At 67.6% G+C, this 56,980-nt stretch carries 52 protein-coding genes (2 of these 52 cut by a window edge); 22 read left to right on the forward strand and 30 right to left on the reverse strand.

The features are described from left to right. The 4 genes from ACW171_RS10245 to ACW171_RS10260 form a co-directional block, all read left to right on the forward strand. A protein-coding gene (locus ACW171_RS10245; protein ID WP_492093074.1) for an SEL1-like repeat protein crosses the window boundary here: on the forward strand, positions 1-1,487 show its 3' portion. It extends 1,546 nt beyond the left edge of the window; the window shows 1,487 of its 3,033 coding nt (coding positions 1,547-3,033); its start codon lies beyond the left edge, outside the window; the stop codon is at positions 1,485-1,487. A 113-nt stretch (positions 1,488-1,600) separates the two neighbouring features. Then, positions 1,601-2,527 carry a sulfite exporter TauE/SafE family protein gene (locus ACW171_RS10250; RefSeq protein ID WP_492093075.1) on the forward strand — a complete coding sequence of 309 codons (927 nt, stop codon included), beginning with the start codon at positions 1,601-1,603 and terminating at the stop codon, positions 2,525-2,527. Next, positions 2,524-3,327 carry a TIGR02186 family protein gene (locus tag ACW171_RS10255; RefSeq protein ID WP_492093076.1) on the forward strand — a complete coding sequence of 268 codons (804 nt, stop codon included), beginning with the start codon at positions 2,524-2,526 and terminating at the stop codon, positions 3,325-3,327. The genes ACW171_RS10250 and ACW171_RS10255 overlap by 4 nt, the downstream gene beginning before the upstream one ends. Continuing rightward, positions 3,327-3,743 (forward strand): DUF3429 domain-containing protein, encoded by a 417-nt coding sequence (locus ACW171_RS10260; RefSeq protein ID WP_492093077.1) that lies wholly within the window; start codon positions 3,327-3,329, stop codon positions 3,741-3,743. Before ACW171_RS10255 ends, ACW171_RS10260 begins: the two co-directional genes overlap by 1 nt. Here ACW171_RS10260 and pdeM read toward each other — a convergent pair. From pdeM to ACW171_RS10280, 4 genes are all read right to left on the reverse strand, one after another. Then, positions 3,740-4,483, reverse strand: a complete 744-nt coding sequence (gene pdeM, locus ACW171_RS10265) for a ligase-associated DNA damage response endonuclease PdeM (RefSeq protein WP_492093078.1) — start codon at positions 4,481-4,483, stop codon at positions 3,740-3,742. The two genes, ACW171_RS10260 and pdeM, sit on opposite strands and share 4 nt — an antisense overlap. Beyond that, complete coding sequence (locus ACW171_RS10270; RefSeq protein ID WP_492096617.1) at positions 4,480-7,047, reverse strand: ligase-associated DNA damage response DEXH box helicase; 2,568 nt, start codon at positions 7,045-7,047, stop codon at positions 4,480-4,482. The genes pdeM and ACW171_RS10270 overlap by 4 nt, the downstream gene beginning before the upstream one ends. Before the next feature lie 238 nt (positions 7,048-7,285). Next, complete coding sequence (locus ACW171_RS10275) at positions 7,286-7,723, reverse strand: type II toxin-antitoxin system VapC family toxin (RefSeq protein WP_492093079.1); 438 nt, start codon at positions 7,721-7,723, stop codon at positions 7,286-7,288. Beyond that, entirely contained in the window at positions 7,720-7,959 is a 240-nt protein-coding gene (locus tag ACW171_RS10280) for a hypothetical protein (RefSeq protein WP_492093080.1), read from the reverse strand. Before ACW171_RS10280 ends, ACW171_RS10275 begins: the two co-directional genes overlap by 4 nt. Positions 7,960-8,048: 89 nt before the next feature. Between ACW171_RS10280 and ACW171_RS10285 the strand changes: the two genes are divergently transcribed. Then, positions 8,049-10,922 carry an ATP-dependent DNA helicase gene (locus tag ACW171_RS10285; protein ID WP_492093081.1) on the forward strand — a complete coding sequence of 958 codons (2,874 nt, stop codon included), beginning with the start codon at positions 8,049-8,051 and terminating at the stop codon, positions 10,920-10,922. Between the two features lie 320 nt (positions 10,923-11,242). On the opposite strand, the gene ACW171_RS10290 is transcribed toward ACW171_RS10285, so the two are convergent. Continuing rightward, on the reverse strand, positions 11,243-12,418 hold the full coding sequence (locus tag ACW171_RS10290) for an acetyl-CoA C-acetyltransferase (protein WP_492093082.1): 1,176 nt from the start codon (positions 12,416-12,418) through the stop codon (positions 11,243-11,245). A 181-nt stretch (positions 12,419-12,599) separates the two neighbouring features. On the opposite strand from ACW171_RS10290, the gene trhA reads away from it, so the two are divergent. The 3 genes from trhA to ACW171_RS10305 all read left to right on the forward strand — a co-directional run bounded on the left by trhA (position 12,600) and on the right by ACW171_RS10305 (position 14,444). Beyond that, entirely contained in the window at positions 12,600-13,310 is a 711-nt protein-coding gene (trhA, locus tag ACW171_RS10295; protein WP_492093083.1) for a PAQR family membrane homeostasis protein TrhA, read from the forward strand. A gap of 133 nt (positions 13,311-13,443) precedes the next feature. After that, positions 13,444-14,100, forward strand: coding sequence for a polyhydroxyalkanoate synthesis repressor PhaR (gene phaR, locus ACW171_RS10300; RefSeq protein ID WP_492093084.1), 657 nt, complete (start codon positions 13,444-13,446; stop codon positions 14,098-14,100). Then, positions 14,097-14,444 (forward strand): hypothetical protein, encoded by a 348-nt coding sequence (locus ACW171_RS10305; protein WP_492093085.1) that lies wholly within the window; start codon positions 14,097-14,099, stop codon positions 14,442-14,444. The genes phaR and ACW171_RS10305 overlap by 4 nt, the downstream gene beginning before the upstream one ends. Before the next feature lie 206 nt (positions 14,445-14,650). On the opposite strand, the gene ACW171_RS10310 is transcribed toward ACW171_RS10305, so the two are convergent. After that, the gene (locus tag ACW171_RS10310; RefSeq protein ID WP_492093086.1) at positions 14,651-15,076 is read right to left on the reverse strand and encodes a hypothetical protein; all 426 of its coding nucleotides are present in this window, start codon (positions 15,074-15,076) and stop codon (positions 14,651-14,653) included. 92 nt (positions 15,077-15,168) lie between these two features. Next, a complete protein-coding gene (locus ACW171_RS10315; protein WP_492093087.1) occupies positions 15,169-15,900 on the reverse strand; it encodes a glycosyltransferase family 2 protein in 732 nt (243 codons plus the stop codon). A 76-nt stretch (positions 15,901-15,976) separates the two neighbouring features. On the opposite strand from ACW171_RS10315, the gene ACW171_RS10320 reads away from it, so the two are divergent. Continuing rightward, on the forward strand, positions 15,977-17,671 hold the full coding sequence (locus ACW171_RS10320; RefSeq protein ID WP_492093088.1) for an ArnT family glycosyltransferase: 1,695 nt from the start codon (positions 15,977-15,979) through the stop codon (positions 17,669-17,671). Next, on the forward strand, positions 17,668-18,588 hold the full coding sequence (locus tag ACW171_RS10325) for a hydroxymethylglutaryl-CoA lyase (protein ID WP_492093089.1): 921 nt from the start codon (positions 17,668-17,670) through the stop codon (positions 18,586-18,588). Before ACW171_RS10320 ends, ACW171_RS10325 begins: the two co-directional genes overlap by 4 nt. Here the strand turns inward: ACW171_RS10325 and putA are convergent. After that, positions 18,585-21,731, reverse strand: a complete 3,147-nt coding sequence (putA, locus tag ACW171_RS10330; protein WP_492093090.1) for a bifunctional proline dehydrogenase/L-glutamate gamma-semialdehyde dehydrogenase PutA — start codon at positions 21,729-21,731, stop codon at positions 18,585-18,587. The two genes, ACW171_RS10325 and putA, sit on opposite strands and share 4 nt — an antisense overlap. 95 nt (positions 21,732-21,826) lie before the next feature. On the opposite strand from putA, the gene ACW171_RS10335 reads away from it, so the two are divergent. Together ACW171_RS10335 and ACW171_RS10340 are read left to right on the forward strand one after the other, a co-directional pair. After that, positions 21,827-22,294: an Lrp/AsnC ligand binding domain-containing protein gene (locus ACW171_RS10335; protein ID WP_492093091.1), complete on the forward strand. Its 468-nt coding sequence runs from the start codon at positions 21,827-21,829 to the stop codon at positions 22,292-22,294. A 73-nt stretch (positions 22,295-22,367) separates the two neighbouring features. Further along, entirely contained in the window at positions 22,368-23,453 is a 1,086-nt protein-coding gene (locus ACW171_RS10340) for a glycosyltransferase family 4 protein (RefSeq protein ID WP_492093093.1), read from the forward strand. A 180-nt stretch (positions 23,454-23,633) separates the two neighbouring features. Here ACW171_RS10340 and ACW171_RS10345 read toward each other — a convergent pair whose 3' ends face one another. The 5 genes from ACW171_RS10345 to ACW171_RS10365 all read right to left on the reverse strand — a co-directional run bounded on the left by ACW171_RS10345 (position 23,634) and on the right by ACW171_RS10365 (position 28,723). After that, positions 23,634-24,701 (reverse strand): substrate-binding domain-containing protein, encoded by a 1,068-nt coding sequence (locus ACW171_RS10345; RefSeq protein WP_492093094.1) that lies wholly within the window; start codon positions 24,699-24,701, stop codon positions 23,634-23,636. 35 nt (positions 24,702-24,736) lie between these two features. After that, complete coding sequence (phnE, locus tag ACW171_RS10350; protein WP_492096618.1) at positions 24,737-25,480, reverse strand: phosphonate ABC transporter, permease protein PhnE; 744 nt, start codon at positions 25,478-25,480, stop codon at positions 24,737-24,739. Between the two features lie 65 nt (positions 25,481-25,545). After that, a complete protein-coding gene (phnD, locus tag ACW171_RS10355) occupies positions 25,546-26,550 on the reverse strand; it encodes a phosphate/phosphite/phosphonate ABC transporter substrate-binding protein (protein WP_492093095.1) in 1,005 nt (334 codons plus the stop codon). Further along, entirely contained in the window at positions 26,547-27,317 is a 771-nt protein-coding gene (gene phnC, locus ACW171_RS10360) for a phosphonate ABC transporter ATP-binding protein (RefSeq protein ID WP_492096619.1), read from the reverse strand. Before phnC ends, phnD begins: the two co-directional genes overlap by 4 nt. A 173-nt stretch (positions 27,318-27,490) precedes the next feature. Then, entirely contained in the window at positions 27,491-28,723 is a 1,233-nt protein-coding gene (locus ACW171_RS10365) for a DUF2254 domain-containing protein (RefSeq protein ID WP_492093096.1), read from the reverse strand. Between the two features lie 238 nt (positions 28,724-28,961). On the opposite strand from ACW171_RS10365, the gene ACW171_RS10370 reads away from it, so the two are divergent. Further along, positions 28,962-30,227, forward strand: coding sequence for a type III PLP-dependent enzyme (locus ACW171_RS10370; protein WP_492093097.1), 1,266 nt, complete (start codon positions 28,962-28,964; stop codon positions 30,225-30,227). Between the two features lie 26 nt (positions 30,228-30,253). On the opposite strand, the gene ACW171_RS10375 is transcribed toward ACW171_RS10370, so the two are convergent. The 3 genes from ACW171_RS10375 to ACW171_RS10385 all read right to left on the reverse strand — a co-directional run bounded on the left by ACW171_RS10375 (position 30,254) and on the right by ACW171_RS10385 (position 34,149). Further along, on the reverse strand, positions 30,254-32,662 hold the full coding sequence (locus ACW171_RS10375; RefSeq protein ID WP_492093098.1) for a hypothetical protein: 2,409 nt from the start codon (positions 32,660-32,662) through the stop codon (positions 30,254-30,256). Next, entirely contained in the window at positions 32,662-33,474 is an 813-nt protein-coding gene (locus ACW171_RS10380) for a hypothetical protein (protein ID WP_492093099.1), read from the reverse strand. Before ACW171_RS10380 ends, ACW171_RS10375 begins: the two co-directional genes overlap by 1 nt. A 177-nt stretch (positions 33,475-33,651) precedes the next feature. Continuing rightward, positions 33,652-34,149, reverse strand: coding sequence for a PadR family transcriptional regulator (locus ACW171_RS10385; protein WP_492093101.1), 498 nt, complete (start codon positions 34,147-34,149; stop codon positions 33,652-33,654). Between the two features lie 252 nt (positions 34,150-34,401). On the opposite strand from ACW171_RS10385, the gene ACW171_RS10390 reads away from it, so the two are divergent. The 3 genes from ACW171_RS10390 (at position 34,402) to ACW171_RS10400 (ending at position 35,988) form a co-directional block, all read left to right on the forward strand. Then, positions 34,402-34,638: a ribonuclease gene (locus ACW171_RS10390; RefSeq protein WP_492093103.1), complete on the forward strand. Its 237-nt coding sequence runs from the start codon at positions 34,402-34,404 to the stop codon at positions 34,636-34,638. 82 nt (positions 34,639-34,720) lie between these two features. After that, on the forward strand, positions 34,721-35,215 hold the full coding sequence (locus tag ACW171_RS10395; protein WP_492093104.1) for a hypothetical protein: 495 nt from the start codon (positions 34,721-34,723) through the stop codon (positions 35,213-35,215). Beyond that, on the forward strand, positions 35,212-35,988 hold the full coding sequence (locus ACW171_RS10400; RefSeq protein WP_492093106.1) for a phosphatase PAP2 family protein: 777 nt from the start codon (positions 35,212-35,214) through the stop codon (positions 35,986-35,988). The genes ACW171_RS10395 and ACW171_RS10400 overlap by 4 nt, the downstream gene beginning before the upstream one ends. 4 nt (positions 35,989-35,992) lie before the next feature. On the opposite strand, the gene aguB is transcribed toward ACW171_RS10400, so the two are convergent. The 7 genes from aguB to ACW171_RS10435 form a co-directional block, all read right to left on the reverse strand. Continuing rightward, on the reverse strand, positions 35,993-36,865 hold the full coding sequence (gene aguB, locus ACW171_RS10405; RefSeq protein WP_492093108.1) for an N-carbamoylputrescine amidase: 873 nt from the start codon (positions 36,863-36,865) through the stop codon (positions 35,993-35,995). Next, complete coding sequence (locus tag ACW171_RS10410; RefSeq protein WP_492093110.1) at positions 36,865-37,857, reverse strand: agmatine deiminase family protein; 993 nt, start codon at positions 37,855-37,857, stop codon at positions 36,865-36,867. Before ACW171_RS10410 ends, aguB begins: the two co-directional genes overlap by 1 nt. Positions 37,858-38,012: 155 nt before the next feature. Further along, entirely contained in the window at positions 38,013-40,610 is a 2,598-nt protein-coding gene (locus tag ACW171_RS10415) for a TonB-dependent receptor (protein ID WP_492093112.1), read from the reverse strand. A 186-nt stretch (positions 40,611-40,796) separates the two neighbouring features. After that, complete coding sequence (msrA, locus tag ACW171_RS10420) at positions 40,797-41,423, reverse strand: peptide-methionine (S)-S-oxide reductase MsrA (protein WP_492093113.1); 627 nt, start codon at positions 41,421-41,423, stop codon at positions 40,797-40,799. Positions 41,424-41,681: 258 nt separating this feature from the next. Next, positions 41,682-43,169, reverse strand: coding sequence for a capsular polysaccharide export protein, LipB/KpsS family (locus ACW171_RS10425; RefSeq protein ID WP_492092999.1), 1,488 nt, complete (start codon positions 43,167-43,169; stop codon positions 41,682-41,684). 13 nt (positions 43,170-43,182) lie between these two features. Continuing rightward, positions 43,183-43,320 carry a hypothetical protein gene (locus ACW171_RS10430; RefSeq protein WP_492093000.1) on the reverse strand — a complete coding sequence of 46 codons (138 nt, stop codon included), beginning with the start codon at positions 43,318-43,320 and terminating at the stop codon, positions 43,183-43,185. Positions 43,321-43,697: 377 nt separating this feature from the next. Then, positions 43,698-44,861: an OmpA family protein gene (locus tag ACW171_RS10435; RefSeq protein ID WP_492093114.1), complete on the reverse strand. Its 1,164-nt coding sequence runs from the start codon at positions 44,859-44,861 to the stop codon at positions 43,698-43,700. Positions 44,862-45,060: 199 nt separating this feature from the next. Between ACW171_RS10435 and ACW171_RS10440 the strand changes: the two genes are divergently transcribed. Continuing rightward, positions 45,061-45,966 carry an SDR family NAD(P)-dependent oxidoreductase gene (locus ACW171_RS10440; protein ID WP_492093116.1) on the forward strand — a complete coding sequence of 302 codons (906 nt, stop codon included), beginning with the start codon at positions 45,061-45,063 and terminating at the stop codon, positions 45,964-45,966. Positions 45,967-46,171: 205 nt separating this feature from the next. Further along, positions 46,172-47,374, forward strand: a complete 1,203-nt coding sequence (locus ACW171_RS10445; protein WP_492093118.1) for an acetyl-CoA C-acyltransferase — start codon at positions 46,172-46,174, stop codon at positions 47,372-47,374. Positions 47,375-47,392: 18 nt separating this feature from the next. Here ACW171_RS10445 and ACW171_RS10450 read toward each other — a convergent pair whose 3' ends face one another. Next, the gene (locus tag ACW171_RS10450; protein ID WP_492093119.1) at positions 47,393-48,094 is read right to left on the reverse strand and encodes a helix-turn-helix transcriptional regulator; all 702 of its coding nucleotides are present in this window, start codon (positions 48,092-48,094) and stop codon (positions 47,393-47,395) included. A 197-nt stretch (positions 48,095-48,291) separates the two neighbouring features. Here ACW171_RS10450 and ACW171_RS10455 point away from each other — a divergent pair, with 197 nt between their 5' ends. After that, positions 48,292-48,903 carry a glutathione S-transferase family protein gene (locus ACW171_RS10455; RefSeq protein WP_492093120.1) on the forward strand — a complete coding sequence of 204 codons (612 nt, stop codon included), beginning with the start codon at positions 48,292-48,294 and terminating at the stop codon, positions 48,901-48,903. Positions 48,904-48,934: 31 nt separating this feature from the next. Here the strand turns inward: ACW171_RS10455 and cpdR are convergent, their stop codons facing one another. Continuing rightward, on the reverse strand, positions 48,935-49,294 hold the full coding sequence (gene cpdR / locus ACW171_RS10460) for a cell cycle two-component system response regulator CpdR (protein WP_374038242.1): 360 nt from the start codon (positions 49,292-49,294) through the stop codon (positions 48,935-48,937). 135 nt (positions 49,295-49,429) lie between these two features. On the opposite strand from cpdR, the gene ACW171_RS10465 reads away from it, so the two are divergent. Next, a complete protein-coding gene (locus ACW171_RS10465) occupies positions 49,430-50,302 on the forward strand; it encodes an N-formylglutamate amidohydrolase (RefSeq protein WP_492093121.1) in 873 nt (290 codons plus the stop codon). Between the two features lie 277 nt (positions 50,303-50,579). Here the strand turns inward: ACW171_RS10465 and ACW171_RS10470 are convergent, their stop codons facing one another. Continuing rightward, positions 50,580-51,281: a DUF599 domain-containing protein gene (locus ACW171_RS10470; protein WP_492093122.1), complete on the reverse strand. Its 702-nt coding sequence runs from the start codon at positions 51,279-51,281 to the stop codon at positions 50,580-50,582. Positions 51,282-51,397: 116 nt separating this feature from the next. Between ACW171_RS10470 and ppa the strand changes: the two genes are divergently transcribed. Both ppa and ACW171_RS10480 read left to right on the forward strand, forming a co-directional pair. Then, positions 51,398-51,964, forward strand: a complete 567-nt coding sequence (gene ppa, locus ACW171_RS10475; RefSeq protein WP_492093123.1) for an inorganic diphosphatase — start codon at positions 51,398-51,400, stop codon at positions 51,962-51,964. 275 nt (positions 51,965-52,239) lie between these two features. Continuing rightward, positions 52,240-53,241, forward strand: a complete 1,002-nt coding sequence (locus ACW171_RS10480; RefSeq protein WP_492093124.1) for an LLM class flavin-dependent oxidoreductase — start codon at positions 52,240-52,242, stop codon at positions 53,239-53,241. On the opposite strand, the gene ACW171_RS10485 is transcribed toward ACW171_RS10480, so the two are convergent. The 4 genes from ACW171_RS10485 to ACW171_RS10500 form a co-directional block, all read right to left on the reverse strand. After that, entirely contained in the window at positions 53,242-53,826 is a 585-nt protein-coding gene (locus ACW171_RS10485; RefSeq protein WP_492093125.1) for a hypothetical protein, read from the reverse strand. It abuts the gene before it with no gap. 64 nt (positions 53,827-53,890) lie between these two features. Next, positions 53,891-55,033: a polysaccharide biosynthesis/export family protein gene (locus ACW171_RS10490; RefSeq protein WP_492093126.1), complete on the reverse strand. Its 1,143-nt coding sequence runs from the start codon at positions 55,031-55,033 to the stop codon at positions 53,891-53,893. 93 nt (positions 55,034-55,126) lie between these two features. Then, positions 55,127-56,380, reverse strand: coding sequence for a glycosyltransferase family 4 protein (locus tag ACW171_RS10495; protein WP_492093127.1), 1,254 nt, complete (start codon positions 56,378-56,380; stop codon positions 55,127-55,129). Then, positions 56,377-56,980 carry the 3' end of a glycosyltransferase family 4 protein gene (locus ACW171_RS10500; RefSeq protein ID WP_492093128.1) on the reverse strand. The gene runs 752 nt beyond the window's last position, so only the last 604 of its 1,356 coding nucleotides appear in the window; the start codon falls outside the window, past its right edge; its stop codon occupies positions 56,377-56,379. Before ACW171_RS10500 ends, ACW171_RS10495 begins: the two co-directional genes overlap by 4 nt.

The following is a 56,980-nucleotide window of genomic DNA, read 5'->3' on the forward strand; positions in this document are numbered from 1 at the left end:
ACCAGCGCGCGGCGGCTCCCGTCGCGCCCATGCCCGCGCCGGTGTTCGATCCGACGCCTCCGCCTGCGCCGGAGCCCAAGCCTCAGCCGTCGGAAATGGCCGCCGAGTTCGCCCAACCCGACTGGCGCTCCGCCGCCTTCCCGGACGAGGACTTTTCCGCCACCCAGGCCGATGACGGCTGGTCGACCGACCCCCTGTCCAACGACCTGGAGCCCTTCCCGGAGACACCGTCCGTCGCGGTGCCCCCGCCGGCTCCGGCCGATCCGGAAACCGGCATAGAGCCCAGTCTGGCCAGCACGCTGCGCGGGCTAGACCATATCTCCGCCGAGCCCGCCCCCTTCGGCTCCGCGCCCCAACCGTTCGGCGGCTTCGGCGGCGCGGACGTGTCCGATGCGCTGGAAGCCATCGCCGAGATCGACCCGCAGCCGGTCCAGCAGCCTGTCTTCTCGGCGCCCGTCGCCGAGGCCTTCTCGTCGGCCCGCACCTTCGACGGCCGTGACGACGACTTCGCCGCCGAGACCGAGTTCGTGGACGCTCGCCGGATGCGCGCCGGCCTGGGCGGGGGCGCCGCCGCCGGTCGCGCCGCCTCGACCCGCGACACCATCTCCGCCGCCCGCGCGGCCATGAACACCCCGGCCGCCGCCGAACAGCCCGCCCCGCGCTCCAGCTTCGGCCTGGGCGGCCTGAAGAAGGGCGGCAAGTCGCGGCTGCAGGAACGTCTGGACAAACAGGCGTCGCGCGACGGCACGGCCAAGAAGGCGCTCCTGGCCTCCGTCACCGGCGTCGCCGTCGTCGCGGGCGTGATCTCGCTTGGACGCGTGACCGGCTATGACGTCACCGACCTGAACCAGCTCTTCGGCGGCGCGCCGACCGAGACCGAGGCGACCCCGATCGCCGCCCTGGCCCTGTCGACCGCCGATGCGCCGCTGGACGCCTCTCCCGCCGACAGCACCGAGGCCCAGACCCTGTTCGCCCAGGCGACGGAGCAACTGGACCGGAACGATCCCGCCGGCGTCGAGACTCTGACCCGCGCCGCCAATCTGGGCGAGCCGCAGGCGCAGCTGAAACTGGCGGGGCTCTATCAGACCGGCGACCAGGGCGTGACCGCCGACCTCGAGGAAAGCCGCCTATGGGCGCGGCGTGCGGCCGAGGGCGGCGACGCAGCCGGCATGCATGCCTTTGGCATGTATCTGTTCGACGGCGTCGGCGGCGCTCGCAACCGGCCGGAAGCGCTCGACTGGCTGAGAAAGGCCGCTGACCGAGGTCTGGTCGACAGCCAGTACAATGTCGCCCGCATCTACGAGAACGGCGACGAGGGCATCGCCCCCAATCCGACCCAGGCCTACCGCTGGTACCTGATCGCGGCCCGCGCCGGCGACCCTCAGGCCCAGGCCGCCGTCGACCGGCTGGCGCCGACCATCCCGGCCGCCGCCCGTCAGACCGCCCGCGCCCAGGCCGAGGCCTTCGCGCTGGAACCTCTGGCCTGACGAACCGCTCGCCTAAAGCTTGTTGCGGGTGGCCCTGAAACGGCCGTGCCGCTAAGACATCTTCGCTCGCCTTCCGGCGCCTAACCTGTCCGTTTCAGCCGAAGGCCTGCCCTTTGGAGATCTATCTGCCGATCGCCGAGGTTTCGGTGAACTGGCCGTTCCTGGTTCTGCTGGGCGCGCTGGTCGGATTCGTGTCCGGACTGTTCGGCATCGGCGGCGGCTTCCTGATGGCGCCGGTGCTGGTCTTCCTCGGCATTCCTCCGACCGTGGCCGTCGCCAGCCAGGCCAGCCATGTCGTCGCCTCCTCCACCTCCGGCGTGATCCGCTACACCGGCCAGGGCGCGGTCGACTTCAAGATGGGGGGCATCATGGCCGTCGGCGGCGCGCTGGGCGCCATCGGCGGGGTCGAGGTGTTCCGTTACCTGAGGCTGCTGGGTCAGGCCGATCTGGTGGTGGCCCTGTCCTACCTGATCTTCCTCGGCGCCATCGGTCTTCTGATGCTCTACGAGAGCCTGACCGAAATCCTGCGCCGGCGGCGCGGCGAGATCGCCCCGCACAAGGAGCGCCGCCGTCCGCTGTGGCTCTATGGCCTGCCGTGGAAGATGCGGTTCCAGAAATCCGGCCTCTACATCTCGGCCATTCCGCCGCTCGGTCTCGGCGTCTTCGCGGGCGTGCTGTCGGCCATCATGGGCGTCGGCGGCGGCTTCATCCTGGTTCCCGCCATGCTCTATGCGCTGCGGATGAAGGCGGGCGTCGTGGTCGGCACCAGCCTGTTCCAGATCATCATCACCACCGCCATCACCACCATCCTGCAGGCGGGCCGCAACCAGACTGTCGACATCGTCCTGTCCACGCTTCTGCTGATCGGCGGGGTCGTCGGCGCCCAGCTCGGTGCCCGGTATGCCGGCAAGTTCCGGGCCGATACCCTGCGGGCCGCGCTCGGTCTGCTGATCCTGTTCGTCGGCATCCAGATGGGGCTGGAGCTCTTCGTCCGGCCCTCCGACATCTTCCTGCTGGCGCCCGGGGTGTCGGACGGATGATCCAGGATATTCCGCCTCCCGCGGTCGTCGCCCCCGCGCCGGAACAGTCGGTCGATACGGCCGCCGAACTGCGCGTCGCCGCAGCCCTGACCGACGCACGGGTCCAGGTGGATTCCAGCTTCCGCGGCGCGAACATCGTCCTCTACGGGGCCGTCTTCAATCCGACCGACGACCCGACCGATGTCGTCGTGGTCGTGCGCGGCCCCGACGCCCCGATCCGTCTGGTCAAGAAGACCCGCAACCTCGGCGTCTGGCTGAACAGCCGTCCGGTCCTGTTCGAGGGGGCGCCCGGCTTCTACATGACCGCCTCGACCCGGCCCCTGTCGGACATCGCGGGCTTCGGTCAGTTGCGCAGGCTGGGCGTCGGCGTCGACCACCTGCGCATCGATGCGCCCGAGGAAAGCCGCACCGTGACCCGCTATGGCGTGCGCGATGTGGTCATCTCGCGTCTGGGCGAGGACTATCTCGACTGGCGCCGCGCCGTGATCCGGCTGAAGGAGGCGGCGGCCCTCTACGACACCGATCCGCAAGGCGTCACCTTCGTCGACCGAGGCCTGTTCCGCGCCCAGGTCGAACTGCCCGCGACCGCCCCGACGGGCGAGTATCACGCCGAGGTCTGGCTGTTCCGCGACGGCGAACCGGCGGGGGTGTCGAACCTGACCCTGACGGTCGAGAAAGTCGGCTTCGAGCGCGACGTCTACGAACTGGCCCACCGGCGGCCCTGGACCTACGGCCTGCTGTGCGTCCTGCTGGCGGCCGGCATGGGGTATCTGGCGAGCCGGGTGTTCAGGAGAAGCTGATGGATCGAACCAGGCTGACGGCGTGGACGCTGACGCTCGCGGGCTTGATCCCCTTCGTCGGTCTCGCGGCCCTGATCGTGATCAACCCGAGCGAGGGCGGTCGTTGGGTGGATCCTCTGAGCATCTATGGCGCGATCATCCTGTCGTTTCTCGCGGGCGCGCGATGGGGCAAGGCGTTCGCAGAGGGCGACCCTCGTCCCGCCACCCTGATCCTCAGCAATCTGCCGCCGGTCGCGGCCTGGCTGACCTTCCTGCCCGGCGTGCCCGCCGAGTTTCGGCTGCTGGTCCTGATGTTCGGCCTGATCGGCATGCTCTGCTGGGACTTCGACCCCTCACCAGTCTGGTACCGGAACCTGCGGATCATCGCGACAATGGGGGCGGCGGTCAGCCTCGGCGCCGTCATGCTGAGGCTCTAGACCAACCCCGCCCACGCCAGGGCATGGACCCGATCCTTGCCCAGCGCCGCGACCATCGGCGGCGTGGAGAACAGTCCGGCCACGGCCGTGTCGAGCACGTTCAGTCCCCCGGTAAAGGCGCCGAACGCCGGCAGGATCAGCCGCCGTCCATCGGTCACGAAACAGGGCCGGCGCACCATCCGCGCATGGGCGACGACGCGGGCGCAGGGGTGCAGGTGGCCCGCGACCTCGCCGGCCTCGGCCTGCGGCATCGGCTCGTGTGTGAGGTAGAGAGCGCCCAGCCGCATATCGCCGACGATCCGGCCGGGCAGGCGCGACACCGCATCGGCGTCGGCCTCTGTAAGCGCCTCCCGGTCATGGTTGCCCTCCAGCCAGACCCAGTCGCGCCCGAAGGCCAGCCGGTCCAGCCGCGTCCGATCGTCCGTCGCCATCCGGCCGATGGATTTCGTGTCGTGGAAGCTGTCGCCGAGCAGGACGACGCGGTCGGGCTTCAGCTCGGCGATCTCCGCCTCCAGCCTGTCCAGCGTCGCGCGGCTGTCATAGGGCGGCAGCATCTGGCCGCGGGCGGCAAAGGCCGATCCCTTCTCCAGGTGCAGATCGCCCGCCACCAGGGTCCCGTGCGTCGGCAACCACAGCGCCCCCGAACAGCGCAGCACGCAGAGCTCGCCCATAACCCGCACCGACAGGGATCCGCAGGGTCGCCGCGCCGGCGTCAGGGTCGCCTTCAGGGCCGCGTTCATGCCGCGCCCATCAGTTCGGGCGGCGCATCCTCCATGACCTCGTCGATCAGCTCCTGGGCCGAGGCGTCCAGGATCATCTCGGCCGCGTCGCCGCCCACGCGCTCTCGCCCGATCATCACCAGCACCGGCACGCAGAAGGGCGAGGCCCGCTCCAGGGCTGCGTGCCTGATATGTCCCGCGATCCGCGCCAGCAGCTGACCCAGGCGCGCGACGTCGAGCAGCCCCGCCGCGGCGTCGGACCGCGCGGTGCGCAGCAGCAGGTGATCGGGTTGGTGGCGGCGAAGCACGTCGTAGATCAGGTCCGTGGAAAAGGTCACCTGACGCCCCGTCTTCTCGGCGCCCGGCTGTCGACGCTCGATCAAGCCGGAAACGAGGGCGCAATTGCGGAAGGTCCGCTTCATCATGAAGCTCTCCTCCAGCCACGCTTCAAGGTCGTCGCCCAGCATGTCGGGCTGGAACAGGGCCTCCCAGTCCAGTCCGTCCATCGGCTTGATCGACCAGATGGCGAAGGAATAGTCGGTGACCACGAACCCCAGCGGACCGACGCCGAGCCGGTCGAGCCTGCGCGTCAGCAGCATGCACAGGGTCGAATGCGCCAGCCGCCCCTCGAACGGATAGGCCACCATGAAATGGCGGCTGCCGCGCGGGAAGGTCTCGATCAGCAGGCTGTCGGCGTCCGGGATATGGCTGCGCTGCTCCTGAAGCTCTAGCCACTCCTGCACGTCGACGGGCAGGACCCGCCAGTGGTCGCGGTCCTGGATCATGTCGCGCACCCGCGCGGCCAGCGACGTCCCCAGCGGAAACTGCGCCCCGCCCCAGGACGGGATCTTGGGGTCCTTGTCGGTGGCGTGGGTGACCAGGGCGTCCATGCCGTTGATGCCCTGAAACGCCCAGACCTGGCCGGCGAAGACGAAGGTGTCGCCGGGCGTCAGCTGTTCGAAATACCACTCCTCGGCCTCGCCGACCTTGCGTCCGCCGATCAGCTGTTTCGACGCTCCGCCACGCCGCGAAGCGACCTTCACGTTCAGCGTCCCCGCCGCCACGATGGCCCCGACGTTCATTCGGTGACGCTGGGCGATCAGTTGATTGCGGACGGTCCACTGTCCCTCCGGCGTCCGCACGATCCGCGCGAACCGGTCGTAGGTGCGCAGCGCGTATCCGCCGGTGGCGACGAAATCGACCACCTCCTCGAACGCCTCATAGGTCAGGCCGCGGTAGGGGGCGCAGGAGGTCACCTCGGCATGCAGGGCGTCGAGGTCGAAGGGCTCCGAACAGGCCACGCCCATGACGTGCTGGGCCAGGGTGTCGAGGGTGCCGATGTGATGCGGCTCCCAGTCGAAGGCGTTGTCGGCCACGGCCTCGCGCGCCGCCTGACACTCCAGCATCTCGAAGCGGCTGGCAGGGACCATCAGCGCGCGCGACGGTTCGTCGAGCCGGTGGTTGGCTCGCCCGATCCGCTGCACCAGGCGGCTCGACCCCTTGGGCGCCGCCATCTGGATGACCAGGTCGACGTCGCCCCAGTCGATGCCCAGATCCAGGGTCGAGGTGCAGACCACCGCCCGCAGCTCGCCCCGCGCCATCGCCGCCTCCACCTTGCGCCGCTGCTCCGCCGCCAGCGATCCGTGGTGCAGGCCTATGGGCAGGTTGTCGTCGTTGATGGCCCACAGCTGCTGGAACACGAACTCGCACTGCCAACGGGTGTTGACGAAGATCAGCGACAGGCCCGACCGCTTGATCGCCTCATAGACCTCCGGGATCGCATGCTGGCCGGTGTGCCCGGCCCAGGGGACACGCCCTTCGGACACCAGCACGTCGATGATCGGAACGGCGCCGGGGTCGCCTTTTACGATTACGATCCCTTCTTCCCTTGCGGGAGAAGGTGGCTCGCGCAGCGAGACGGATGAGGGGTCACGCTGACCTTCAACATCCTGCGTTGGTTCGATTGACTCCAACGGCCCGTACGACCCCTCATCCGTCAGCCTTCGGCTGCCACCTTCTCCCGCAAGGGGAGAAGGGAAGTGAGGCTGGAGCCATTCCGCGATGAGCTTGGGATCATCAATCGTCGCCGACAGCGCCACTCGCCGTAAGCCGGGCGAAAAGCTCTGCAACCGCGCCAGCCCCAGGTTCAGCAGGTCCCCCCGCTTGCCCGACCAGATGGCGTGGACCTCGTCCAGCACGATGCATTTCAGGTCGGCGAAATAGGCCCGCGCCCCGCCCCAGGCGCAGAACAGGGCCAGCTGTTCGGGCGTGGTCAGAAGGATGTCGGGCGGGTTCTCGCGCTGGCGCTGCTTCTTGGACTGCTTGGTATCTCCCGTCCGGCTCTCGACATGGATGTTCAGCCCGATCTCGCGGATCGGCGTCATAAGGTTGCGCTCGACGTCGGTCGTCAGCGCCTTCAGCGGCGAGACATAGAGGGTGTGTATGCCGCTGCCGGGTCCGAACTCAGGCCTCGGCCCGCGCTCGGCCAGTTCGATCAGGCTGGGCAGGAACCCCGCCAGCGTCTTGCCGCCCCCGGTCGGCGCGACCAGCAGGGCGTGCGACCCGGCCTCGGCCGCCGCGATCATCTCGAGCTGATGCCGACGCGGCGCCCAGCCCCGCGAGGCGAACCAGTCGGCGAACAGGGGCGGGAGGCTCACCGTGTCGGCGCCTCGAATTCACAGGTATTGTCTTCACCCCATCGGCCGCCGGAATCGAGGCAGCTGTCGATGTCCATGAACTCACTGTTGAAGAACCATACAAGACCGGCGCCCAAGACCAGAACCACCGCCAGTCCGGGCCAGAGACAGCCCTTTCGTTTCGCAGTCACGGCGCTGACCATGGTGAGAGCACCCGGCACCCGCTGTGCTCGAAATGGCGGACGTTTCTGGTCACCAAGGTGAAGCCGTGAACCAAGGCCGTAGCGGCGATCAGCTCGTCAGCAAAGCCGACACTGATCCCCGTGGACCGATACCGCTCGGCGAGTATGGACCAGGCCTCTATGACCGGCAGGTCGATTGGAAGAATGCGGGCACCGTAGTCTGCTATCGTCTGGTCGACGAAGTCTCGAAACCCATCACGTCGCCGCCCGTCGGTCAGTTTCAGAACACCGCGTCTCAGCTCGCCGACCGTCAGAACGCTGATGTGCAGCGCGTCGTCGAGATCGCGATCCAGATCGTCGCCGCCTATCCAGGTCAGGAAGCCCGCGTCGGGCATCGATCTGATCGCTTCGCTGACGGCGTTGGTGTCGAGCAGGAATTTCAAAAAGAGAAGTCTCTGCTCGGGCGAGGATCACGCTCGAGTTCGACGTCATCCAGCTTCGGCCCGGTAAGCAGCCATTCCCTGAAAGTTGGCTTGCGTTCCGAAAGCAGCCGGAACTGCGCCTCGCTCAAGATCGTCAAGGCCCCATAGCCTTCGACCGGAAGAGTCACAGGGCCGCCCGCCTCGACCTTCTCGGCCATGGCGCGGAGCCATTCATGTTGATCGACAGGCTTGTTCACCGGCGTCTCCTTAGCGCCTCGATAGCCCAAAAGAGGCTCCGGGGCCAGATGTTCCCGTTCCGTTTCAGGGCGTTCATCGCTATCTACAGATGGTGTCCGACGAATCCATCATCGCCAACCTCAGCCTGACCGACGCCGAGCCGTGGCTGGTCCTGCCCGCTGCCCTGGCCGTCCCGCCGGGCGCGGGGGCGATCTGCGATGATGAGGGCGCACGCAAGATCGGGCGCGGCGCGGCTGAGGGTGTCTTCACCGGCGGACCGGTCATGGTCGCCCATGCCAGCCTGACCGCACGCAGGCTCGGCCTGTCCGCCCCGCCCAGGTCTCCTGACCTGCTGGACGTTCTGGAGCTGTGGGCCTTCGTCCGCCCCGCGACCTTCTGCGCACCGTCGCCGAGCGGGTTGGCGCTGGCGCTCGGCATGGCGGAGCCCAAGGGAGCGGAGGCTCAGGCCGCCGCTCTGCGCGCCGCTGCCGCCGTCCTGCTCAAGGAACTGACCGATCCGGCATACCCGCATCGCGAGGACGCGTTTACCCTGGCCGAGACGCTGGGGCGCCCCTCCTCCGGCGGGCAAGCCTGGTCCTGGGCCTGGCGGGTCTCGGGCGCGCTTCAGGCTGGGCCTCTGCGCGCTCGCCAGTATCGCGGCTCCGGCCTCGACGCCTGGTCGCGGCTGGCAGAGTGGGAGGACGAGGCGCCGAGGGGCGAGGCGGGCTCGGCCCCGGTCGACAGCGAATCCGCCCGCATCCGGCTGGAGAAACTGCTCCAGGCCTCGGGCCTGGACGAGACCCGCCCGACCCAGTCCGACTACGCCGCCGAGGCCGCCTACGCCTTCTCGCCCCGCAACGAGGAGGGCAAGCCGCGCATGCTGCTGGCCGAAGCCGGCACCGGCACCGGCAAGACGCTCGGCTATCTGGCCCCCGCCTCGTTGTGGGCCGAGCGAAACCAGGGCGCCGCCTGGGTCTCGACCTACACCCGCGCCCTGCAGCGCCAGATCGACCGCGAAAGCGCCGCCCTGTGGCCCGACCCCGTCGAGCGCAAGAAGAAGACCGTCGTTCGCAAGGGCCGCGAGAACTACCTTTGCCTCTTGAACCTCCAGGACATGGTTCAGGCGGCACAGCTGGGCAACGGCGACCTGATCGGCCTGGCCCTGACCAGCCGCTGGGCGATGCACACGCGCGACGGCGACATGACCGGCGGCGACTTCCCCGGCTGGCTGCCCGGCCTGTTCGCGACCCCCGCGAGCACACAGGCCAGTGCGGGCAACCTCGTCGACCGGCGCGGCGAATGCGTCCACGCGGCCTGCCCCCACTACCGCACCTGCTTCGTCGAGAAGACGATCCGCGCCAGCCGCCGGGCCGATCTCGTCGTCGCCAACCATGCCCTGGTCATGACCCAGGCCGCCTTCGACGGCGCCCGCTCGGCGCGCGGCCTGAAACAGGACGGAGAGACCGCCGCCCTGAAACGCATCGTCTTCGACGAGGGCCACCACCTGTTCGACGCGGCGGACTCAGCCTTCTCGGCCTGCCTGTCGGGTCAGGAAGCGGCCGAACTGCGCCGCTGGATCCGGGGGCCCGAGGGGCGTGGCCGTCGCGGGCGGGGTCTGGAACAGCGGCTGGGCGACCTGTGCGCCGACAACGAGGCGGCGGCGAAGGCGCTTCAGGACGCCATCCGCGCCGCCGCCGCCCTGCCCGGCGAAGGCGTCTCCGGCCGGATCGCCCCGCCGTCGGGAGAGGTCAACCCGGTCGGGCCGATCGAACAGTTCCTGATGGCCGCGCTGGAGCAGATCCGCGCCCGCACGTCGGAGGCCGCCTCCTCGGCGTCGTCGGAGTTCGGCACGGAATGTTCGGTCCGCCCGGCGACCGAACCCCTGCTGGAGACCGCGCGCGGCGCCGCCCGCGCCATCGCGGCGGTCGAGGCGCCCTTGCTGGCCCTGGCCCGGCATCTGGAGGACATCCTCGACGACGAGGCGTCCGAGCTCGACGGCGCCTCGCGCGCCCGCATCGAAGGCGCTCTGCGCGGTCTGGACCGTCGCGCCCGCATGACCCTGCCAGGCTGGCGCTCGATGCTGGCGGCGCTGGAGGATGGCGGCGATGCGCCGGATCCCGACTTCGTCGACTGGCTGTCCGTCGAGACGGCGTTTGGCCGCATCCACGACGTGGCCCTGCGGCGTCACTGGATCGACCCGACCGTGCCTCTCGAAGCCGCCGTCATCCTGCCCGCCCACGGAGTCTTGGTTACGAGCGCGACCCTGTCCGATCCGATCGCCGAGGCGGCGGGCGGAGACCTGTTCGGCATGGCCCGGATGCGCACAGGCGCCGCGCGCCTGATCGAACCGGCGCGGACGCTGAAGGTCGAGAGCCCGTTCGACTACGCCTCCAACAGCCGGGTCATCGTCGTCAACGATGTGGCCAAGGACGATCCGCGCCAGACGGCGGCGGCCATGCGCGAACTGTTCCTTGCGGCGGGCGGCGGAGGCCTCGGCCTGTTCACCGCCATCCGCCGGTTGAAGGCGGTCTACGAACGCCTCGGCCCCGATCTGGCCAAGGCCCAGATCCCGCTCTACGCCCAGCACGTCGATCCGCTGGAAGTCGGCGCCCTGGTCGACATCTTCCGTGCCGAACAGGATAGCTGTCTGTTGGGTACGGACGCGGTGCGCGACGGGGTCGACGTGCCGGGTCGGTCGCTGCGTCTGCTCGCCTTCGACCGCGTGCCGTGGCCGCGTCCCGACCTGCTGCACAAGGCACGGCGCGAGAAGTTCGGGGCCAAGGGCTATGACGACGCCCTGGCCCGCGCCCGCATCGCCCAGGCGTTCGGACGGCTGATCCGCCGGGCGGACGACAAGGGCGTCTTCGTCATGCTCGACGCCGCCACCCCGACCCGCCTGTTCGCCGCCCTGCCGCCCGGGACCGAGGTGCAGCGGATGAGCCTGGTCGAGGCGATCGAGTTGACGCGAGCGTTCCTGACCTGACCCCCTCCCCGGCGCGGGCGGGTGAGGGGTCACACTGACGTGTCCAGTGAGCCTCAGCAGCACTCATTCCAGCCGCCGCACGACTCCTCATCCGTCAGCCTTCGGCTGCCACTTTCTCCCGCAGGGGGAGAAGGAAAGCGCTGTAGTTGGCAAAGGATCGCCGAAATCCCCCAACGATTCCAACGCCTCGATCTTTTGAGACCCCTTTTCCTTAACGCTCCCGCCAGCGGCCGCATACTCCGCCCATGCGCCCCCTCACCTCTATCCGAACGCTTCGGACGCTTCGGACGCTTCGGACGGTGTTTTCCAGTGCGGAGAGATCAGACCCGCTCGACGCACATGGCCACGCCCATGCCGCCGCCGATACACAGGGTCGCCAGACCCTTCTTCAGCCCCTCGCGCTTCAGCTCGTGCAGCAGGGTCGTCAGGATGCGCGCGCCCGAGGCCCCGATCGGATGGCCGATCGCGATGGCGCCGCCGTTGACGTTCACCTTGGCCGGGTCCAGCCCCAGTTCCTTGAGCACACACAGGCTCTGCGCCGCGAAGGCCTCGTTGGATTCGACGCGGTCCAGATCGGCCACGGTCCAGCCCGCCTTCTCCAGCGCCTTCTTCGACGCCGGGATCGGTCCCGTGCCCATGATCGCCGGATCGACGCCTGCGGTGGCCCAGGACCGGATGGTCGCCAGCGGCTCCAGGCCTCGCGCCTTGGCCTCACCGGCGGACATCAGCACCAGGGCCGCCGCGCCGTCGTTCAGACCGGACGCATTGGCCGCCGTCACCGACCCCTCCTTGTTGAAGGCCGGACGCAGCTTCGCCATCGACTCCAGGGTCGCGCCGTGACGGATGTATTCGTCCTTGTCGACGGTCACGTCGCCCTTCTTGCCGGGGATCACGACCGGCACGATCTCCTCGTCGAACTTGCCGGCCTTCTGCGCCGCCTCGGCCTTGTGCTGGCTGGCGAGGGCGAACTCATCCTGGGCCTCGCGGCTGATGTCGAACTTGGCGGCGATGTTCTCGGCCGTCTGGCCCATGTGATAGCCGTTGAAGGCGTCCCACAGACCGTCCTTGATCATGGTGTCGGTCAGGGCGATGTCGCCCATCTTCTGGCCACCGCGCAGATACTGGGCGTGGGGCGCCAGGCTCATGCTCTCCTGCCCGCCGGCCACGATGACCTTGGCGTCGCCCAGCGCGATCTGCTGATAGCCCAGCGCCACGGCGCGCAGGCCCGAGCCGCAGATCTGGTTCAGACTCCAGGCCGGGGTTTCTTTCGGAATACCCGCCCCCATCGAGGCCTGACGCGCCGGCCCCTGCCCCTGGGCCGCCTGCAGCACATGGCCCAGGATGACCTCGTCGACATCGGCCGGCGCGACGCCTGCCCGCTCCAGCGCCGCCTTGATGGCGATCTCGCCCAGCTTGGACGCGGGCAGGCTGGACAGACCGCCCAGGAAGGACCCGACCGGTGTGCGGGCGGCGGAGACGATGACGACGTCGGTCATGACATTATCCTTTATCGGGCCTCAACGGATGGGAGCTCCGTTAGGCCGCTGGAAACTTTGCGTGGCGTTTCTGCCGCATCCGCACGCTTTCGTCACCCGCCCTGGCCGCGTTCAGGTGAAAGTCATCCCACCACGCCACTATCCAGGGAACGACAGACGGAACTGCCGAGTTTGTGGGACCATGCTGAACACGCTGAAGCGCCACGCCCAACGCATCTGCACCCCGGATCAGATCGATCTGGAAGAGCATTACCAATCGCCCTCCGAACACACGGCCGACCTGGTCGTCCATGTCGTAGGCCTGACCCTGGCCGCCGTGGGCGGGATCGTCCTGGCCGTCCTCTCGGCCTTCTACGCCGGATTCGGCACGGTCTTCGCCACCGCGATCTACGCCCTGTGCCTGGTCGCCATGCTGACCTGTTCGACCGTCTACAATCTGACCCGCCCGTGCGCGGCCCGGCCGGTGCTGCGTCGCCTGGACGAGGCGGCGATCTTCCTGATGATCGCCGGGTCCTACACCCCCTTCACGACCCAGAGGTTCGAGGGTTGGTGGTCGATCGGCTTCACGCTCGTCGTCTGGACCATCGCCTTCGCCGGCGTCTTCGCCAAGCTGGTGGCCCCGCGCATCTCCGACGCCTTCTGGAGCGGGGTCTACGTCCTGTTCGGCTGGCTGGCCGTGCTGGCGCTGAAGCCGATGATCGACACCGTCCATCCGATCGCGCTCGGCCTTCTGGTGCTCGGCGGCCTGATCTACACGGCCGGCGTCTTCTTCTTCATCTCGCCCAGGCTGAAGTATCGCCGGGCGATCTGGCACGGGTTCGTCGTGGCCGGCGCGGGCGTCCACTGGGCCGCGATCCTCGTCGGTGTGGTGCTGGCCCCGAACATGGCCTGACACGAAAACGTCACCCCACTGGCGCGTCGCTTCGCGGTGCGGGATAACGGCCGCACGAGCGAGATCAGGAAAAGTTGCAGACTTTTCCGGTTCGATCTCGCGACCAACAAAGAATGCGAACAAGGACACCCAAGTGGCCGACAGCAATACACCGGGCGGAAAAACCAGGGACGGCGACGTGGTCGTCATCAAGAAGTACGCGAACCGCAGGCTCTACAACACCTCGACCTCGACCTACGTCACCCTCGACGATCTCGCCAAGATGGTCCGTGAAAACATCGACTTCGTGGTCTTCGACGCCAAGACGAACGAGGAACTGACCCGTCAGATCCTGACCCAGATCATCTTCGAGGAAGAAAGCCGGGGGCAGGCGCTGCTGCCCGTCCAGTTCCTGCGTCAGCTGATCGGCTTCTACGGCGGCCAGATGGAGGGCGTCCTGCCGTCCTATCTGGAGATGTCGCTCGAAAACTTCTCGCGCCAGCAGGAGCAGTTCCGCGACCAGATGACCAAGGTCCTCGGCGCGACCCCGGCGACGGGCATGATGGGCGCCGGCTTCATGGAAGCGGCGGCCAAGCAGAACATGGCCATGTTCCAGAACGCCATGAAGATGTTCCCCGCCTTCGCCTATGGCCGGAACGACGGCGAGGCCCACGCCCCGTCCTCGACCGCCGCCCCGACGCAGACCGCCCCCGCCGACCCGGCCCTAGACGAGATGCGCCGCCAGATGGACGAGATGCGCGCCCAGATCGATCGCATCGCAGGCGGACCCCAGGGCTCGTCCAAGCCGTGACCGAGAGCGTCCGCCCTGTCGGACCGATCGAGGGCCGCGACCGTCGCGCGGCCCAGAGGCGCGAGGTCGAACGCCGCGCCGGTTCGACCAGCCGCGAGCTGGTGCCGGTCGGCGAGGTGGTCGACGAGATCCCCGACCCGGCAACCCCTGCCGCCTCGACCCCTCCTGCCGATCCGGCGGCGGCCTTCGCGGCCCAGATGATGGGTCAGACCGGCCAGCGGCGCGGCCTCAAGGGCGGCCCGCCCGTGTTGGACGCGGCCCGCGCCACCTACCTCGGAGCCGAATATTCGGGCGAGAAGGACCGTCGCCCGCCCGCAGGCCTGATCAAGAAGACCGAACTCTAGCGACAGCAGAAAACTGGCCCGCCCCTTGCAGCCTGACCGGCGAACTTCCGCATTTCGGACGCCGCCATGACCCTCGCTCTCGCCGCCAAGACCTTCGACGTTCTCGTCGTCTCGCTGATCTTCGCGGCCCTCATCTAGGGCCTGACTCGGAAAAGTGTCAGCGGTTTTCCGTCAAGGTCAGGCCCCACGCATCAGGCGGGAAAGCCTCAGGCGCCGCCGCCGAAATCCAGGTCCTTGCGGGCCGATATGATGGTCACGATGAACCCGGCCAGCACGTCCAGCATGACCATGGTCACGACCAGGAAGAAGGTCGAGGTCGCAAAGCCCCGGATCAGCAGGAACTCGACCAGGCAGACCACGAACAGGATCATCGACAGGGCGTGATTGACGATCGCCACCTTCTGGCTCGACGTCGATTTCAGCAGTTCGAAGAACAGCAGGATCAGCGACAGGAACAGGATCAGGTCGCCGACCCCCACGTTCCAGCTCGCGCCCGACGCCATCGGGATCGAGAACATCGACTGGCGCAGCGCCTCATCCGCCGCGGCCATCCCGCCGCCGCCCAGGCCGGTCAGGACGACGATGTTGTAGAGGATCACCGGAATGACCAGCAGGGGCAGGGCGATCAGCATGGTCTGTGTCTCGCGATTGAACGGCCGAGCTTGTTAACGACGCTTACTCCGGTTCGCTCCATACGGCTACGGCGGTTCCCCACCGAGGCGAGCTAGAATTCGGTGATCGCCCCCGGTCGGCGCGACCGCGTCTTCAGCCACATCACGCCAAGAAGGTCGGAGAACGAGTTCTTCAGCCGCCCCCAGTTCGTATATTTCGACTGCCCCGTCTCGCGATGCCTGTGCCCGATCGGCAGATAGCGGTTCTCGTACCCCTCGCGGATCACCAGCGCCGGCAGATAGCGGTGGACGTGATCGAAATACGGCAGCCGCAGGAACACGTCCCGGCGGAAGGCCTTCAGTCCGCACCCCGTGTCGTCGGCGTCGTCTCCCAGCAGCCGCTTCCGGATCCGGTTGGCCCATCGCGAGGCCCACAGCTTGGCCTCGGAATCCTGTCGCTTCTGACGCACTCCCCCGACCAGGGCGACCTGCGGCGGCGCCGCGATCAGGGCGTCGGCCAGCTTCGGCGCATCGGACGGAGGGTTCTGGCCGTCGCCGTCCAGGGTCACCACAATCGGCGCCCGCGCCGCCAGGACGCCTGTCCGCACCGCACGGCTTTGGCCCGCATTGGTCGCATGGGCCAGCACCCTCAGCGTCGGCAGCTCGGCCATCAGGGCTCTCAGCTCGGCCAGGGTCTCGTCCCTGGAGGCGTCGTCGACGAAGATCATCTCGTGCGGCCGACCGCCGAAGGCCGCCGCGATCTCCCGCGCCAGCGGCACTGCGGCCCCGGACTCGTTGTGGACCGGCACGACGATGGAGATTTCTGGGGCTTCTGCGGTCTGCATCCCGGTTCTCTAGCCTCAAAACGCAGCATCGCGCCACGGCTGACGCCCGGCCAAATGCCGTGGTAGGAACCGTCTCATGACGCGCCCGAACCTGGATCGCCACATCGCCGGCTGGCGCGGCCCTTTGCTGGCGGCGCTCGTCGCCCTGATCGCCGGCCTGCCCAGCCTGTTGCTGCTGCCGCCGCTGGACCGGGACGAGAGCCGCTACGCCCAGGCGACCTCCCAGATGCTGGAGAGCGGCGACTATGTTGACATCCGCTTCCAGGACGACCCGCGCTGGAAGAAGCCCATCGGCATCTACTGGATGCAGGCCGCGGCCGTCGGCCTGACGTCCAAGGTCGAGAACCGCGACATCGCCCCCTACCGCATCCCGTCCCTGCTCGGCGCCATGCTGGCCGCCTGGGCCTGCGCCTGGGCGGGCGCCGCCCTGTTCGGCGCGCGGGCGGGCTTCCTCGGCGGCGCCATCCTGGGCGCGACCTTCCTGTTGTCGTCCGAGGCGGGCATCGCCAAGACCGACGCCATGCTCTGCGGCACGGTCACCCTGGCCATGGCCGGTCTGGCGCGGCTCTACATGGCGTCCCGCGTCGCGCCCCTGGTCAAGGGCGACCCGACCCAGCGGCCGTGGAAGCTGATGTTCTGGCTGGGCCTCGGCCTCTCCATACTAGTGAAGGGGCCGATCGGGCTTCTGGTCGTCATCCCCGGCCTTATCATGCTCTGCCTCTGGGATCGCCAGTGGGCCTGGCTGAAACGTCTCGGCTGGGGCTGGGGCGTGCCCCTGCTCGTCCTGATCGTGGGACCGTGGGCCATCGCCGTCACCATCGCCACCGACGGCGGTTTCTGGCGCGAAGCCATCGGCAACGATCTGGGCGGCAAGGTCACCGGCGCCGCTGAGAGCCATGGCGGATTCATCGGCATGTACGCGGTGATCGCGCCCCTTCTGCTCTTCCCCGCCACCCTGATGCTGCCCGCCGCCCTGTCGACGGGCTGGAGCCGCCGCGCCGAGCCGGCGATCCGGTTCTTGGTCTGCTGGCTGGTCCCCTGCTGGCTGATCTTCGAGATCGCCCCGACCAAGCTCGCCCACTACACCCTGCCCACCTTCGGCGCGATCGCCCTCCTGATGGCCGCCGCCCTGACCCGGCCGATCGGCAAGATCTCGCGCTGGACCGGAGCGGGTCTCGCCGTCTTCGCCGCCGTCCTGATCAGCGGCATCGCCGTCTACGGCCTGACCGTCTTCGGCACTTCGACAGCCCAGACCTGGGCCACGATCACCGTGGTCTGCGCCGTCATGGCCGCCCTGATCGGCGGGTTCCTGCTGCTGAATCGCGCCGCCATCACCGGTGTCCTGATCGCACTGGGCTTCGGCATCGTCGCCCATGCGGCCCTGGCCGGCACGATCCGCCAGCTGCGCCCCCTGTCCATCGCGCCGCGTCTCGAAGCCATGCTGGAGACCAACGGCCTGTCCCCCAGTCAGGGCCTGACCCCCGGCCCGGTCGCCATCACCACCTTCCACGAGCCCAGCGTCGTCTTCGTCACCGGCCGCGATACCCAGCTGACCGACGCCGCCGGCGCCGCCCGCGCCCTGGCCGAGGGCCGGCCCGCCATCGTCGAGGCCGGCGACGACGAGGCCTTCCGTCAGGCCACCGCCCAGACCGGCGTCCCCGGCCGCGCCGTCGGCGTCGTCACCGGACACAATTACTCCAGCGGCGACGACGTCCGCCTGACCGTCTACGCCCCGACAGGCGCCTCGGGCCAACAGGACGCCGCGCGGTGAGTCCTCGCCCGATCCAGATCGTCGAGGTCGGTCCCCGCGACGGCCTCCAGAACGAGAAGGCCATTCTCGATCCCGCCACCCGCGCCGAACTGGTCCTGCGTCTCGAGGCCGCTGGCGCCCGCCGCATCGAGGCCGTCAGCTTCGTCCACCCGAAACTGGTGCCCCAGATGGCCGGCGCCGAAGAGGTCATGGCCGCCCTGCCCGCCGCGTCCGGCCACAGCCGCATCGGGCTGGTTCTGAACGGCAAGGGCTATGACCGCGCACTCGGAACCGGGGTGGACGAGGTCAATGTCTCCCTCTCGGTCACCGACGGTTTTGGGCTCAAGAACCAGGGCCTGGCCGTCCGCGATCAGGTCGCCATGCTGGCCGATATCCTCGCCGGGCGACGCAACTCCGAAGGCGGGCAAGCGCCGGTCCCGAGCCTGTCGGCGGTCCTCAGCTGTGTCTGGGGCTGCCCCTTCGACGGCGAGGTCTCGGTTTCCCAGGTGACCGACCTCGTCGGCGAGCTCGCCGCCATGGGCGTGGCCGAAATCGGCCTGGCCGACACCATCGGCGTCGGCGACCCATGGAGCGTCACGCAAAAGATCGAGGCGGCGAAAGCCGTCGCCCCCGACGCGACCCTGCGCCTGCATTTTCACGACACCCGCAACACCGGCGTCGCCAATGCCTATGCGGCCGTGGAAGCCGGGATCGACGTCCTCGACGCCTCGGTCGGCGGCATCGGCGGCTGTCCCTTCGCCCCCGGCGCCACGGGCAATGTCGCGACCGAGGACCTAGTCTACATGCTGGAGCGCGCCGGCTATTCGACCGGTTACGACCTCGACGCCCTGATCGGAACCGCCCGCTGGATCGGCGACAAGATCGGTCGCCCCGCCCCCAGCGCCCTCAGCCGCGCCGGAGGCTGGCCGCGCCTCTAGAGGTTCAGCAGCGCCGGATCCCCGCCCTGGGCCGAGATATTGTTCGAGATCGCCTTTTCCGACGCATAGCGGATCAGGCTGTTGGGCCCGCCCGCCTTGGGACCCGTTCCCGACAGGCCCTCGCCGCCGAACGGCTGGACCCCGACCACGGCGCCGGTGACGCCCCGGTTGATATAGACATTGCCCGCCGGGACCAGGTCGATGACCTCCTCGGCGAAGGCCTCGATGCGCGAGTGGACGCCCAGCGTTAGGCCGTAGCCCCGCGCCGCCAGCTTGCCGGCCACCGTCTTCAGGTCCTTCGGGTCGTAACGATAGACGTGCAGGATCGGGCCGAAGACCTCGCGTTCCAGATAGTCCGGGGTCGGAATCTCGGCGATGGTCGGGGCGAACAGATCGCCGCGCTCGGACCCGTCCGGCATCATCGCCCGGGCGACGATCTTCGCATCCTTGTTCAGCCGCTCGACATGGGCCTCCAGCGCCTTGCGGCTCTCGGTATCGATCACCGGCCCGATGTCGGAGGCCGGGTCGGACGGATCGCCCAGCACCTGGGCCGCCAGCGCGCCCTTCAGGCCCTCGATCAGGCTGTCGGCCGAATCCTTGGGCGCATAGAGCACCCGCAGGGCCGAGCAGCGCTGGCCGGCCGATCCGAAGGCGGACGAAATCACGTCGTCGATGACCTGTTCGCGCAGGGCCGTGGTGTCCACGAACATGCCGTTCAGACCGCCCGTCTCGGCGATAAAGGGGATGATGGCGCCCGGCCGCGCGGCGATGGAGCGGTTGATCGCCGCCGCCGTGTCCGTGCCGCCGGTGAAGGCCACGCCGTCCACGCCCGGATGCGACACCAGGGACGCGCCCACCGTCTCGCCGCGCCCGGGGACTAGGGCGAGCAGGTCTGCGTCCAGCCCCGCCTTGTGATAGAGCCGCACGGCTTCCGCCGCGATCAGGGGCGTCTGTTCCGCCGGCTTGGCCAGCACCGCATTGCCTGCCGCCAGGGCCGCCGCGATCTGGCCGGTGAAGATGGCTAGCGGGAAGTTCCACGGGCTGATGCAGGCGAAGACGCCGCGTCCGTGCAGGACCAGCCGGTTGGTCTCGCCCACCGGCCCGTTCAGCACCTGCGGCCCGCCGAAATCCTTCTCGGCCAGCATGGCGTAGTAGCGGCAGAAGTCGGCGGCCTCGCGCACCTCGGCCACGCCGTCGTTCAGCGTCTTGCCCGCTTCCCGCGACAGCAGCGCCACCAGCCGGTCCATATCGGCTTCAAGCGCATCGGCCATGGCCCGCAGCACCGGCGCCCGGCGCGATCCGCCCGCACGGTCCCAGGCGATCTGGGCCTTGGCCGCCGCATCGGCCGCATTGTCGATGTCCTGCGTCGAGGCCTCCGACACATGCCCCAGCACCTGCGACCGGTCATAGGGATTGGTCACGTCCTGCGCGTTCGTCCCGGCCAGCAGCTTGCCGCCCACGATGGGTCCGGAGGTCAGCTTTTCGGCATCGACCTTCTGCAGGGCGGCGGCGTGCCGTTCACGATCGGCCTTCTGCGAATAGTCGCGGCCGAGCGAGTTCTGGCGGTCCATGTACATGTCCTTGGGCGTGGGGATCTTGGCGTGGCGGTGGGGTTGCGCCTCGACCGCGGCGATGGGGTCGGCGGCGACGGCCGAGGCGGGCACCCGCTCGTCCAGCAGGGCGTGGACGAAGGACGAATTGGCTCCGTTCTCCAGCAGGCGACGGACCAGATAGGGCAGCAGGTCCTCATGCCCGCCGACGGGGGCATAGGCGCGAACCGTGACGGGACCGAAGGTTTCGGCCGCCGCGTCGTACAGGGCCTCGCCCATGCCGTGCAGGCGCTGGAACTCGATCTTGACCCCGGCTTCCTTGGCCATGTCGTGCACGGCCGCCAGGGAGTGGGCGTTGTGGGTCGCGAACTGCGCGTACAGATGCGGCGCCGCGTCGATCATGGCCTGGGCGCAGACCAGATAGTTGAGGTCCGTCGCCGCCTTGGTCGTGAACACCGGATATTCGACCCGCCCCATGACCTGGGCGCGCTTGATCTCGGTGTCCCAGTAGGCGCCCTTGACCAGACGCACCATCAGCCGACGCTTCGAGGTCCGCGCCAGCTCGGCGACCCGCTTGATCACCTCGGGTCCGCGCTTCTGATAGGCCTGGACCGCGAGGCCCAGCCCCTTCCACTCGCCCAGCGACGGCTCGTGCGCCAACCGGTCCAGCAGCTTCAGCGACAGGGCCAGACGGTCGGCTTCTTCCGCGTCCATGGTGAAGTTGATGTCGGCGGCGGCCGCGATCTTCGCCAGTCGCAGGACGCGCGGATAGAGCTCGTCCCACACCCGGCCTTCGTGCGTCGCCTCGTAACGCGGCGACAGGGCCGAGAGCTTGACCGAGACGCCGTGGCCGACCTCGGGGCCCTGGCCCTTGGCGGTCTTGCCCACGGCGGTGATGGCGTCGGCGTAGATCTTCTCATAGCGTTCGGCGTCGGCGGCGGTCCGCGCGCCCTCGCCCAGCATGTCGAAGCTGCACAGCCAGCCCTCGCGGTTCGACCGCTTCAGCGCCGCCTCGATGGTGCGACCGACCACGAACTGCTCACCCATGATACGGACGGCGGCGGCCACGGCCTGGCGGATGACCGGTTCGCCCAGACGGCCGGCGACGCGGGTCAGGAAGCCCGGCAAATCGGTCTTGGCCTGCTCGTCCGCATCGACCAGCTTGCCCGTCAGCATCAGGCCCCAGGTCGAGGCGTTGACGAACAGGCTGTCGGATTGGCCCAGGTGGCTGGCCCAGTCGGCCGAGCCGATCTTCTCGGCGATCAGACGATCCCGCGTATCCTCGTCCGGCGTGCGCAACAGGGCCTCGGCCAGACACATAAGGGCCAGACCCTCGCGGGTGCCGAGCGAGAATTCCTGCAGGAAGCTCTCGACCACCCCCTGTTTCTTCTGGCTCTTCCGGGCATGCTCGACCAGTCGAACGGCCTCGTCCACCACGGCCTGACGCGCGGCGGCGTCCAGCGGCGAGGCGGCCAGCAGGGCCCGAACCGTTGAGGGTTCGTCGGCGAACTTGCCCTGATCCAAGGTGTCCCAGTCTTGAGACAGGACGGGAACGGAAGAGGCGGTGAGGGGCGTCATGGCTTCAGCGATCATCCTGTCCTGTATGAACTTGCCTATATGTCGGACCCATCCGAATGTGCATCGTATGATCGAGGCTCGGACCGACGATCCTTCGGAGTTTAGACCCTTTGGCCGTTGAAAATCTGGACGCCGTCGATCGCCGCATCCTGAACGCTCTTCAGGAGGACGGCCGGATCTCTAACGCGGAACTCGCCCGGCGTTGCAATCTCTCGCCCGCCGCCTGTTTTGAACGGGTCCGTCGTCTGCGTGATCGACAGGTCATCACTGGCTACGCGGCCCTGATTGATCCGGCCAAGGTCGGGCGCGGTCTGATGATCTTCGTCGAGGTCCTTCTGGACCGGACCACCGGCGACCAGTTCGAAGCCTTTGCGGAGATGGTCCGTCGCCAGCCCGAGGTGCTGGAATGCCATATGGTGGCTGGCGGGTTCGACTATCTGATCAAGGCGCGGGTGGGCGACATGGACGCCTATCGCATCTTTCTCGGCAACGTCCTGACCCGGATGCCGGGGGTGCGCGAGACCCGGACCTATGCCGTTCTCGAAGAGGTGAAGTCGACGACCGCTCTTCCGCTGTAGGAGGCGTCTCGCCTTCCTGCGAACAACGGGCTAAGTCTTTCGGCCCTGTCCCGGTGAGACCCGTCGCCCACCCATGCGCATCGTTCTGGCCACTGACGCCTGGGAGCCCCAGGTCAACGGCGTCGTCCGCACCCTAACCCGGACCGTCGCGGAATGCCGCGCCATGGGGCATGAGGTCGAGGTCATCGAACCCAGCCAGTTCCGCACCATCCCGGCGCCCACCTATCCCGAGATCAAACTGGCCCTGGGTGCGGAAGAGGAAATCCGCGAACGCCTGCGCGCCATCGAGCCGGACGCCGTCCACATCGCCACCGAAGGCCCGATCGGCATCGCCACCCGCCGCATCTGCGTGGAGTGGAAACTGCCCTTCACGACCAGCTACCATACGAAATTCCCCGAATACATTTCGGCCCGCTTCCCCGTCCCGGTCCAGGTCGGCTACGCCTACATGAAGTGGTTCCACAAACCGTCGGGCCGGCTGATGGTCGCCACCCCCACGCTCAAGAAGGAGCTGGAGGACCACGGCTTCAAGAACATCTCGCCCTGGACGCGCGGCGTCGACACCGATCAGTTCCGCCCCGACCTCGAACGCATCTTCGACGATTTCGGCGGCAAGGACTGGCCCCGCCCCTACTGGCTGAACGTCGGGCGGGTGGCTGTCGAAAAGAACATCGAGGCCTTCCTCGAGACCGATCTGCCGGGCACCAAGATCGTCGTCGGCGACGGCCCGGCCCGCGCCGAGCTGCAGGCCAAATACCCCGAGGCCAAATTCCTCGGTGCCAAATTCGGCGAGGATCTGGCCCGTTGCTTCCGCGACGCCGACGTCTTCGTCTTCCCCTCCTGGACCGACACCTTCGGCCTGGTGATCCTGGAGGCCATGGCCGCCGGCACCCCGGTCGCGGCCTATCCCGCCCATGGCCCCATCGACCTCGTCCCAGGCTCCAACGCCGGTGCCATCGACGAGGATCTGAGGACCGCCTGTCTAGAGGCGCTGAAGTGCGATCGCGACGCCACCCGCGCCTATGCCGAGAAGTTCAGCTGGCGCGCCTCGGCCGAACAGTTCGTCGAGAACCTCGAGCCCTATCCCGAGCCGGAGCGCGGCCGGTTCTGGCGTCGCCTGCGCCGCATCGCCCGCGTTCGGCGCAGAGCCGCCGCCTGACTTAACATCGGCGAGCCAGCCAGGCCGCTGTCTTCACTCGCTTTTTGAAGAATATCGGGCCGGATATCTAACACGGTCCGGGGCGGTGGTATGCTGTGCGCCGGTCTTTGACATCACAGCACCAGCACATCGCAAGCGAGACTCTGTAGACTCTATTTTAGGAGTCGCGCGCGCCCCGCCTCAGTCCGGCCGCGCCATCGGCGTCATGGCCGTCGCGATGGCGCGCTGCTGAACCAGTTCGGCTTCCGGCAGCGGCACCAGGCCGCGATCCTGAAGATAGCCGCCGCGTCCCACGGCCGCCTCGGACGTGAACTCGATCAGGAACTCCTGCAGGCCCGGCGTCACCCCGATGTGAGCCTTCTTCACATAGATGTAGAGGCTGCGGGCCAGCGGGTAGGAGCCGTTCGAGATATTCTCCGGGGTCGGATAGACGCCGTCGATGGTCTCGGCCTTCACCGTGTCCATGTTCTGTTCGAGGAACGAATAGCCGAACACGCCGAGCGAACCCGGCGTCCGCGTCAGGGTCTGCAGAATGGCGTTGTCGTTCTCGCCCGAGTCGACCCAGACGCCGTCCTCCCGCACCGTGTGGGCCAGGGCCTCGAACCGGTCCTCGTCCTGATCTTCGACGGCTGCGACGGCGGGGATCAGCTTGGCCCCCGGCGTCATGCCCAGTTCCAGGAAGGCGTCGCGCGTACCGGACGTCGGCGGCGGACCATAGACCTGGATCCGCTGGTTCGGCAGGGCCGGATTGATGTCCGACCATGCCCGGGCCGGGTTCAGCACGAAGGTCCCGTTCGGGCCGGGAACCTCCTTGGCCAGACCTTCGTAAAGGTCGTTCAGTTCGAAGTTGAAGCTGGCGCCGGTCCGGGCCGTGGCGACCACGATCCCGTCATAGCCGATCTTCAGCTCGACGATCTCGGTGACGCCGTTTTCGACGCATTTGTCGAACTCGGACTGTTTCATCGGCCGCGAGGCGTTGGCGATGTCCGGGGTCGAAGGGCCGACGCCCTGGCAGAAGGCCTGGATGCCGCCGCCCGTGCCGAGCGACTCGACGCGCGGCGGAGCGCCTTCGGGATTGTTGCGGCCGAAATTCTCGGCCACCCGCGTCGCGAACGGGAAGACGGTCGAGGATCCGGCGGCCCAGATGCCGTTGCGCTGCCCCCCGCCCTCACCGCAGGCGGACAGGCTCAGCGCCACGACGGCGGTTCCGGCGACGAGACGCAGACGGCGGGGCATAAAGGACGACATCGGACAGTCTCTCAGGCGACGCGAAGTTGCGACGCTTAAAGCAGACGTTTGCGCATGGCTTGTGACAGCATGTCGATCAGGGTCACCGCGATGACCACGACCACGACGATCGCCGACACATCGCGGAAGTCAAAAGCGTTCATCCGGTCGAACAGCACCTGGCCGATACCGCCAGCGCCGATCAAACCCAGCACGGTCGCCGATCGGCTGTTGGATTCGAAGCGGTAAAGCGCGAACGAGGTCCAGAGCGGGGCCACCTGCGGGATCACACCCCAGACGATCTCGTGCAGCTTGCTCGCCCCGGTGGCGCGCACCCCCTCGACCGGCCCCTTGTCGATCGACTCGACGGCCTCAGAGAACAGCTTGGCCAGCACGCCGGCCGTATTCAGGGCGATAGCCAGAACACCCGGCAGCGGCCCTAGGCCCACGGCGACCACGAACAGCAGGCCGATCACCAGATCGGGGATCGAGCGCAGCAGGTTCATCACCCAGCGAACCGGCGTGACCACCCACACGGGCGACACATTGCGTGCCGCCGCCAACCCCATCGGCACCGCCGCAAAAACGGCGATAAAGGTGCCCCAGAGCGCGATCTGGATCGTCTCCCACATCTTCTCGACGAAGATGCGCCAGTCGGTGAAGTCCGGCTGAAGCAGTTCCTTGGCGAAAATCTGGGTGCTGGTCGCGTTCGTAAAGAGCTTGGAGATGTTGCCCAGGTCGACATCGCCGACGCTGTAGATCAGCAGCAAAAGAACCCCGCCCCAGATCAGGACGTCCAGCGCCCAGGCCCCCAACGACTTCGAGGGAGGCTTGGGGATGGTTCCGGCTGGAAGAGCGTTGTCGGTCAAGGCTGGACCTCACGAAGCGCACGCAGGCGCTGCAGTTCGGCCTCGGCGGCGGTGACACCGGCGGCATCCCCCTTGTCGCGGGCTTCCTGCAGCTTCTGGTCGGCGACCATCTCGCGGATCGGGTTCAGATAGCTGTCATCGGCGACGCGGAACTGGGAATATTCCAGCCCGGCCAGCACCTGGCGCTGGCGATCGGCCTCGGCGCCCGTGCCCTGGCCGTAGGTCAGGAAGAAGCTGCGGATCTTTTCCTTGATCGCCGGATCCAGGTCGCCACGCACCAGAATGCCCGATTCCGGGATCGGCGGGGATTGCCAGATCTCAGTGATCTGGGCCGCGATGGCCGGGTTTTGGCGGTTCAGGAAGACGGTGTTCACGGTGTTCGATGTGGCCACGTCCACGACGCCCGTGGCGACGGCGAAGGCGTTGGCCTGGTGATTGGCCGACCGCACGGTGGCGAAGCACTGAGCCGGCACGATCCCGCGCGGATTGAACAGGAAGGCCATCGGAGCCAGCGTGCCCGAAGTCGACTGGGCGTCGCCGATGCCGAAATCGAACCGTTTGCCGCAGGCCAGGACCTGATCCAGCGTGATGCCCGAGCCGGTCTTCACCACCAGGGTCGAGCGATAGCTGTCCTGGCCTTCCTTGTTGACCGTGCGGGCGATCACCTCGGCGTCGGCGCGATCGATCGCCTCGACCGCCGGCTTGGCCGAGAACCAGGCCACCTGGGTCTGGTTGCCGCGCATGGCCTCCACCAGGACGGTGTAGTTCGAGCCGAAGAAGGGCTCGACCGGCACACCGATCGAGGCCGACATGTCTTCCAGCAGCGGCTGCCACAGCGGCCCGGCCGAGGCCTGGCCTTCCGCCGACAGGATCGAGAAGGTGATTGAAGACGGGGCGGCACCCGATTTGGCGTCATCACCACCGCCGCAAGCCGAAAGGCCCAGCAGGGCGGCCGCGGCGCCGATCATTCCGGCCCGACGAGTGAAGGAGGCGAAGCTCATGCCTTGGTTTCCCAGAACGCGTCCTCGAACTCGGGACCGTAGATGTCGATGAGGCGGGTCGTGTCCAGACCGGTCGACGGTCCGTCATAGACGACCTTTCCGGCCTTCAGGGCGATGACCCGGTCGCAATAGCGGATGGCGTAGTCGACCTGGTGCAGGGTGACGATGACCCCCAGGCCGTCGCGCTTGTTCAACTCGACCAGCAGTTCCATCACCTTGCGGGCGGAGACGGGGTCGAGCGAGGCGACGGGTTCGTCGGCCAGGATTCCCTTGGCGCCCTGGACCAGGGCCCGGGCGATGGCGCCGCGCTGCTGTTGACCGCCCGACAGGGTGTTGGCGCGTTGGGCCGCGTACTCGGCCACGCCGACGCGGTGCAGCGCCGCCATGGCCTTGGTCTTGTCTGCCGAAGGCCAGGCCCCGAACAGACCCTGCCAGCCCGGCAGACGGCCGAGCGCGCCCAGCATGACGTTGGAGAACAGGCTGAGGCGACCGACCAGATTGAACTGCTGGAAGATCATGCCCAGCTTCTGGCGCGCGGCGCGGACGGCGCCGGTGGTGCGGCCGTTCTTCTGGACGCAGGCCCCGAAGACATCGATCTGGCCCGCGCCTGCGTCGATGGACTGCATGCCGGTGATCGAACGCAGCAAGGTGGATTTGCCCGATCCCGACGGACCGATCAGGGCGACCATCTCTCCGACGGCGACGGACACCGAGACGCAGTCCAACGCCTTCCGGGCTCCGAAGGTCTTCGAGACGTCCTTGGCCATGACCATTCCAGTCACGACGGGGCCGGACGCGGCGCTGGCGGCGGATGAACTCATGAACTCGCTGTCGGCGGCTGACGAAACAGGCGCCGAATGACGCGAGAAGCGCGGTCCGGCAAGTCTTAATGCCATGTGCGGCGATGCGACGTCCAGCGCGACGGCTGATGCTCGCCCGATCAGCCCGCCTTTGCGGCCTGTTCGACCTTCTCGATATCGGCAGGCAAGGAGAGCGCCAGTCGCGACCGTTCCAGCGCCTCTCTCGCCAGAGACAGGGCCGCGATCGCCATCGGCCCGTCGTCGCGCGCCAGCTTGTGCAGCAGTTTCTGCAACCGAACCGCCACGGACACATCTCCGGCGCCGTAACGGGCCGGCGGGCCGAAGACGTCCGAGACCAGGTCCTGGTCATCGATCCCCGGTGCCCACAGGCGGGGATACCGGACCTCTACGGAGCCTTCGGACGCCATGGCCTCCCACTCATCGAGCGCCCGCACCGCGGCTCCCATGACCTGAATCGCCGTACCCGGATCATTGACGCCGGGCGACAAGGCCTTGGCGGCGATCTCGCCCAGCACGATAAGCCCGAACCGGGGATCCTGATCGAACGAGCGTTGGGACCCGATCGCGAAGGCCGATCGAAAATCATCGCAGCCGTCCCCGTCGCAGTCTTGCCGACTGATCGCGGCCACCGGATCTCCGCATCGGACGAAGGCGCCCGGCGAGGCCAGGATTTCGACGTGGCAATCCTGCGCCTCGGCCACATCCTGCAATCGGGCGGGATCGACGTTCTGCACATAGCCGGTGTGCTCGGCCAGGATTATGAAGCCCGCCTCGATCTGACCGGCTCGACCGCCGAGATGAGGCGCCCGCCGACGCTCCCTCAGGGCCGCACGCGCGTGGTCTTCCGCCAGATCGATCATGTGACCGACCCGCGCCAGACTGGAGAGCCGGTTGATCCAGGCCAGCAGCCGGAATGCTACCAGCCCGACCACGCCCAGACTGAACAGGAACAGGATCGCCCGCCCCTCCTGACCGTAATAGTGGGCGTTGACCGCCGTCACCGCGACGATCGCGTAGAGGAATGCGCCCACGAAGGTCGAAAGCGCCTTCTGAACCTCGCTGTCGCTCGTCACCAGGGCCGCCACCCGTGGGGTCGCCGCCTGGGACACCGCCGTATAGGCCGTCACCATCGCCCCTACCGAAAAGGTCGCCACACCCAGAAGACTGGAGGCGAGGATGGTCAGGATGGAGCCGACGGAATCTCCGCCCAACCGCTCGGCGACGGCATCCGGCACCCAGGGCGCGCCGATCACGGCCATCAGCGCCGCAGCTACGCCTGCAGCGGTATAGAGGCTCGCCCGAACCCACATTTGACGACGCAGCGTGCGCCACCAGAACAGCCAGCGGTTCATGAGATCTCCCAGTCGCGTCGGGACGAACGGGTCGCCAAGGCAAAGGTTGCCCCCTCGCTTCGTCCGTGCCCGGATATAGCCAGGCCCAGCAAGGGTTTGCCGGGCCATGCGACACAAAAAAACCTCTTTACATGACAGTCACGTGACCCTACATCCCCCGCTTCCGGCGGACCCCGTAGGTCTAACGTTGCGCTGCTAACGCCGGTCTGGGTTTAACAATTACAGGGGTTTACGTGAATTGCGCACGTATCCATTTCCCCTGGACCTGGTCCGCGAGCGGTCCCCTGAACGTCCAGTCGCACTCGTGCGACCGCGTTCGGTTTCCGTAGCGGCGCGCTGGTTCCAGGACAATCTAAAGGCTGACGTCTTCTATGCTGTGAAGGCCAACCCTTCACGTTGGGTCATCGAGGCCCTGAAGGACGCCGGCGTCAAAGGCTATGATGCGGCTTCGATCGCCGAGATCGAACTCGTGCGCTCCGTCGATCCCGACGCGCGCATCGCCTTCATGCATCCGGTGAAAAGCCGTTCGGCGATCACCAAGGCCTATTTCGACCATGGCGTCCGCACCTTCTCGCTCGACTGCGAGGAAGAGCTGCAGAAGATCCTCGACGCCACCGGCGGCGCGAGCGACCTGAACCTGCTCGTGCGGATGACGGTGTCCGCCGACGGCGCGGCCTATTCCCTGTCGGGCAAGTTCGGCGTCTCGCCGGACCAGGCCCCGGCGCTACTGCTGTCGGTTCGCCGGGCGGTCAAGGACGGCCTGATGGGCGTCTGCTTCCACGTCGGTTCGCAATGCATGCGTCCGACCGCCTATCAAGCCGCCATGGCCCAGGTCGGTCGCGCCATCTCGCGCGCCGGCGTCATCGTGGACATCGTCGATGTCGGCGGCGGCTTCCCCTCGGTCTATCCGGGCATGGTCCCGCCGGACATGAGCGAATACGCCGACGCCATCCATCGCGGCTTCAACGAGATGCCCGTGTCGGAAACGACCGAGCTCTGGTGCGAGCCGGGCCGTGCCCTGGTCGCCGAATCCTCGTCGGTCCTGTGCCGGGTGGACCTGCGCAAGGGCGACAGCCTGTATCTGAACGACGGTTCCTACGGCGCCCTGTTCGACGCGACCCACTCGCGCTGGCCCTTCCCGACCAAGCTGGTCCGCGATGGCGACAGCTCGGACGAACTCAAGGCGTTCCAGTTCTACGGACCGACCTGCGATTCGATCGACCACATGCCGGGTCCGTTCTGGCTGCCTGCCGACATCAAGGAAGGCGACTTCATCGAGATTGGCATGCTCGGCGCCTATGGCGTCGCCATGTCGACCGGCTTCAACGGCTACGGCGATCACGAGATCGCCATGGTCGAGGACGCCCCCATGGCCTCGCTCTACGGTCTGGCACCCCGCTCCATCCCGACCGTGCGCACCACGGCCGAAGAGCAGGCCCGCAAGGTCGTTCGCCTGAGCCGCCCCAAGGGCAAGGCCGGTCAGCGCAAGAAGGCGCGGCGCTGAACCACGATGTGAGGAGGCCGGGTGAGCTAGCTCGCCCGGTCACGCCTTTTGAAGAGTCCAAAGTCTCGTCCGCGACGCCGCCGTCTCTGGATCGGCGCATTGTATCGCAACCCTCTGTAGGCGGACCAACCTGCCAAGGCGCCCTGGTACAAGGCCACCAGGGCGTAGAGGATCAGAAGCGCGAAGAAGCAGACCAGAACCCAGGTCATCAGCCGCTCGGTCCAGGCCATGATGAAGGATCCGGTCTCGCGGACCATGGGTGGGTCCCAGAAGGGTATCTCGACCTCGCGGATGGTCAGATCGCCCTTCTCGTCGACCTCGCCAAAAGCCTTTTCGCCGATCCAATAGAACATCTGGCCCGCGCCGAATAATCCCGTGCCACCCAACAGGATGCTGAGCAACGCGGCCCTCTGTCCCGTTCGGCCATCGATCTTCTGCTGGTTCATCCTCTGCAGATCGGCCGCATAGTCTTCCAGACTGTCGATCGCCAGCGTCATCGACGCCTGCTTTCGACTGATGCCCCGCAGGTCTTCCAGCGTGGCGAAAACGGTCCGTTCGGTCTCGTACCGGAATGGGTTGTCGTGACGGAACCGCTCGTATTGATCGAAGGTCGCCAGTCTGGCCTGATTGATGGCGGTCTCGGACTTGTCGAACCGGTTGCCCGAAAGCGGCTCGCACTCCTGCAGAGCCCGCATCAGATCCGTCTTGGGCAGGGGCTGGCTGGCCGCCATGGCCTGGATCCGCTCGATGCGCGTCATGGTCTTGCGCTCATGCGCCCGCGCCAGAAACTCGTTGTGCAGCGCCAGGGCGTGGATCAGGAAGGCGTAGGGACAGGCGCCGATATAGTCGTTGCCCGCCTCCAGGCTGCGGCTCTTGGGCACATAGGTGATCATGGCCCGGTGGTTGGCGTATCGAACGAAGAAGCGATCGCTCGATAGGTCCTCGCCGTCCGGGTAGATCGGATCGATGCTGTCCAGGACCTCCGAGGTGTCCTGGTTCATGAAGTCGATGATGTTCTGATTGAATCCGGCCAGGAAAAGATACTCCAGGCAGTCGGTTCGCTCGGCCTCGAATGCGGGAACATGACGCCGGATCGGCGGGCTCAGGACGTGCTTCGGCGCGTCGTCTTCGCCTAGCGGATCGTCCAGCGCGATGGTCTGGAAACAGTCTCCTGCTCGCATGGCCGCCGCCAGATCCTCGGTCGTCGAGATCGGCAGCCACCGGGCATTCTCGGCGCTCTCATCTGCCCTCTCGTTGAACTCCGGATTGGCGCGGACGAAGGCGTCGCGGGCCAAGGCCTTCACGTAATCCCCCCGCTCGCAGACCCATCGCCAGTAGTCATGGTCCAGCAGGACGGTCGCGTCCTTTTGCCCCTCCACCGCATCCATCATCTCGGTCATGCGCGCGCCATAGGGCTCGTAGCAGTCGGGCTGAACCATCGCCTTTCGAGACGCCGCCGCGCCGACCCCCGGTTCGGGCGGCATCAGCCGATTGAAGAACCGCTTGTCGTGCAACATGAACATGAAGCGGGATCGCGGAGCCGCCAGTCCCGGAACCTCAATGAACGGAACCGGGTCCAGCAGGGCTTTCCTGAACTGGTCGGGCTCGATCGTCAGACGTCGATCGCAGGCCTTCGCAAGGCGATCGAACAGCACGCCGGCATCCTTCTCGAAGGCTGTCGCCACCAGCGGCCAGAACCCCTCGACCCTGGCGGCCCCGTCCGGCGCCTGGCCGATCCGGTGCTCGATCTTGATCGTGTCGAGCGGATCGATGCCGAGCCTCGGCTCGAAGACATCGACGTAGCGAGCCTTGCTGGCGCTCGCCCCCTCGAAGATGTCTTCGGCGAGGGTGTATTCCTTGGGCGCCGCCAGCTTCTGGAGCAGTGACAGAAAATACAGCGTCGACGGCTCATAGCCGGTCCGTCCCGGCTTCAGGTCCCCACCGTAATAGTGGCTGAAACTCAGGTGGTAGCTCAGGGCCCCGTCGTTGTGGGACAACCAGAACCGACGAAGCTTGACCATGCGGTCGCGGTTCAACCCGTCGGGCCTGGCCTCGAAACGCACACCCTCGGTCGTCCACGAGATCGAGTCCGGAACCTTGAACACCAACTCGTCATGCCGGCGGACCGCCTTGCGGGCCTCGTGCATATCCGCGAAATTCTCGGCTGTCGCGGCCAGCAGAAACTCCTGCACCTCGCCCTGGGTCTCGCGATCCGCGATGTCGTTCATCAGAGGATCGACCGCGTTGGCCAGCGCCAGCGAGGGTTTGTGTGACCGCTGCATTCTGGCGAAGACATCCGGTTCGACCCGGGCGCCTGGCGTCAGATCCAGGGCCGAGGCGACCTTGTCAGCCTCGATATACAGAGACAGCGTCCAGTAGATCGTTCCCGACCTGGACTTCTCATAGACACCGGCGTCTTCCCCCGTATCCCCCATCAGCCGCCCCCCGCCTGTCTTGCCAGATCCCTGAAACTTTCAAATCCATCCGTAGGCCGGCCCGCCTTCAGCCAGTTCAGCGCAGGCTGCATGTCGAGAAGGGGAACCGGAGCGGACCGCGCCGCCAGGGCTGCGATCTGACGCGAGGCCTGACCTCCCGAGGTTTCGGCCTCGCCCTTGAGCACGGAGATGCCAAAGAAGCTCTCCAGATGGTCGTGGAAAAGACCCGCATCCACAGACCCTCCCGGATAGTCGATGGCGGCGTAGATCAGGCGGTCGTCCGCATGCTGGTCTGCCGACAAGGCGGGCTGGACGTAGGGAAAATCGACCACGCGCGCACCGACCCGGGTCCAGATCGCCAGTCGATCGACCTGATCGAGACCCGAATGGGCGGTGTCCCGGGCATAGTCCTCTGCGGTCAGCCGAAGGGGATCGTTCTGCTCGATGAAGATGACCGGGGCGGCCCCTTCCGTGTCCAGCCCCAGGGCTCCGAGAGCCAGGATCCGCACGGCCTCCAGGGTGACGCGAAGCAGTCCTCGCCCGCGAGCGGCCTCCTCCACATAGACATAGTTCAGGGCGACCGAGGCCAGCGGCGCTCCAGGACGGTTCATGGCCGTCGCCAGAAAATTGGCCCCGGCCAGCAGACGTCCGTCCTCGTCCTCCAGCACGCAAACCAGTTCGCAATGCGTTCGGCCATAGGCGTGGCGGTGGGTGGCGTTCAACGCCAGGCAGGTCCGGAAACCAGCAAGGCCCTCGCGTTCGTCGGGCAGGACGAAGGCCCGGTCGTAGCCCTCGAAAAATCGCGTCAACACGGGCGAGGTCGGATCGCCGGAAGCGGCAACCCGGATCCCCGGGGGCAGGACCAACTCGAAATCCTGACACATGCGCGATCCAGCTTTCGGTGGCGTCATCCCTGGACTTTGCACGAGGTCTCGGGCCTCGCAAGTTCGCCCGTCGCCGTTACGGCAAGGCGGCCCGTTCCACCGGGATCAGTCCCCGCTGACCTCGCTCACGGCCCGCATCAGAGCCTCGACCACGCGCGCAGCCTCCGCCTCGGACCAGTCTCCGGGCTTCATGACAATGGCCTGGCGCAGGGTGTGCATGGCCTCGCGAACCTCATCGGGAGCCTGTGCGCCCGATACCATGCGCGCCGCCAGGCGCATGCGCTGCATGACGCCGTCCACGGCCGCGCGGTTGTCATCGAGCCAGCCCTGACCGGCTTCGGTCAGCGAGAAGACCCGCTTTCCGCCGCCCCCTTCATCCGTCCTGGCCTCGACCCCAGCAATCAGACCCTCGTCCGCCAGCATCGCCAGCGTCGGATAGACAATGCCCGGCGACGGCGCATAGGCCCCGCCGAACAGCGCCTCGATCGCCTTGATCAGGTCGTAGCCATGGCGCGGCTCCTGTTCGATCAGGGCGAGGGTTACGATACGCAGGTCGCCAGGACCGAAGATGCGCCGTCGGTGGCCGCCGTGACCGCCTGACATTCCGGCGCCGCCGAAGCGGCCGCGCCCTCCGTGTCCGCGCCCACGCCCCTCGCCTTCGGGCCCACAACGGTGGTGGTGATGGCCGTGCTTCGTCTTGTGATGTCCAAACATGTGATGTTCCTTTTCGTTCGTCATGTCTGAAAGATATATCGGCGATCCCTTTCGTCAAGTCCGCGATATATCTTTTATCGCGATCTTAGGAACGGTCGGCGCAGGTGAGGCTTTGATCGAGGACTGGAGCAAGGAGCCGACATGACAGACGCAAAGCCGGAAACCCCCGAAGCCGTGGAAGCCGAGGACATGGGCGAGCGCCCGGATCGGGGCCGAACGCCGGACGCCTTGACCGAAGCCCTGACCGGCAGCGGTATGGGATCGGACACCCGCGCGGGTTCGCTCCAGGGGGGTGCCGCCACCGGTTCGGACGACGACCCGGATCAGGCCGCGGTCGATCGAGACCTCGCCGAACGCGGCAAGCGCGACAAGTCCTAGCCGCACGACCCCCGACCGCCTTGCTGCCGCCCCACCGATGGGCCACGGTGGGCCAACGAACAGGTCTCAAGGACGACACGGGATGAAGCGTTTTCTGGCGGTTATCGCACTCGGGTGCGCGGCGGTGCTGCCCGCCGCGTGCGGCCCCGATACCGATACCCCCGCCGCCGAGATCCCGGCTCGGGTGGAAGGCTCGAGCGCCGCCGCTACGGGGCGTCCCCCGGCTCCGACGACCGGAGCAGTCGGATCAGGCCAGCCTGCCGCCCCCGGCGCTCCCGCTTTCGCCGTCCTCTATCCGGGCGCCGTTCTGGAGACTCCTGCGGTCACGGCCTCGGGGGCGTCCGGACCTGGCGGTCTTGCGACCTATACGACCGATGCCGACCCCGACGCGGTCATCGCCTTCCATCGCAGCAAAGCCGAGGCTGCGGGTCTGACGACCTCGATGGCCATGAACCAGGGTGACGCCCGCGCCTACGGGGCGACCAGCGCGGACGGCGACGCCAATCTCCAGGTTGTCGCCACCGCCACCGAAGACGACTCCACCTCGGTCCAGATCAGCTGGAGCGCCGGACGGTGATCCGGGCGGGCCTGGTCCTGGCCGTCGGCGCATTGGCGCTGCCGGCCGCTGCGCAACAGGCTGCCCCCGCGAGCTACCTCGACCACGCGGCGATCCAGGCCCTGGCCGACGCCGTGCCGCCTGCGCCCGCCGCGGGCTCAGCCCAGGATCAGGCCGACATCACCGCATCCGAACGCCTGCGTGTTCTGGAGAATGGCGACCGCTGGATGCTGGCGACCCGCCATGCGGAGCTGCGGCCGGCGCTCGGCCTCGCCCATTTCGACTGCGCCCTGGGTTTCCGCGTGACCTCGGAGGGCTCGCCTCGCCTCGTCTCGATCCTCGAGCGGATCCTGCACGACGCCAACGAGGCCGCAGAACTGGCCAAGGCCCGCGCCTTTCGCCCGCGTCCCGTGGGCGCCGACCCGGAACGCCCCGCCTGTCAGGTGGTCTCGGCCGCCGGTCGCGCCAGCCCATCATACCCCTCAGGCAGCGCGACGGTCGGTGCGGCCTATGGCGAGGTGATCGCCGCCCTCGCACCCGAGCGCGCCGCCGAAGCGAGCCGAACGGGTCACGAGATCGCGGTCAGCCGCATGGTCTGCGCCATGCACTATCCCTCCGATGTCACCGAGGGAGAAACCCTGGGCAAGGCCGTGTTCCAGCGGATCGCCGCCAGCGAGGCCTTCCAGGCCGATGCCGTCGTGGCTCGCGAAGAGATCGCCCGCGCGCGCTTCGCCGGCCTGACCAGTCCCGCCTGCGCCGCCGAACGCCTGGCGCTGGCGACGCCGCTCCCCTGAGGGCTCAGCTGGTCGGACGGGCCGACGCCAGCGCGCCGTAGAGCTCCGGACGCCGATCGCGGAAGAAGCCCCAGGCGGCGCGATACTGGGCGATATGGTCGAGGTCGAAGGTGTGGACCAGCGCGCCTTCCTCATCACCGTCGAACCGCTCGACCAGATCGCCGCGATGGTCCGAGATGAAGGAGTGGCCATAGAAGGTCTGGCCCGCCTCGGTCAGATGCTCATGGCCGATCCGGTTGGCGCCCACGACCGGCACCGCGTTGGACACCGCGTGCCCCTGCATCGCCCGTCGCCACGGCTCGGCGGTATGCAGGTCGGCGTCCTGGGGTTCGGTCCCGATGGCCGTCGGATAGAACAGCACCTCCGCGCCCTGTAGCATCATGGCCCGCGCGGCCTCGGGGAACCACTGGTCCCAGCAGATGCCGACGCCGATCCGACCGAAGCGCGTGTCCCAGACCTTGAAGCCCGTATCCCCCGGACGGAAATAGTATTTTTCCTGATAGCCGGGGCCGTCGGGGATGTGGCTCTTGCGATAGACGCCCAGCGGCGACCCATCGGCGTCCAGCATGACGACGGAGTTGAAATAGTGCGGCCCCTCCCGCTCGTAGATCGAGACCGGGATGGCGACGCCCAGATCTTTCGCGACCTCGGCCATGGCGATCACGGCCGGATGCTCGCGCCAGGGGTGGGCCGTGGCGAACCAGTGCTCCTCCTGCGTGACGCAGAAATAAGGTCCCTGGAACAACTCGGACGGCAGGATGACCTGCGCGCCCTTGGACGCCGCCTGACGCACCAGATCGACCGTCTTGTTGATATTGGCGTCCGTATCCTCGCCATAGGCGGTCTGCAAGGCGGCGACGGAGATCGTGCGGGCCATCAGGCGGGCTCCTGCTGGGAGATGCAGTGGAAGGATCCGCCGCCGGTCAGGATGTTCGTCGACGGCAGGAGGATGATCTCGCGATCCGGGAAGACCGTGGCCAACGCTTGGCGCGCCAAGTCTGCGGCCGCTTCGTGGCCATAGGTCGGCACGATGACGGCCCCGTTGGCGATCAGGAAGTTCATGTGGCTGGCCGGAATGGCCTCGCCATCCTCGTCCTGCAGCAGCCCAGGCGACGGAATCCTCACCACCCTGAACCCCGCCTCGCCCAGATCGCGGGCGCAGGCGTCATAAACCTCCGCATTCGGATCATCGACGCCGAAGGCGATCGGGCAGGCCACGACGCCCGGCGCCACGAACCGCGCCAGATTGTCGACATGGCCGTCGGTGTGATCGTTCAGCAGGCCCTCGCCCAGCCAGACGATCCGCCTGGCGCCCAAGGCCTCGCCCAACACCTCCAGCGCCTTCGCCTCGGTCCAGCCGGGGTTCCGGTTGGGATTCAAAAGGCACTGGCGGGTGGTCAGGATCACGCCCTCGCCGTCATGGTCCAGAGAGCCGCCCTCCATGACCGCATCGATGCGGGTCAGGGTCGTGCCGGAGCGCTCGCCGATCTGCTCGGCGACCGTCTCGTCGCCCTCCATCACATATTTCCCGCCCCAGCCGTTGAAGCGGAAAGCGGCGGCCGTTTTCGATCCCGGTCCGAAGATGGGCCCCGTGTCCCTCAGCCAGACGTCGCCGAAGGCCCCCGGAACCACCTCGACGTTCTGCACGCCCGCGAACCGCGCCTGGGCACCGGCCAGTTCGGCCTCGCTGCCGACCATCAGCCGCACCTGTTCGCGTCCCGGCCCGGCCAGCGCCAGGACCAAGGCCTCGATCTCGTCCTGAGCGGCCCGCATCAGATCGGGGCCCGCCCAGGGCTCCTCATGGCTCGGCCAGCCGACCCACATCGCCCGGTGCGGCGCCCATTCGGCGGGGATCGGCGAAACGGCCATGGACGGAGCACTCTTTCGGAAAACGCGGGGGACCGCGCCAGATAGCGACCCCCTCCCCCCACTTCAATGCCACGGGCTTGCGGCGGGTTCAGGACAAAGAAAAAGGGCGGCCCCACGAAGGGCCGCCCTGATCCATTTCAGTCTGGAACCAGGTTCTAGAACTTGGTGCCCAGGGTCAGCATCATCGTGCGCGGGGCGCCGAGGGCGCCGCTGCGGACTGCGCCGTTGCGGATCACGACGGCCGCGGTCGGATTCACGTCGATGTTGGTGGCGTTGTTACCGGTCGAGATGTTCCCGATGTACTCTTCGTCCAGCAGGTTGGTGACGTTGAACTGCACATAGGCGTCGCGGATGCCGAAGGTGTCGGTCAGGTCGTAGCGGCTGTCGAAGTCGACGACCGTGTAGGACGGGAAGACTTCGTCGTTGATGTCCGTCGAGAAACGGTCGTCGACGTACTTGCCTTGCAGGCCCACCGACCAGGCCTCGGTGACCTGCCAGTCAGCACGCAGGTTGAAGGTCCATTCCGGGGTCTCGACGATCTTCTTGCCCTTGGTCGGCAGGAAGGTCGTGCTCGAGAGGGCCAGGTCGTCCTGCACTTCCGAGTCGTTGTACGAAGCGGCAGCGTAGACCGAGAAGGCGTCCGTCACCAGCCACTCGACCGAGCCGTCGAAGCCCTGCTGCTTCACGGCGCCGAGGTTACGGTCGACAGAGAAGTTGAAGGTCGGCGAGTTCGGGTCGTTGTCGAAGGAGGAGACGATGCGGTTGTCGTAGTTGATGTACCAGACGGCGGCCGAAGCGATGATCCGCGACGAGGTGTAGCGATAGCCCAGGTCGTAGGAATCGGTGGTTTCCGGCTCGACCGTCGAGAAGTCCAGGCCGCCCGCAGTGTTGCGGAAGGGCTGGTACAGGTTGTCCGTCCGCGGCACCGAGATGCCCTGGGCGAAGGCGCCATAGATCGAGTGGTTGTCCAGGAAGCGGTAGCCGACGTTGATGGTCGGCAGGACGGCGTCGTACTTCAGTTCCTGCGAGTAGGGGCGGATATACTGGGTCGTACCGGTCGAGGCGAAGGTCACATTGCCGTTGGCCAGGGTCGAGGCGACAGCCTCGGTGGTGCAGCGGACGTTGGACGACGCGTTCTGCGAGAAGCAGAACTGGTTCAGTTCACGCGTGAAGAACGGCGCGCGGACACCCAGGGTCAGCGTCAGGGCGTCGTTGAGGAACTGACCACGGTATTCGGCCGAGACCTGGTTCAGCAGGGCGATCGAGAAGCGATCGCGTCCGCGCAGGAAGGAGCCGTCGCGACCGTTGATGCGCAGGTCTTCGTTGCCCCAGGTGTTCTCGCCGGCGAAGACCTCAGGCACCGAGCCGTCGGCGTTGTAGCGGGTCGCCTCGCTGGTCTGGCGGTGGCGGCCGTAGTCGTTGGTGTAGGACACGCGGACGCGGTGATCGTCGTTGATATCCCACAGCAGCGAAGAGATCACGCCGTAACGACGGGTGTTGGTGTTCGACGGGGTGTAGAGGCCGACGTTGTCGCAGCTGTCGCCGTCGCCGTTCAGGTCCACGCCGGTGTTCAGGATCGCAGCGGCGGCGCACTGGGCAGGCGAGGCGACCGTGGCGTTGTTGGTGGTGTTCTGGTCCAGACGGTCGTCACGCTCGCTGGTCAGGGTGTAACCGCCGCCGTTGGCGATCGTGTACTGGAACGAGGGGTCGATCGTCAGACGGATGTTGTCGGTCAGGCCGTAGCTGAACTGGCCGCGGATGTTGCCCGTGTTGGACGGGTTGATCCGGGTGCGGCTGTCATTGGTGCAGCTGCCGGTCGCGTTGCCGCCGAAATAGGTGATGATGTTGGACTGCGTCGCTTCGTTCTGGACCGTGCCGGCGACGCCGGTCGGACGGAAGCAGGCGATGTCGTTCTCGGGGCGCAGGCCGGCGTTGAACGAGGCCAGGGTGTTGAAGTTGTTGTAGAAGCTGTTGCGGTTTTCGTTCCAGTGGAAGGCCAGGCTGGCGAAGTCGCCGTCACCCAGGTCTTGGAACAGGCGCGCGTTGTACTGCTTCTTTTCGAGCGAGCCCGGGCCCTTGAACTTGTCGTAGTCCGTGTACGAACCGGCGATATAGGCGGTGGTGCCCCAAGGACCGAAAGCGCCCGTGTCGAAGCGGCCGAAGACGCGGCCGTAGTTGAAGCTGCCGATCGAGGTGTTGATCTGGGCGCCCATTTCTTCCAGCGGACGGCCGGTCGAGTAGGAGATGGTGCCGCCGTTGGCCGCAGCCGTCGGGCTGTCGGAGTCGGTCGAACCCTGGTTGACCGAGGCGCGCTCGATCAGTTCCGAGTCCAGCTGCTGGTTGGTGTAGGCGGCGTAGTTGCCGGTGTCGTTCAGCGGAATGCCGTCGAACGTCAGCGAGACGCGGTTGCCGTCGAAGCCGCGCAGGCGGATGTTGCCGCCCGAGTTGCCGTATGGGTCGGAGTTGGTGAAGTTCAGGCCAGGGACATTGTTCAGGATCTGGACGATCGACTGACCGGCCTGCTGACGGCTGATGTACTCTTGCGTGATGGTCGAACGGGTCTTGTCGACCGTCTGGGCGACCGTGGCGCCCGAGATGACCCGCGGGCCGCGCTGGCCGGTCACGACGACGGTGTCGACCACAGTGCCTTCAGCGGCGTCCGTACCCGAAGATTGAGCCGAGGCGGCGCCTGCGACGAGAATGCCGCCGACGAGGGCGGTGGTCGCCCAGAGCGCACGAGTGCGAATGTTCATTTTGTATCCCCAGATGGTGCAGGCCTATGGCCGGCGCGCGAGAGACGGCGGCCGAAGAGTGCCGCAATCGTCGAAATCTCGCCCCCTCTAGGGCCGGTCTCGGAACGATGGACGACAGTCGTGTGACAGCCGCGTGACAGCGCCCAGGGGTGGCCTATGCGCCACACTTCACCGCGTCTGAAGGACTCAGCGCCCCCAAACGGCCCGTAGCCGCGCGTCACGACCGCAGAACCGGGTGTATCCCCCGTACCGCACGGGATTCAGACGTGCGAAGTCCTGATGATAGGCCTCGGCCGGCCAGAACCGGGTCGCCGACCTCACCGGTGTGACGAACCGGGACGCGCCGATCACCTGAACCGCAGCGGCCCGCGAGGCATCCGCGATCGGCCGTTGGGCCGCCGTCGCAAACACCGCTGTCACATAGGCCTGCCCCTGGTCACAGAACTGTCCGTCGGGATCGGTCGGGTCGATCGTGCGCCAGAACCGATCCACCAGCTGGCGATAGCTGATGCGAGCGGGATCATAGGTAACCTGGACCGCCTCGACGTGGCCCGTGCCGCCGCGAACCACCCGGTCATAGGTCGGATTGGCCACCGTTCCGCCCGCGAAGCCCGACACCGCCGAGACGACGCCCGGCATGTGTTCGAAGTTCGATTCGACCGACCAGAAACAGCCGCCGGCGAACACCGCCGTCTCGCGCCTCCCGCTGTCCTGAACTGTCGGAGCCGCCGGCGCGCCTGTGGCGGCCTCCCCCTGTGAACAGGCGGCGATGCCGATGAGGGCCACAAGGGCGGAACGAGACAGAAGCGACATTGGGAGGCTCCGAACGCCGCTCGGGGATCACGGAACGGCTGACCAATCAGCTACGTCCCCCCGCTCCATTCGGATACAGGGATCGCCAAGAATTGTCCTGAAGACGCCCCGCCGCCCGCCTGCCGGCTTGGCGCTGTCTGCCTGCGGGCTCAGCAGCGTCTGCGGTTGGCGACGGCCTTGCTTTTGCAGTTCACGTCGGCGTCGGATCGGCGGCCCTGGCGGCTTCTGCGTCACCCGGCTGGGTTGCGGAACCGCGGGTCAGCGGGCGGCGGCGAACCTGCGGGCGAGGGCGCGGGCGGTGTGCTTGCGGGCGCGGGGCTCGTGGTAGTTGCCGTTGACCTGGGTGCGGTTGATGACGTGGGCCTTGAAGCGCAGGAACAGGTCGTCCTCGGGGGCCCTGGGCGCGGTCCAGAAGCCGTCGATGGGCTGCTGGTCGGTCAGGCCGTCGATGTCGAAGAAGGCCTCGCCCAGGACCTTGACCGGGGTGGAGAAGCCGAGCGCCGAGAGCGCCGCCGAGGAGTTGTTGACCACCATGCCCGAGGAGGCCCGGCACAGGGCCGCCAGGTTGCCGCCGTCGATGAAGTCGACCCGGTCTGCGATGCCGCGCTCGACCGCCAGGACGTGGGTCATGCGGGCCAGGTCGACCAGGCCCGGATCCAGCGGGTGGTTCTTGATCACCAGCCGCGCCTCGGCGGGGGCGTTCCGGGCGAAGGAGGTCAGGACCTCGGCCAGGAAGGCGGTGTTGTCGGCGTAGTGGGAGTAGCGCAGCAGCTGGGCGTCGCCCTCGCGCTGCAGGCAGGCCAGGAAGAAGGGGCCGCGCCGGCGGATCACGTCGGCGTCGCTCTCGGACTTGGAGCGGAAGGTCAGGCTCAGATAGCGCCGCACATGGCCCGCGAACTGGAGCCAGGGCGACTGGGTATAGGGATAGACGTAGCGGCGGAACACCAGCCGGCCGAACGGCTGCATGGCGTGATACAGGCTGATGTTGATGACGTGGTGCGGCAGGATCCGGCCCACGGACCGGGTCGGCAGCATCTCCGGGATCGGCGGGTCATAGGCGTCGCGATCGCGCGGCAGGCCGGACGAGGCGTTGACCCCGTTCTCCTCGACCGTGATCCAGTCCGGGCGGAAGTAGCCGTTTTCCAGCACCCAGATGCGCATGGGCGCATCGGGGTGGGCGGCTGACGCCGCACCGCTAACGCTCGCGCCGCGGGCGCTCGCTGCTTGAGCGGAAGGGTTGCCGGTATCGGAGGCAGCGGCCTTGGCCAGGGCTTCGGCGCGGAGGGCCTTGAGCTTGGTGGCCTGGGACAGGACGGCCTGATTGTAGGGGCCGCCTTCGCCGAAGACGATCAGGTCGGTCAGGCCCTGGTCCTGGACCATCTTGGCCAGGCGGGCGGGCCAGCGGCGCACGTCGCCGGTGTAGGGCTGGGCACCCGACCGGCGCCAGTAGGCGGCGTCGCCGGCGTTGAACAGCATGCGGGCCACCGACGCGCCCTCGGCCGTCAGCTGTTCGGCCAGGGCCCGGCCGAACGGGCCGAAGGGGGCGGTGACGATCAGGAAGCGGCGGCCGGCCAGCGACTGGCCCGGCGTGAAACGGGTCGCGCCCTGGACGACCGGCGCAAGAGGGGTCTGGGGCGCGGGATGGACCTGGACCGGAAGGGCGGTCGTCCGGGCCGCGCGCGCGGACGTCTCGCGCGAAGCGAGGTCGGCGGAGGCTTGCCTGGGGGTGATGCGGATGTCCGCCATGGTCAGGACCGGCTCACGCGAGGTCTTCGGAACGGGGATGATCGGCCGAGCGCCAGCACAGGGTCTGGCCGTCCGTTCCGCCCAGGTCCCGCAGGATCGGGAGGAAGGCGGTTCCAGCGCGGACCGGACGAGAGGCTCGGAGCTGTGACATGGGGGCCTTTGTCGCCGCCCCTGTCTCTCGGATCAACCGACTTGTCCAAAAAAGCGAGCGCCGTCGCTCCAGGTTCGCCAGACCGTTCAATCCCGTAGCGGGCCTCGGGACCGCCCCGACCGCCCTCTGGGCAGGCTGGAGCGAAGGCGCAGAAGCGGGACGGTTCGGAGGCGACCTTTTCGGGTTCGACGCCCTGAAACGCAAAACCGCCGGCCTCCTGGAGGGGAGAACCGGCGGCTCAGCATACGGATCGTGACGAGAGGCGTTGTGGGTCCGGCGGCCCGCGAAGGCCGTCCGACGCATCGACCCCTCGACGTCTTCTGGTCGGTCGGATCGGGCCCCGATCCCTTGCGGGACCGGGGCCTTTTCCGGACGTCTTAGAAGTTGATGCCGATGGTGGCGCGACGGTTCAGAGGCTCGCGAACGCCGTCGGCGGTCGGACGAGCCAGGTTGGTCTCACCCTTGCCGTCGAGAGCGATCACGCCGCCGGCGACGCCTTGGGCGACCAGGGCGTCAGCCACGGTGCGCGAGCGACGGTTCGACAGACCCACATTGTAGGCGGCCGAGCCGGAGGTGTCGGCGTAGCCGACGACCAGCACGCGGGTCGGGCGACCCGTCTTGGCGTAGTTCGCCGCCTGGGTGACCACCGAGCGGGCTTCGGCCGTCAGGTCCGAGCGATCCCAGTCGAAGTACACGATGAACTCACGCGCGACCGGAGCCGGAGCCGGCGGAGGCGGCGGGGGCGGCGGGGGCGGAGGAGGCGGCGGGGGCGGGGGCGGCGGGGGCGGAGGCGGCGGAGGCGCCGTCTCGCCGCCGAAGGCATAGCGCAGGCCCAGGGTCACGGTGTGGCTCTGGTCGTAGTCGCCTTCGAAGGTGCCGTAGTTGTTGGCGGCCAGGGTCGAGGTCGTGAAGGTGTCGAACTCGAAGTCGCCCGTCAGATAACGATACGTCAGGTCGATGTTGGCGCGCTCGCCGACGGCGTAGCTCAGGCCGGCGATGGCTTGAGCCGCGAACTTGGTCGAGGAGTCGTCAGCGGCGACGGAGACGCCGCGCTGGCCGCGGATCGTGCCCACGAACTCGGTGTTGACGCGGTTGACGCCGACGCCGAGGCCGACGAACGGACGCACGCCCCAGTACTCGCCGCCCAGGTCATAGATGACGTTGGCCATCAGGGTGGTCGATTCGACGTCGCCTTCCGGCGAGAAGCAAGGACCGGTGGCCGGGGTGAAGTTGCAGACGCCGGTCGGAACCGAGCCCGTCGAGTGACGGATGCGGCCGATGTCGCCCGAGCGGTAACCGCCCTCGAGCTCGACGCGCCAGTTCGGGTTGAACCGGTAGCCCAGACGCGCGAACGCGGCCCAGCCGTCGTTGGCTTCGATCTGCCAGTTCACGCCGTTGCCCGAAGCCTCGACGTTGTAGTTTTCGTTAGCGAAATGGTAGCCGGCGTCTACAGCGCCGTACCAGCCGTCCGGCTCAGCCGAAGCAGCACCAGCGGCGAAAAGCCCCGCGGCTGCGACGCTGGCGAGAAGTTTCAGCTTCATGTCAGTCCTCATAATTCGTTGAATGCCCAAAGGCCACGCTTACACGTGACGCTCACCGGGCCTAACTGCAGAGTTGGGCCCGGGTTCCTTATTTCGGTTCGCAATACGGCGACTGTGGCGCCGTTTCAACACATATCCCCCTCTTGGCGAACCCGTTTGGCCTGTTATCAGGGTGAACAGCGATAAGGGAGGCCTCTCAATGGCAATGCGGTTCGACGGCAAGGTGGCGATCGTGACGGGCGCGGGCGGAGGTCTCGGACGCGAGCACGCCCTGGCCCTGGCGGCGCGCGGGGCCAAGGTCGTGGTCAACGATCTTGGCGTGGCCCGGGACGGGGCCGGATCCTCGACCAGCCCGGCAGAGGCCGTCGTCGCCGAGATCATCGCGGCAGGCGGCGAGGCCATGGCCAACGGCGCCTCGGTCACCGACTACGAGGCCGTGAAGGCGATGGTGGCCGAGGCCGTCGCGAAGTGGGGGTCGGTCGATATCCTGGTCAACAACGCCGGGGTGCTGCGCGACAAGTCTTTCGCGAAGATGGAGGTCGAGGATTTCCAGTTCGTCGTCGACGTCCATTTGATGGGGGCCGTGAACTGCACCAAGGCGGTCTGGGACGGGATGCGCGAGCGTAACTACGGGCGGATCGTCATGACCACCTCGTCGTCGGGCCTCTACGGCAACTTCGGCCAAGCCAACTACGGCGCGGCCAAGATGGCGCTGGTGGGCTTCATGCAGACCCTGGCCATCGAGGGGGCCAAGAACGACATCCGGGTCAACTGCCTGGCGCCCACGGCCCATACGCGCATGACCGAGGATCTGGGCGCGGCCCTGCCGCTGGAGGCCCTGGGGCCTGAACTGGTGACGCCGGGCCTTCTGTATCTGGTCAGCCAGGACGCGCCGACGCGCTGCATCCTCGGCGCCGGCGCCGGCGGCTTCGAGCGCGCCTACGTCACCCTGACCCAAGGCGTCCGCATCGTCGGCGACGACGCGCCGGAACAGGTGCAGGCCCAGTTCGAGGCCATCTCGGACCGCACGGGCGAGATCGTGCCGGAGATGGGCGCCGCCCAGGGCATGATCGAACTGAACAAGGCCCAGAACGCGCATTCCTGACGTCGCCTACCGCTCGGCTCGCGGAGCCTCGCTGCTTGAGGCGAGGTTCCCGGGCTTGCCTTGACGCGGCGGCAGGCGCGTAAGTTCAGACCCATCCGCTGAACCGGCCGACAGAAGCCGGGAGCGATCCCCGAGGAAACCCCGGCGCTCAAGCAGCGAGGCTCCGCGAGCCGAGCGGTAGCGCCCTGAAAGAAAGAGCATCCCGATGCGTGAAGCCGTCATCGTCTCGACCGCCAGAACTCCGATCGGGCGCGCCTATCGTGGCGCCTTCAACGACACCCAGCCCCAGCAACTCGGTGCCCATGCCGTGAAGCACGCGGTCGCCCGCGCCGGCATCGATCCGGCCGAGATCGAGGACGTCGTCATGGGCGCGGCCCTGCAACAGGGCGGGACCGGTACCAATGTCGCGCGCCAGATCGCCCTGGCGGCCGGCCTGCCTGCCTCGGTCGCCGGCATGACCATCGACCGCCAGTGCGCCTCGGGCCTGATGGGTATCGCCACGGCAGCGAAACAGGTGGTGTTCGACCAGCAGAAGGTCGCCGTCGGCGGCGGTCTGGAATCGATCTCCCTGGTCCAGAACCAGCACATGAACCTGTACCGGATGAAGGACGAGGAGCTGCTGAAGCTCTCGCCCCACATCTATATGTCGATGCTGGAGACGGCCGAGGTCGTCGCCCGCCGCTACAACATCTCGCGCGACCGCCAGGACGAGTACGCCCTGCAATCCCAGCAGCGCACCGCCGCCGCCCAGGAGGCCGGTCGTTTCGACGCCGAGATCGTGCCGATGACCACCACCATGCAGGTCATGGACAAGGCGACCGGCCAGGCCTCGGCCAAGGAGGTGACCCTGTCCAAGGACGAGGGCAACCGCGCCGACACGACGCTGGAAGGCCTGAAGGGTCTCAAGCCCGTCTTCGGCGGCGGCGAGGAGATCCAGCAGGGCGAATTCATCACCGCCGGCAATGCGTCCCAGCTGTCGGACGGCGCCTCGGCCTCGGTCATCATGGAGGCCGGCGAGGCGGTGCGTCACGGCCTGCAACCCCTCGGCGCCTATCGCGGCATGGTCGTGGCCGGTTGCGAGCCCGACGAGATGGGCATCGGCCCGGTCTATGCCGTGCCCAAGCTGCTGAAGCGCCACGGCCTGACCATGGACGACATCGGCATCTGGGAACTGAACGAGGCCTTCGCTGTCCAGGTCCTGTACTGCGCCGACACCCTGGGCATTCCGATGGACCGGCTGAACGTCTCGGGCGGCGCCATCTCGATCGGCCACCCCTATGGCATGTCGGGCGCCCGGATGACCGGCCACGTCCTGATCGAAGGCAAGCGTCGCGGCGCCAAATACGGCGTGGTGACCATGTGCATCGGCGGCGGCCAAGGCGCGGCCGGCCTGTTCGAGATCTTCTGATCCGGTCGGCGTCGAGGGTCAGTGATCCTCGACGCCGTACTGCTCCCGCAGATAGGCGCGCCATTTCGCCCGCAGGGCGGCGGGCCGGGCCGGATAGCGTTCGTCCAGCACCTCGGCGACCAGTACCCGGTCGGTCCGGAACATGCGGAAGTCGTCGCGGGTCTCGCACCAGGCGATGACGATGCGGGTCGCCTCGCGATAGGCGACCTGGAACGGCCAGATGGTCCGGCGGCTCTCCACCTCCTTCTCGTCCTTGTAGTGGAGAGCGACCTTGCGGGCGGCGTGGATGGCCCCGCGCATGGCGGCCATGTCGATGGTCTCGGGCAGGACGTCCCAGCTCTTGGGCGCCCCCAGCGCCGGCTCCAGCACTACCGGGCGCAGCCGCTCGGGCACCGTCGCCGCGATCTTGGCGATCAGGTCACGCGCGGCGCGGGCCAGGGCCGGGTCTCCCCTGCCCGCCACCCACTGGGCGCCCAGAACCGCGGCCTCGACCTCGTCGGAGGTCAGCATCAGGGGCGGCATGTCGAAGCCTGAATCGAGCACATAGCCGATGCCCGCCTCGCCCCGGACCGGAACGCGCTGGGCCATCAGGGCGGCGATGTCGCGATAGACGCTGCGTTTGGATGTCTCCAGCTCGACTGCGATAGACTCCGCCGTCACCGGCTGGGAGCTGCGTCGCAGAAGCTGGACGATCTGGAAAAGCCGGTCTGCGCGTCTCATTAGATTCCTTAGTGCGCTATCGCTCCCGACGCGGTCGGTCGCTGCTTGAGCGCGGGCTTGCGTTCGCTCCCGACGCGGTCGGTCGCCGCTTGACCGACCCCTACCGGGCGACTGCTGACAGCATGCTGGCAGCAGGGTGGCGGTAGTCAATCTCTTAGGGCCGCGGCAGATCGCCGAGGCGGATGGGAGAGATCGATATGCTGACGCTGTTTCACGCCCCGCAATCGCGTTCGTCGCGCCTGGTCTGGCTGATCGAGGAACTCGGCGCCGACTGCCGGATCGAGTATTGCGACATCCGCCACATGATGGACGGGACCGGCGCGCCCGATCCGAAGAACCCGCACCCGGACGGCAAGGTCCCGGCCCTGATCCACGACGGCTCCCTGATCACGGAATCCGCGGCGGTGGCCCTTTATCTGACTGACCGGCATCCTGAGGCGGGGCTGGGCTTCCCGCAGACTTCGCCCCATCACGGGCCGCTGCTGACCTGGATCTGCTGGGCCGCCGGCGAGATGGAGCCGGCGATGTGGGGCAAGCTCACAGGCCAGACCGAACGCGATCCCTTCGCCCTGGAACGCTACGAGGCCGCCATGGCGCGCATTCTCGAGGCCCTCTGGGTCGGGCCCTACCTGATGGGCGAACGGTTCACCGTGGCCGACGTCATGATCGGGGCTTCGATGGCCTGGGGTCGCGAGCATCTGCCCGACAGTCCGCTGATCGACGACTATCTGGCGCGCATCCAGTCTCGCCCGGCGCACCAGCGTGCGCTGGCGCGTGACGGCGCGGTGGTCAGCAGCGCAGCGGCCTAGAGCCTGTGAATCAGGCTCCAGAAATCATGCTCTAAGCCGCCGCCACCATCTTCTCGACCTCGCTGACGAGATCGCGCAGGTGGACGGGCTTGGACAGGACCTTGGCCTGGGGGCTGGCCTGGGCGGCCGACAGGGCGACGGCGGCGAAGCCCGTGATGAACATGATGCGCAGGCCCGGCTGACGAGCGGCGGCCACGCGCGCCACCTCGATGCCGTCCGCGCCAGGCATGACGATGTCGGTCAGCAGAAGGTCGTAGGGGCCGTGTTCGAGGGCGTCGATGGCGTCGTCGCCGTTCTCGCAGTCGATCACCTGGTGGCCGGCCCGTTCGAGGGCGCGGGTCAGAAAGCCTCGCAGCGATGCGTCGTCTTCGGCCAGCAGAATGCGCGCCATGCGTGGAGGTCCCCCGTTTCGAATGCCCAAGCTAACCCCCGAACGGTAAACCGGCGATGAAATTCCCCACTCGGGCGCGCGGACGCCGGGGATGGGGCGGTGGAAAACTCGCCGGCGAGGCCCTATGCGGGGCTCATGACGCCGCCCTTCGACGCCAGCCCGTTCGCCACCGACCCCCTGACCACCTTCACCGTCACGTCGGCGCATGGACAGGCAGGAGCGCTGGTGTTCGCCTCGCCCCATTCGGGCCTGTGGCGGCCGGCGGACATGGGAGAAGCCGCGGGCCTGAGCCTGTCGGTCCTGCGCAGCGCCGAGGACGTGGCGGTGGATCGATTGATCGCGGGCGGCCCGCCCCGGGGAGTGCCGGTCATCGCGGGCCAGATATCGCGCGCCTATGTCGACCTGAACCGCTCCCCGACCGAACTCGACCCGGCCCTGGTGGATGGAGAGATCGAGGCCTCGCCGACGGCCAGGGTGACGGCCGGCTTCGGCGTGATCCCCCGGCGGGCCGGCGACGGCACGCCGCTGTACGAGCGACGCCTGTCCCGCGAGGAGGCCCAAACCAGGCTGGCGCGGGTCCACGGCCCCTATCACAGCGCACTCGGGGCCTTGATGCAGGGGGCGCATGATCGTCACGGGTGCGCGGTCTTGATCGACTGGCACTCCATGCCCTCTCGCGCGACGGGCGGCGGCAAGGGCCGACGCGGCGTTGATGTGGTGTTGGGTGACCGACATGGCACCGCCTGCCACGGAACGACGACGCGCCGGGTGCGCGCCCTGTTTGAGGCGCAGGGCTGGCGCGTGGGTCTGAATGCGCCCTACGCAGGCGGCTATTCCACCACGCATTGGGGACGGCCCGATGAGGGGTTCCAGGCGGTGCAGGTCGAGCTGAACCGGGCGCTTTATCTGAACGAGGAGACGCTGGAGCCGTCGGCCGATTACGATCGGGTGGCCAGGGCGCTGGATCGGGTCATCGTCGGCCTGGCTGCGGAGGCCTGGTCGCACTGAGCCCGACAGGCCGGCGCTGAGGTTCAGAACGAAAAAACGCCGCGCCCGAAGGCGCGGCATAAAAGTCTATAGGGAGGAAACGCCCAGGAAGGGCAAGACGCCCGGAGGCGTCGAAGGTCAATCTAGGTTGCGGTGCACAACGCGTCAAGCAGGCTTTTATGATCAATGATCACGCTCTGTTACCGCTCGCATCCACCACCCAGCCTTGTTGTAACCGCTTTCAGAACACGTTTCGTGCGCGATCCGGTCACGGACGGAATGCTGCACTGCGAAATAGTCAAGCTGGTCGGTTACGTTCGTCGTCGAGCAGCCGTCGGGCGGTCCGGATCGCCCGCGCGGCCGGCGAGCCCGACTGGCGCCATACCAGAAGCGAGAAGGCCGAGACCACACCGGCGCACAGCCACACCGGACCGAACAGCCACGACGCGGCGGCCAGGGCGAAATAATAGCCGCGAACACCCTGGCTGAAGGCCGCCAGCGCGGGATTCAGAACCTGCGCCGTCGCCTCGCCGAAGGCGACCTTGTCCGCGTCGGTATGGATCTCCGGCGCCGCTCCGATCAGGGCGAGGGTGTAGTTCATCTGGCGGATCGACCAGATGAAATCGAGCAGGCCGCGCGCCAGACACAGGAGCACCAAACCGAGCTTGGCCTCCAGCAGCCGGACCGGAACGGCCTCGGCCCCGACGGCCGCGAAGCCTCGCAGCGCCTGATCGCCGCCGAACAGGATGCCCGCCACGCCGGCGATCAACAGCAGGTTGGACGAGGCGAAGAAGGAACCCGAGTTGATGGAATGGCCCAGCAGCTGGCTGTCCAGCAGACGCAACTCCCGATGCGTCATGGCCGTCATCCAGGCGTGCCGGACGGTCAGCATGTCGGTGTTGAGCGAACCGCTGCGGTGGGCGAGCAGTTTCAGCAGCGGGTCGTAGCCCAGCCAGCACAGCAGGAAGAGGCTGAGACCCAACCAGTCCAACGTGTTCATCGACGCCTGCCTCCTTACCGCCGTCAGACTTCGTCCGGGCCGTTCCGCTTGCCGTTCTCGCTCAGGGGGCTTATCACGCCCAGCCTTCTTTCGCAGATGCACAACGCGAGCAGACCATGAACATCGACGCCATTCCCGTCGGTCCTAACCCGCCCTGGGACCTGAACGTGATCATCGAGATCCCGCAAGGGGGCCTGCCGGTGAAATATGAGATGGACAAGGCGTCCGGCGCCCTGTTCGTCGACCGCTTCCTGCACACCGCAATGTACTATCCGGGGAACTACGGCTTCGTGCCCCATACGCTGTCGGACGACGGCGACCCGTGCGACGTGATCGTGCTGAACCCGACGCCCGTAGTGCCGGGGTGCATCATCCGCTCGCGTCCCATCGGCGTGCTCAAGATGGTGGACGAGGCCGGCGGCGACGAGAAGATCCTCGCGGTGCCCGTCGACAAGCTGAACCCCTACTACACCGAGATCGCCAGCTACCGGCAGCTGCCGGCCATTCTGGTCGAGCAGATCGAGCACTTCTTCACCCGGTACAAGGACCTGGAGAAGGGCAAGTCGGTCACGGTCAACGGCTGGGGCGACGCCGGCGAGGCGGCGGAAATGATCGCCAAGGGCATGAAGGCCTATGAGGAGGCCCAGAAGGCCAAGGCCGGCAAGGCGGCCAACGCCGCCTGACCCAGGCGTCCCGCAGCGAGGCGGGACGTTGAGAACAAAAATCTTCCTGGCGCCCGGTTTCACCGTGGCGCGGGGCTTTGCGGGCCGTTTCAGGCCCTGTGTCTGCCCAGGTCGGTGGCTGATGTAGGATGCTCCCTGGGTCCCGAGCCGTGCCTTGGGTTCGATTTCGTCCGTTTCGTCCGTTTTGTCCGCTGTTTTCGTCCGGACGAACCGGACGAAGGCCTCCGGCTCCCGCTTCCGATTGCAGGCGCCGTCGTCGACCCCATATGGCGGGGATGGCAACACTCTCTGTTCTCGATCTCGCCCCGGTGCCCGACGGCTCCGAAGTCTCCCAGGCCCTGGCGAACACCATCGACCTGGCCCGACACGCCGAGCGGCTCGGCTACAATCGGTACTGGCTGGCCGAGCATCACAACATGGCGGGCATCGCCTCGGCGGCGACCTCGGTCGTGATCGGCGCCGTGGCCGGGGCGACGAAGACGATCCGCGTCGGCGCCGGCGGCGTCATGCTGCCCAACCACGCGCCCCTGGTCATCGCCGAGCAGTTCGGGACCCTCAACGCCCTCTATCCCGGCCGGATCGACCTGGGCCTCGGCCGCGCACCCGGCTCGGATCAGGCGACGGCCCGCGCCCTCCGGCGCACGCTTCAAGGCGACGTCGACGCCTTCCCGCAGGACGTGATGGAGCTGATGGCCTGGTTCGAGCCGGCCTCGGAGGACCAGCGCATCCGCGCCAACCCCGGCGAGGGTCAGGACGTTCCGATCTGGATCCTGGGGTCTTCGACCTTCGGCGCCCAGCTGGCGGCCCATCTGGGCCTCCCCTACGCCTTCGCCAGCCATTTCGCGCCGTCGGAGATGATGTCGGCGATCCGCATCTACCGCGAGACCTTCCGCCCCTCCGAGCGCCTTCAGAAGCCCCATGTCATGCTCGGCTTCAACGTCTTCGCCGCCGAGACGGACGAGGCCGCGCGGCTGTTGTTCTCCTCGGTCCAGCAGGCCTTCGTGAACCTGCGTACCGGTCGCCCCGGCAAGCTGCCTCCGCCGAAGCCCGGCTATGCCGAGAGCCTCGGCGAGGGTGAGCGCGCCATGATCGGCCAGGCCCTGGCCTGTTCCGCCGTCGGCTCGCCCTCGACGGTGCGGGCCGCCCTCGACGACTTCGTGGCGCGCACGGGCGCGGATGAACTGATGATCACCAGCCAGATCTGGGACCACGACGCACGCGTGCGGTCTCTGGAACTGCTGTCGGAGGCGATGGCGGACGGACGCGTCGCCGCCTGATCAGGCCGGCTTGGGCGTGCGGGGCTTTCGGGGCTTGCGCGTCGGCTTGGGCTTGGGCGCCTCTGCGATCGGGACGACCGGCTCTGTCTGCGGCTCCGCGAGGGGCAGGGCGTCCGAGGGCGCGGTCAGCTTGAGCTTGGCCGCCTCGCGCCACGACAGCAGGTCCTGCAGCTCGCGCCAGTCGACGCCCAGCCGGATGGCGGTTTCCAGGTCGTCGCCCGGATTGCCCGGCTCGCGACCGGCGAGACGGGCCTTCAGGTGACGGCAGGTGGCCAGAAGGTTCGAGGCGGCCTTGAGCTCGGTCGGGGCGCCCGGATAGCGCCCCAGGTCTTCCAGCGTCGCGTAACGCCAGCCCGCCTCGGGCGGCATCTCCAAGATCATCGCCCAGCGCGTCTCGGCGTCCAGATTTTCGCCCAGATAGATCCAGCCGTCGGCTTGGGGGCCTCTGCGATAGTGGCCCGGCTCGGTCGGCAGGCCGTATTCGCCATAGACCTTGAACGCCAGCTTCTCGACCTTGGCCATGACGGGCAGGGTCGCCATCGACGCCTGTCCCGCCCGCTCCCACAGGTCGGCGGCGACCGCCACCTCCGAACGCCCGCCGCCAAAGCGACGACGCCCGGAAAGCAGTTCCCGCCACATGCCTGAGGCCCTAGTTGTTCAGCGTATTTGTGACCGAGACGTCGTAGACCACACGGGTCACCTGCTGGACGAACTCGAAGAACTTGCGCACCTCGGCCGCCGTGGCGCGCGGCACATAGATCGTGTCGTCAGGCTGGATCTGGAAGGAGTTGGCCGTGAAGAAGCCCGAGGCCTCTTCCAGGTTGAGGCGATAGACCACCGGCACGCCGCGCACCGTCGGTGCCTGGGTCACGCCCAGGGCCAGGGCGACTTCCGGACGCTCGAACCGGAAGACCAGCACCGATCGCGCATTGGCGAAGCTGTCGTTCAGACCGCCCGCGCGGCTCAGCGCGCCCGACAGGCTCAACTCCCCGGCCGGCATATCGGCCTCGGAGACCGCGCCCAGCGCACCGAAAGTCCGGAACCGGCGCGGGACGTAGACCAGGTTGATCTGATCGCCGCGCTCCAGACGGATGTTCTCCGCGAAGTCCGAAGTCACGGCCGAAAGAGGCGCCGAATAGGTCTGGGCGCCGCGACGGATATCCACCCGAATGTCCTCGGCCGGACGCGCAGCGCCGCCGACCGAGGCGATGGCGTCCAGGATAGTGTCGCCGTTGACCGAAAGCGGCGCCCGGCCGGGTTCCTTGACCTCGCCCAGGACCGTCACATTGTTGGACAGGTTGTCGCCCAGGGCGACGGTGACCTGAGGATTGCCGACACGACCCTGCAGCGCACGGCGGATCGCGCCGGCTGCTTCGGTGGTGGTCAGGCCGGCGACGCGCACGGCGCCCGCGAACGGCACCGAAACCGCGCCCGAGCGATCGACCGTCGCCGCCGGCAAGGTCTGGTTGCCGGCACGGACGGTGTCGCCGCCCGATCCGCCGCCGAACAGCGAACCGCTGGGTTCATAGATGGCGATGGCCAGTTGATCGCCGATACCGATCGTATCGATCTGAGCCGTGCTGGAGGCAGCGGCGATCGAGCCGAGCGGGCTGCCCGGCACGCTCTTGATGCGCTCTGCGGCAGCGTAGTCGAGTTCGATGATCGCGTAGTCGGCGCCGTCGGCGTCCTGGCTGGCGCCCCGGTCGACCGCGCGGCCCGAGGGTCCGTCCCGCGGCAAGGTCTGGCAGCCGCCCAGAATGGCGACGATCATTAGGGCGAGGATGGATCGCATCATAGTGTCCGAACTCAGCAATACAGCGCGGTGATTACCGGCCTTTGACCGGCGGCGCCAGCGCAACTGTCTCAGGGGGCCTTCGCCGGTCTGTCAGGACCCGAGGCCGACGTGTCGGGCGACTTCGGCGAAGTGAGCGTCCCACGTCGGGGCGACGTAGGCCTTCGCCTTGGGCGGCGTGCGCGTCGCCGTCTCAAGCGCATCGAGCCAGCCCAGTCCGTCCAGCGGATCGATCAGTTGGGCGTCGGGGACAAGCTCACGGTGCACCGGTATATCGGAGGCGATCAAGGGCACGCCCAGAGCCGAAGCCTCGACCGCCGGCAGATCGAAGCCTTCGACCGACGAGGGCGCGACCAGGGCCCGCGCGCTAGCCATCAGGGTGGCGAGGGCCGAATCGGGGAGATCGGCGGCCTGATGCACCAGACCCTGCAGGGCCGGCGATCGCTCGAGGTGATCCAGGACTGCCTCGTTCTCCCAGCCATATCGGCCGACGAGAACCAACTGCGGCGCCGCGTCGCCCATTCGCTCGTACAGGCGCCGCCACAGGGTCAGCAGGAAGGCCAGATTTTTTCGCGCCTCGATCGTGCCGATGTGCACGAAATAGGGGCGAGGCGTCGCCGCCGTCAGCGGCGTCAGGAAGGTCGGCTCCAGCCCCAGATGCACGGCATGGATCGGGGGCGGCGCAATGCCCTCGCGCGCAGCGAAGGCGGCCAGCTCATCGGCGGTGTACTGCGAATTGACCACGATCCGCGACGCGGTGTTGAGCGTGTTCAAAACCCGCTCACGGTGCTTGTCCCGGTCGCCGGGACGGCAGAACTCTGGGTGGGTGATCGGAATCAGGTCGTGCAGGAAGACGATCCGCTCGATACCGCGATCGCGCAGCTCGGTCAGGACGCGGGCGTCGCCCAAACCGGTGTGGCCCACGTTGAAGTACAAGGTGCTGTCGGGAAGCTTCTGGATCCACTGCGAGCGGAAGAACTGCTTCCACACGCGCCTGCGACGACCGGGCGTCTTGGCGGCGTCCGCGGGCGGTTTGCCGATCACGGATTCCGAGGATCTCTCGTCGCTGCTGAGGGCGGTCATCAACCGCATCTCGTCCTGGGTGAGGGAGCGCTCGAAGAAGGCCCCTGTCCAGCGCGACCGCAGCGTCTTCACGCAGTCGCGGAACCAGGCCTCATCGACCACCACGAGCTGGTCGTTGCGAGCCCGCACCGGGGTGACGCGGACGTCGGGAAGCGACAGAAGCCATTCGGCATAGGCCAGGCAGACGCGATCCACCCCTGTCGGCGCGGTCCGTTCGACCCGGCTCAGCAGCCGGCTGGCGTCGAAAAGAACCGAACGCGTCACGACAGGCCGAGGCGGCCGTACATGTCCGACAACCGTCCCTGATAGGCCTCGACAGAGAATTTCGCCGCCTGAGCCAGGCCGCGATGAACAAGGTCGTCGCGCAGCCCCTCATCGGCGTCGAGCGCGCGCAGCCCCCGCGTCATCGCCTGGACGTCATACGGATCGACACTGATCGCAGCATCGCCGGCGACTTCCGGCAGCGAGCCGCCCGTCGAGGTCAGGACGGCGGTGGACAAGGCCATCGATTCCAGCACCGGCAAGCCGAAGCCCTCGTACAGGGATGGGAACAAGGTCGCCTTGGCACCGCGGATCAGGCTGATCAGCAGGGAGAAGGGCATGAATTCATAGCGTCGGATACGCTGGGCGCTCGGCCCGCCGTCCTTCATCACTTGGTTCAACAGAGCGGTCTCGCCCTCATCCAGCCAGGCGCGGCCGCCGACGATGACCAAGGGCGTCTCGACACCGGAGGCCAGATAGGCCTCGACGATCCGGCCGAGGTTCTTCTTGGGTTCGATGGCGCCGAAGTGAAGGAAATAGTCCTTCCAGCCCAGATTGAAGACCCCTTCCAGCTCGATCGTGACATCGGCCTGAGTGCGGCCG

The organism is Brevundimonas sp. FV1ye28, from assembly GCF_058681135.1.

Excerpts from the sequence above, each read along its gene's own strand:
- ACW171_RS10255 (WP_492093076.1), top strand. The coding sequence starts at position 2,524 with ATGATCCAGGATATTCCGCCTCCCGCGGTCGTCGCCCCCGCGCCGGAA.
- ACW171_RS10260 (WP_492093077.1), top strand. The coding sequence starts at position 3,327 with ATGGATCGAACCAGGCTGACGGCGTGGACGCTGACGCTCGCGGGCTTG.
- pdeM (WP_492093078.1), bottom strand. The coding sequence starts at position 4,483 with ATGAACGCGGCCCTGAAGGCGACCCTGACGCCGGCGCGGCGACCCTGC.
- ACW171_RS10270 (WP_492096617.1), bottom strand. The coding sequence starts at position 7,047 with ATGATCGCGGCGGCCGAGGCCGGGTCGCACGCCCTGCTGGTCGCGCCG.
- ACW171_RS10285 (WP_492093081.1), top strand. The coding sequence starts at position 8,049 with ATGGTGTCCGACGAATCCATCATCGCCAACCTCAGCCTGACCGACGCC.
- ACW171_RS10290 (WP_492093082.1), bottom strand. The coding sequence starts at position 12,418 with ATGACCGACGTCGTCATCGTCTCCGCCGCCCGCACACCGGTCGGGTCC.
- trhA (WP_492093083.1), top strand. The coding sequence starts at position 12,600 with ATGCTGAACACGCTGAAGCGCCACGCCCAACGCATCTGCACCCCGGAT.
- ACW171_RS10310 (WP_492093086.1), bottom strand. The coding sequence starts at position 15,076 with ATGCTGATCGCCCTGCCCCTGCTGGTCATTCCGGTGATCCTCTACAAC.
- ACW171_RS10315 (WP_492093087.1), bottom strand. The coding sequence starts at position 15,900 with ATGCAGACCGCAGAAGCCCCAGAAATCTCCATCGTCGTGCCGGTCCAC.
- ACW171_RS10320 (WP_492093088.1), top strand. The coding sequence starts at position 15,977 with ATGACGCGCCCGAACCTGGATCGCCACATCGCCGGCTGGCGCGGCCCT.
- putA (WP_492093090.1), bottom strand. The coding sequence starts at position 21,731 with ATGATCGCTGAAGCCATGACGCCCCTCACCGCCTCTTCCGTTCCCGTC.
- ACW171_RS10340 (WP_492093093.1), top strand. The coding sequence starts at position 22,368 with ATGCGCATCGTTCTGGCCACTGACGCCTGGGAGCCCCAGGTCAACGGC.
- ACW171_RS10345 (WP_492093094.1), bottom strand. The coding sequence starts at position 24,701 with ATGTCGTCCTTTATGCCCCGCCGTCTGCGTCTCGTCGCCGGAACCGCC.
- phnD (WP_492093095.1), bottom strand. The coding sequence starts at position 26,550 with ATGAGCTTCGCCTCCTTCACTCGTCGGGCCGGAATGATCGGCGCCGCG.
- phnC (WP_492096619.1), bottom strand. The coding sequence starts at position 27,317 with ATGGCCAAGGACGTCTCGAAGACCTTCGGAGCCCGGAAGGCGTTGGAC.
- ACW171_RS10365 (WP_492093096.1), bottom strand. The coding sequence starts at position 28,723 with ATGAACCGCTGGCTGTTCTGGTGGCGCACGCTGCGTCGTCAAATGTGG.
- ACW171_RS10375 (WP_492093098.1), bottom strand. The coding sequence starts at position 32,662 with ATGGGGGATACGGGGGAAGACGCCGGTGTCTATGAGAAGTCCAGGTCG.
- ACW171_RS10385 (WP_492093101.1), bottom strand. The coding sequence starts at position 34,149 with ATGTCAGGCGGTCACGGCGGCCACCGACGGCGCATCTTCGGTCCTGGC.
- ACW171_RS10390 (WP_492093103.1), top strand. The coding sequence starts at position 34,402 with ATGACAGACGCAAAGCCGGAAACCCCCGAAGCCGTGGAAGCCGAGGAC.
- ACW171_RS10395 (WP_492093104.1), top strand. The coding sequence starts at position 34,721 with ATGAAGCGTTTTCTGGCGGTTATCGCACTCGGGTGCGCGGCGGTGCTG.
- aguB (WP_492093108.1), bottom strand. The coding sequence starts at position 36,865 with ATGGCCCGCACGATCTCCGTCGCCGCCTTGCAGACCGCCTATGGCGAG.
- ACW171_RS10410 (WP_492093110.1), bottom strand. The coding sequence starts at position 37,857 with ATGGCCGTTTCGCCGATCCCCGCCGAATGGGCGCCGCACCGGGCGATG.
- ACW171_RS10415 (WP_492093112.1), bottom strand. The coding sequence starts at position 40,610 with ATGAACATTCGCACTCGTGCGCTCTGGGCGACCACCGCCCTCGTCGGC.
- msrA (WP_492093113.1), bottom strand. The coding sequence starts at position 41,423 with ATGTCGCTTCTGTCTCGTTCCGCCCTTGTGGCCCTCATCGGCATCGCC.
- ACW171_RS10425 (WP_492092999.1), bottom strand. The coding sequence starts at position 43,169 with ATGGCGGACATCCGCATCACCCCCAGGCAAGCCTCCGCCGACCTCGCT.
- ACW171_RS10430 (WP_492093000.1), bottom strand. The coding sequence starts at position 43,320 with ATGTCACAGCTCCGAGCCTCTCGTCCGGTCCGCGCTGGAACCGCCTTC.
- ACW171_RS10435 (WP_492093114.1), bottom strand. The coding sequence starts at position 44,861 with ATGAAGCTGAAACTTCTCGCCAGCGTCGCAGCCGCGGGGCTTTTCGCC.
- ACW171_RS10440 (WP_492093116.1), top strand. The coding sequence starts at position 45,061 with ATGGCAATGCGGTTCGACGGCAAGGTGGCGATCGTGACGGGCGCGGGC.
- ACW171_RS10445 (WP_492093118.1), top strand. The coding sequence starts at position 46,172 with ATGCGTGAAGCCGTCATCGTCTCGACCGCCAGAACTCCGATCGGGCGC.
- ACW171_RS10450 (WP_492093119.1), bottom strand. The coding sequence starts at position 48,094 with ATGAGACGCGCAGACCGGCTTTTCCAGATCGTCCAGCTTCTGCGACGC.
- ACW171_RS10455 (WP_492093120.1), top strand. The coding sequence starts at position 48,292 with ATGCTGACGCTGTTTCACGCCCCGCAATCGCGTTCGTCGCGCCTGGTC.
- cpdR (WP_374038242.1), bottom strand. The coding sequence starts at position 49,294 with ATGGCGCGCATTCTGCTGGCCGAAGACGACGCATCGCTGCGAGGCTTT.
- ACW171_RS10465 (WP_492093121.1), top strand. The coding sequence starts at position 49,430 with ATGACGCCGCCCTTCGACGCCAGCCCGTTCGCCACCGACCCCCTGACC.
- ACW171_RS10470 (WP_492093122.1), bottom strand. The coding sequence starts at position 51,281 with ATGAACACGTTGGACTGGTTGGGTCTCAGCCTCTTCCTGCTGTGCTGG.
- ppa (WP_492093123.1), top strand. The coding sequence starts at position 51,398 with ATGAACATCGACGCCATTCCCGTCGGTCCTAACCCGCCCTGGGACCTG.
- ACW171_RS10480 (WP_492093124.1), top strand. The coding sequence starts at position 52,240 with ATGGCAACACTCTCTGTTCTCGATCTCGCCCCGGTGCCCGACGGCTCC.
- ACW171_RS10490 (WP_492093126.1), bottom strand. The coding sequence starts at position 55,033 with ATGCGATCCATCCTCGCCCTAATGATCGTCGCCATTCTGGGCGGCTGC.